This window comes from Rhizobium sp. BT04, from assembly GCF_030053135.1.
Classification (GTDB): Bacteria; Pseudomonadota; Alphaproteobacteria; order Rhizobiales; family Rhizobiaceae; genus Rhizobium; species Rhizobium binxianense.
The window spans coordinates 575,435-633,105 of the sequence record NZ_CP125651.1; the positions used below are offsets into that span (position 1 = coordinate 575,435).

Sequence of the window (57,671 nt, forward strand, 5' to 3'; positions counted from 1 at the left end):
CCTTTCTGCCACTCATCCTGTCAGATGCGGACGGAGCGCTGAGCGAATCCGCGAAATCCATACTGCGTCTCCCTTGCTTTCCTGTGTATGCCTTTACAATCGTGATCCTGATCCGCAATTTTCCGCAATTTCTAACGGCGCTCAGGCGAAATCTGATTGTTCCCCTGATCCTTGTCTTGCCGTTTTTGTCCACGCTGTGGTCAATAGCACCTCCCACGAGCTTGAGGCGCGCAATCGCCCTTTTGTTTTGCATACTTCTTTCCTACGTCCTGGCGATACGGTTCACGCCAAGGCAGCTGCTGTTCCTGTTATTTGTGACCCTGGGAACTTGTAGCGTCCTCAGTGTGGTTGTCTCCGTGGTGTCACCAAGCCTCGCCAGTATGCCGGATGGTGCTATGCGGGGCGTCTTCATTCACAAGAACGTCCTGGGCTGGTATGCAGCTCTGACGATCCTGGTCGCGACGGCCGTGCTGATAGACGGGACGCTCGGCCTGCGGCGAACCGCGTTCATCGTATTGGCCGCGGGTGTGATTTGCCTTGCAAGCTCCGGATCGATGACCGCGATCATTGCAACGTCAGTGGCGTATTGCCTGATCGGCTTTTATTCCGTCCTGCAAAGAAGCAGCAGCATTGGCCGCATCGTCATCGTCCTGCTTTTCATTCAGTTGTCTCTCGGCATTCTGATTTCGCTTCACGAGTTCCTGGTTCCGGCCCTTGAAGCGCTCGGCAAGGACGCGACTTTGACGGGTCGGGTGCCGCTGTGGGAGCTGGTTGATCGCGAAATATCCAATCGTTGGATGCTTGGCTATGGTTACCAGGCTTTTTGGACAGTCGCGAACCCCGAAGCGACGCACATCTGGTTAACGATAGGATGGGAGGCGCCCCACGCGCATAATGGATTCCGCGATATCTTGTTGAGCTTTGGAATAATGGGAATGATTCCGTTTGTTCTGCTGCTTCTCCATGCAATCCGCCAGGGCGCGAGCCTTCACTGTCACGATACGCAGTACGGGTGGCTCTGGCTCAATGTCCTTACAATTATGATTCTGGTGATGAATCTGACCGAAAGTATTTTTTTCGCTCAGAATGACGCCATCTTCATCCTCTTTACCGCAGCCATCATCATGTTTTCGCTGTACGCACCCGTGGTTTCGACCAGCCATTCGCCATCTTGGCAGGCGCCCCCGCGTGGCCTTGCGAGCGGGTTGCAGATATCATGAGGCGGCGTTTTGCACTGATCCTGAGCGTTTTGCCTGTCATGCTCTTTCCGCGGTCCGGCAATCCGGCTCCGGTCGGGACAGAGATAGATGCGCCCGAGCGCCTTCAGACGCTTGTCAGGGAGGCGACTTGCGCGGAAGCTTCCGCGACTTCGTCAGCCAAGTTGAATGGGACTTCTCTAAGCGGCGTATTGAGCGGCAGCACTGCGGCGGGGACGATATTTTACGTTTCTCCCGATGGCAAAGACAGCTGGAGTGGCCGCCTTCCCATCGCAGACCAGCAGGGGGGCGATGGCCCTTTCGCCAGCATTGAAAGAGCTCGTGATGCTGCCCGCGAGAAGGGCGGCACCAACACGATCGCGTTGGGTAAAGGCGATTACTACCTTACTCAGCCGATCGTCTTTGACGCCCGCGATGCGGGTTTGATCCTCACGGCAAGATGCAATGAAGCACCGATTTTGCATGGGGGCCCGCGCGTGCGCGACTGGGGACAGCAGGCCGATGGCCGCTGGACGGCGCCGCTGAAATTGCCACCGGATGAAGGGGTCGGTGACCTCTTCGTCAATGGGATACGCCAAACTCGAGCTCGATTCCCCAACGCTCCCGCTGATGGCGATCCACGCAAGGGTTGGTTGTTTGCCGCAAAGTGCAATCCTGCCATCGACATGAGGGAAGGAAACACGCGCTTTTGTTTCCACGCCGGCGATCTTCCGGCAATGGGCGATACAAGTGGACTGGGCGTGGATATCGTTGGAGGGTATCAACCCGGAAGCCAGTGGGGCAATGATACGCTCCCAGTTGTATCCATCGATGCCGCCCACCGGACTGTCAATACGAAAGGCACCGGCTATTTCTTTACCGCAGAAGGCAGCCGCTATTTCCTGACCGGAGCCAAGGCCTTGCTCGATGCTCCCGGCGAGTGGTGGTACGACCTTGCCGCGGGCGAGCTTCATTACATCCCTGTCGATCAGTCGCTACCCGATTCCGTAGTCGTTGCCGGCACTCTGCCGACATTCTTCAAGTTGGATGGGGCCAATGGGATGGTCGTATCAGGGCTCGAGTTTAGAGATGGAGCTCCTGACGGCAGCGGCAAGTTCTATACGGAGACCAGAGGATTTGGCGCGATACGGATCGAACATGCCGCTGGCGTCAAGATTGTCGGCAACAGTATCGACAATGTCGGCGTCGGGGTCCATGTGACGGAAAGCAAGGATGCCTTGATTGTCGGCAATGTGATTGCGGATGTGGCTGGCAATGGGATCTACGTCGGCACGAATTATGGCACGTTCGGTAAATCGAACGGCGCAAGGATCCTTTCAAACCATCTCCATGACATCGGAAAGGTTTACATTGAAACTGCCGGAATTTGGTTCCAGGCGGCTGACAATGTCAGGATCGCCGACAACCTGATCGAAAACACGGCACAGTTTGGGATTACCGGCGGTTCGCTGTGGGGTTCCAACGACGCCGTCTATAACGCTATTATCGAGCACAACGTGATCCATAACGCCAATCAGCAGACGGCAGATGGCGGCGCCATCAAGATGATGGGTGAGCAGGGCAACCCTCTGAACAGCATTATCCGCTCCAATCTCGTCACCGGGACCGGTCATCTGATGAACAGGGCCGATGGGACGTTCTGGCCTCCCGGATATGAGAATACCAGCGAATGGCCGTCTCCCATCAGTTGGGCGATCTATACGGATGGGAAGGCGAGCGGGCTGCGGATTGAGGGAAATACACTCTCGGGCAACGTCACGGCGATCGGTATCAATGGCGGTTGGAGCAACCTGGTGGTGGGAAACGTCATCACAGGCGGATCGGGCGCGGCTTTTCGCGTTGATGACAGCACCGGCAGGGGTTGGCGTCCGCCATGGGCGAGCCCCAATCGCATCGAGGGCAATACCGTGTCGATCGACAGCAGCGGTGGGCTTGCAGCTTATGTCTACGCTCCAGACCACGGGCCTGGATACGTACAGTTCGCGCATAACCGCTACATCGGCAATTTGAACGACAAGAGCTTCCGAATATCTCCGGGAATCATGCGTTCAGGAGAATTTGGCAGTCTGCTGGATCTTCAGAAGGCTGGGGGGGACACCGGAAGCGTAGTCGTGCCGGCCGAGTAACAAAAGGCGCCGCGACGAGCAGTGCTGCGGCGATAAAGTCCGCAGCTATGGCGACCTATAACCCCTCTAATCATGGCGGGCACGCGCTGCCGGCAACCACCGCAGACCAGAACGGTGACGAGATGAGCGTGGCGACCCGATTTCGAAGCGAAAACCTCATCAAAGATGATGGCATCGCCCGCTTGGTTCTGTCGGGCATCTCTGAGGCTCGCCAGCCGGAGCCTTCATCTCCCCTGTTGGGTTGACCATGCCTCCCCGGCTTCAGTCGCGCGAGTCAGACCGCTCTTTCGGGACAATGGTTATCAAATAGAGCAACAGGGTAAGCGGTGGGGTACATAGACTTACTTCGATTATTGTACGTCATCCCGGCGTAAGACGTAAACATGAAGTCTCTTCTACGTCCAATAGCTGGAGCAGCAAGTATGGAGGCAATCGGCCTGCCGGGATATTCTGATGACAGTTTCGGTCGCGAAAGCGCAGGTCATGAGAAAACAACCAGCAGGCAGCAGCCAAGCTTCAGTTCTTCATCCAAAGGGCGCCTTGGAATGGACGAATGTCCTTGGTGTCCGCGTTTCGGCGGTCAATCTCAAAAGCGCGACTGGATTTATTCAAAAAGCGATCGAAGACGGCAGGAAGGAATATGTGTGCGTTCGCGACGCACACGGCGTCGTCCGGTGTCAAGATGATCCCGAGCTCCGATCGATCCATAACCGGGCGTTCCTCGTAACCCCCGACGGCATGCCGCTGGTATGGGCGTTGAAGCGGGCCGGCCATTCGGAGAGCGACAGGGTCTACGGGCCTGACCTGATGTTATCTGTTTTCGAGGCCGGCAGATCCAAAGGCTTGCGCCACTTCCTTTACGGCGCAACCGCCGAGACGCTGGAGCAGTTGCAGGCGCGCCTTCTCGCAAGATTCCCGGAAGCTGAGATAGTCGGCTCCTATGCACCGCCTTTTCGCAATCTGTCGACGCAGGAGGAAATGGATATTGCTGACCGGCTCAATCGGTCGGGCGCCGATATCATCTGGGTCGGGCTGAGCAGTCCCAAGCAGGAGCTCTGGATGGCGCGCATGCGCGATCGTCTGGAAGCATCGATGCTCATCGGCGTCGGAGCCGCATTCGATTTCCACGCCGGACTCAAGCGACAGGCTCCGAGGATCATTCAAAGAAGCGGTTTCGAATGGGCGTTTCGTCTTTTGTGCGAGCCGCGACGGCTGTGGCGGCGCTATGCGCTCGTGGTGCCGACCTTCATCTCATTGACAGCATTCCAGAGACTGGGGCTTCGGAAGTTTCCGATCGACGACGCCGTTTCCGGATCGGGTGCGTCGGGACAAATGTAGTAGAGGAGTAAAAGCAGCATGTCGTTCCTTGCGCCGTCAGCGATGAAACCGGGTCGGTCGAAGGCATCCACATCAAATAACGTGACGTCGCGGGCGATTCCGGCAGGCTCCCTGCCACCCATAACAACGAAGATCGCCGATCCCTTTATACGGGCAGGGCTGAATATGCCCCTCGCACTGCGGCGCCGGCTTCCTCGGCTTGCAACGTCGTCCGTCTTGGTCGCCGGCGACATTGCCAGCTATTTGATTGCCTATTTTGCTCTCCTGTCCCTTTTTTCCAGTGGTTCGGCCAATGGTTCGGAGGGCACGACAGTGGAGCGTGCGTTCACGATCGCAGCACTGGCTGAGATTGTTCTTTACGCATCGGCCGGCCTCTATCCCGGATATCGGCTGCACGACCACGAACATCTCAGGCGGCGCATTATAGCCGCCGTCAAGGTGACTGTCCTGACAGCGTTCGGAGCTATGATCCTACCGGAGGGGGCACGACTGCTGCTTGCCGTTATCGGGTTCCTCAGTCTCGGGCTGATTGTTCAGCCGTTTGTGCATTGGCTTGCACGAGCCCTGTGCTGGAGACTTGGAATCTGGGGGGAGCGCGCGGTTATCATAGGGGCGCGCAATCTTACTCCCGCTCTCATGGCACATTTCAAGGACCATTGGCAGTATGGCATCAGGCCGGAGTCCTTTTGCCCCGATACCTTAGAGGCATTGCCCGATGGCGGGCCATCCATTGCCATGATTGCCGGCGACACGATTGCGAACGACACGGGCTCGCTTGTGCCCGACTTGGCGGCGATGCGTCGAAAGTTCGCCGAAGTCATTTTGCTGTCCGACACGCCGAGTCTCAAGGTAAGCGGATTGCGACCTGCGGATGTCGGCGGAGAGATCGGTATTCGCCTCGTCACCGATAGGAGTTCGCTCAACTCGGATCTGGTTCGCCGGATCCTCAATCTCGCCATCGCCATCCCTGCAACGATCGTGGTCGCGCCATTCATCGCGATTGCAGCGGCCGCGATCTATGCCATCGATCCAGGCCCCGTCTTCTTTCGGCATGCCAGGGAGGGACGGTCCGGCAAGCCGGTGCATGTCCTGAAATTGAGGACGATGTACCAGGATGCAGAACAGCGCCTTGAAGCACTGGTCCGAGACAACCCGACCGTGCGCACCGAGTGGTTGAGCCACTTCAAGCTCAAGGACGATCCGCGCATCCTTCCGGTTGTAGGACATATGCTGCGCTCTTCGAGCATCGACGAGCTTCCGCAATTGGCCAACATCATTGCGGGCGAGATGGCCTTCGTGGGACCACGCCCGTTTCCAGAGTATCACCTTTCGGCGATGGACGGCGAATTTCGAGACAAGCGCCGGTCCGTCACGCCGGGGCTGACGGGTCTCTGGCAAATATCCGAACGAAGCAATGCGGATATCAAGCTGCAGCAGCAACTCGACGAGTTCTACATCGACAACCGGTCCTTGTGGTTCGACCTGCACATCATTCTCAGCACAATTCCTGCGGTCTTAAAGGGCAAGGGAGCTTGCTGATCTGTTCCTCGTCCTGTGGGCAATCATCAACAACGGAGCACACCAATGCACGGATACAAGCGGATTATGGTTACCGGCGGCACCGGATTTCTGGGATCATTCCTGTGCGAAAGGCTTTTGCGAGAGGGCAATGACGTCCTCTGCGTGGACAATTATTACACCGGTTCGCGCGACAATGTGCTGCATCTTCTTGACGATCCTCGCTTTGAGATACTCCGCCACGACATCACCTTCCCGCTTTATGTGGAGGTCGACGAGATCTACAACCTCGCCTGCCCGGCATCTCCGGTCCATTATCAGCACGACCCGGTGCAGACCGTGAAGACCAATGTGCACGGGGCCATCAATATGCTCGGCCTAGCAAAACGCACAAAGGCGAAGATCTTCCAGGCATCCACGAGCGAAGTTTATGGCGATCCGGCAGTCCACCCTCAACCCGAGGAGTATCGAGGCAGCGTCAATCCCATAGGCCCGCGGGCATGTTACGACGAAGGCAAGCGCTGCGCCGAGACGCTGTTTTTCGATTATCATCGTCAATATGGCGTGGAAATTCGGGTGGCGCGGATCTTCAATACCTACGGACCGCGCATGCAGACCAATGACGGCCGTGTCGTCTCCAATTTCATCGTTCAAGCGCTTCAAAACGAGCCGATCACCATTTTCGGCGACGGCAGGCAAACCCGGTCATTTTGCTACGTGGATGACCTGATCGACGGCTTTATCCGCTTGATGGCGGCGCCGGCTGGCGTGACAGGCCCCATCAATCTCGGCAACCCCGGAGAATTCCAGGTCCGTGAATTGGCGGAAATGGTCGTCGAAATGACGGGATCGAAGTCCGACATCATCTTCAAGGCACTACCAGTTGACGACCCGACACAGCGCAAGCCCGACATCAGCCGCGCAACGCAACAACTGGGCTGGCAGCCGAAGGTGAACCTTCGGGAGGGCCTTGAGAGAACGATCGCCTATTTCGAGTGGAAGCTTTCCGGCGGAGTAAAGAACAAGCTCGACGTCCGCAACCCGCCAGAAACTTATCCACATCTGGCGGCTCCGAACCTCGGACTGACTGCTCCGGAAGCCGCTCGATAGCGACATGAATAGCAACGTTCATCATCGAAAACCGCGGCTCGTTTTTTTTCAATGGGACCATCAACCCAATGCGAACGCGGCCGGTTACCTGCTGCTGCACATGCAGCAGCAGGCCAAATGCCTCGCAACGCATTTCGATGTCGTCATCATTAGCCGCGACTGCGATTATGCTGAGATATGCGACCGGTACGAGCCGGATCTGACGCTGTTTGAAAGCGGTTATCGGTCGCATGGCTCACGTCGGATAAAAATCACCAACACCAATACCCATGTCGCCGTCCCGAAGCTTGGCCTTCATAACGCCGATCCATGGTGCGATCGACGCGCCGGCTTCCTCTCCGATATGGAGCAGTGGGGCATCGAGACATATTTCGCGATCGCCACGATGACTCCGGAATATATGCCGGCTGTGAAGGAGAATCTGTTCGTCTGGCCCAATTTCATCGATCCGGAAGTCTACCACGACTATGGCCAGCAAAAGGTCATCCCGGTCACGCTCACCGGCCAAGTCTATGGTCTTTATCCCTGGCGACAGACGGTCTTTCCGATGATCCGCGACCGTTACCCCTGCCTGGTCTCGCCGCAGCACGCCTATGAAAGCAAGCTGGCCTCTCAGCTCCTATCTGGAGAGGCCTATGCGCGCGCGCTCAACGCAAGCCTCGTCGTTCCCACCTGTGGCACGATGGGCGGGGAGGTCGTACGCAAGCACTTCGAGATTCCCGGGGCGAAAGCCTGTCTCGTGACGGAACGTACGGCCGCAGTGGAGGCCGCTGGCTTTGTTGATATGGAGAACTGCGTCTTTGTTGACGGCCACAACGTGGTCGAGCGACTGGACTACCTCTTTGCCCATCCCGACGAAATACAGCGGATCACGACAGCCGGTCACAGTTTGATCCATTCGCGTCATACGGTGAACCATAGACCGCAAATATATCAGTGGTTCTTGCTGAACAAAGGCTTGCAATTCGGCGAAAAGATCATCCAATCAGGGCCTTTCGGCGAACTTGCAAAGGTCAAGCGTGTCGCAAAGCACGAGAGCGTCCATATCGTGGGGAAAGCGAGCGATCGCGCTCTACTGAATCAGGGCGACTTGCTTCTCGAGCAGGACAGGGTGGGGGAGGCGAAGCACTGTTACGCACGCTGCCTGGACTATGTGTCCTACCTTCCCGAAGCTAAATTCCGCCTTGCCATCTGTGCGTTGCGGGAGGGCGATGCCGATCGCGCCTATGACCTTCTGGTGGACCTGGTCAAGGTGACCGTGATCGAATACGGGGCGGTTGATCCGGATCCGGTCGAGTGGGCGTACTTCTTGCTCGCTTTGATCTGCAAAGGCCAGCTTGAGCGGGCGCGGAGGCTGCAGGATTTCTATCCATCCTTATCTCATGAGGAATTCAGGCGGGCGCGCCTCGTCATCGCGCAACTCGGCTGCTCGGGTGGGGTTGTCGCGGGACTGTATGGCAGGGAACGAAAAAGCATTCACCAGGTTCCCGACCGAAGCGATTCCGAATGGCTTACATGGTTCGACAATATCCTGGAGCGATGTCAGCAGCCAGATCTTGCAAATGTTCTTCGTCAGGCTCCCGCTGGCGGAAGCGGGACGAGCGCAAAAGTAACCGCGCCATACTTCAAGGGTGATGCTGGTTGGCGCCTGCGACTATATTCAGGCGTCGATGGCCTGATGGTGAAGCTGCGCCTGACTAACTTGCGGCCGAATGTACCGCCTCTGCCGGAGTTCCGATATCTCCGGCATCTCGTGCGAGCGTTGGTCCCCAAGTCGCAAAGAGGCGCGATGCGCTGGATCCGAACAGCGCTTTCCTGGCCCCCCGTGTGAGCATCAGCAAGGAACTGCGGGCAACCGTGCACAGCCTCGCTTAGAGGCGTGTATGGCAAGCTCCTGGGTGAGGCTGAAGACACGTCGCGAGGTCTCTATGTCCGTCGCATCGCTGACTCGGTGGCGCATTTGCCGTGCAGCCACCGAGGATTTAGCGCAGAATGCGTTTTCGAGATCTGAAGTAATGAGCGCCGACGGTTACAGCACCGTCAGTTTGCCACCAAACCGCCCGGAAGATTGTTCTGAAAAAGGTCGTTGAGCTTGAACACGACCTCCGTCCTGTTGGTTGCCTTGACCTTTTTCATGATGTTGCGAACATGCACCTTGACGGTGCTTTCTCGCAGATTGAGCTCATAGGCGATGATCTTGTTCGCCTTTCCGCGCCGCAGTGCCGCGACGACTTCGGCCTGGCGATCTGTAAAAATCCCGGCCAGCGGGTGCGTTGTCGAGTTGCTCGACTGCAGCAAGTGACGCATGGCGAACAGGGCGCTTGCGGGCACGAAAAGTCCTCCTGCTACCGATAGCGCGATCAGTTCCATGCAGACGCTGATGCTGACGCTGGCCGGTATGTAACCCTTGGCGCCGTAGTCGATCGCCCTCACGATTTGGGCGAAATCGTCACTATCGGACAAGATGATGACCGGTGTCGACACGAATTCCGACGAAAGGCTCTTGATCAGTTCCGAAACGGCAGGCTCGTCGACCATCTTCCCACCGACGTTCAAGACGATTGCGGAAAGCGGAGGATATTCTTCGCGCTTTTGCTTCCACTCCTCAATCGATCCAAACGCCAGAATCAGGAAATCCGCGGTGTGGGCGGCCATGCATTGCGCGAGACAGTGCCGATCAAGTTCCCTCTTGTCGAGAATGACAATCGTGTGCTTTGAACTTGACGGTCGGGCAAGCGCCGTCGAACCGTTTTCGATCTCTAGGGGAAGAGATCCGTTTTCCTGCCTGTGGTTTATGTTTATTGTATCCAAAGCCCCATCCTCCCAAGCCGATTTTTCTTGCACTACCTCAAAGTCGAACATCGAACTCCTCTGCAAATAGGGGAGCTTAACTAGCAAAAGTGATAATTTAATACCACAGTTCCGGGGCAGTAACACTAATTAATAGTGGTTACCCCAGCACATACGCTCCATGAAACGCTGTAAATTGATAAGTTTTTAAAACTGATCAATCTATGTCTAAGTCATTTGTACGTCGACATATGACGTTGCTATATATATTCAATTTATTTCGCTAACACCATGTAAACAATGCCCCTCTTCCATGTGGGAGGGCCAGGATCGATTGTCGCGTGACTGCCGCCGCTGCTGATCGATGGTCACAAACTTTCGCGTGCGATCATCATCCTATCATCGTAAGCAGCTACGCCTTTAGGTGGATAAGCTTCAACGTTTTGTTCCTTTACTAAAATGGAGAAAACAATTCTTTTGGAAGCGAAAGATATATTTGCTCTGGTGAAATGAAACCTTTGGCGCCTTCGTGCGATTGTCGGTTTCAGCCAAATCAGGGCCTGTTGAGTAACAGGGGGCGAGCTGGATGATTGCATCGAACGTCAAGCTGGATGACGGCTGCGTTATTCACCATCGAGATCTCGTGAATCTCTACGGCTGCACGATCGGCGCCGGAACGCGCATCGGCACCTTCGTTGAAATCCAGAAAAACGTCCTCGTCGGAAAAGACTGTAAGATTTCCAGCCATTCCTTTCTCTGTGAAGGCGTGACGCTGGAAGACGGCGTTTTCATCGGCCACGGGGTGATGTTCACCAATGATACCTACCCGCGCGCCGTCAATCCGGACGGCAGCCTGCAGACCGAAGCCGACTGGGTTGTCATCCCCACTCTGGTCAAGCGCCACGCGTCGATCGGCAGCAACGCCACCATCCTGCCTGGCGTCACCATCGGAGAGGCCGCGCAAGTCGGCGCCGGCGCTGTTGTAACCAAGGATGTGCCTGACGGCGCCATTGTTGCCGGCGTTCCGGCGAGGATCACCGGTCGCGTTCATGACCGGTCAGTTAACATGCAAGCGTTGGGAGGAATGCGATGATCGGCATTGCAGTTGTTGGATATGGGTATTGGGGGCCGAACCTGGTTCGTAACATCTCGGAAGCGGCCGGCGCAAACCTCGTTTCGGTTTGTGATCTCAATGTCGAACGGTTGGCGGCTGTTAAAAGCCGGTATCCCGCAATAGCGATTACCGACAATTTCGAGGAAGTTCTGCGCGATCCAAGAGTGGATGCAATCGCCATCGCGACGCCGGTCTCCACCCACTTCAAGCTCGCAATGCAGGCGATGATGGCCGGAAAGCATGTCTTTGTCGAAAAGCCGATGGCATCGACGACGGAGGAAGCCTCGCGAATGGTCGAGGAAGCCGCCCGCCGCCGCCTCGTGCTGGCGGTGGATCACACCTTCGTCCACACCGGCGCCGTCCGCAAGATGCACGAACTCGTCGAAAGCGGCTTGGGCGACTTGTATTACTACGACTCGGTTCGGGTCAATCTGGGGCTCTTCCAGCATGATGTCAGCGTCATCTGGGACCTCGCGGTGCATGATCTCTCTATCCTGGACCATGTCGTGCAGGAAAGGCCGGTGGCCGTTTCGGCGACGGGCATGAGCCATGTGCTCGGCGAGCCGGAGAACATCGCCTATCTGACGCTCTTCTTCGAAAGCAAGCTCATCGCCCACATCCACGTCAATTGGCTGGCGCCCGTCAAGGTGCGCCGCACGCTGATCGGCGGCAGCAACAAGATGGTCGTCTACGACGATCTGGAGCCCAGCGAAAAAATCAAGGTCTATGACAAGGGCATCACGCTGAACCCGAATTCTCAGGCCTACGGCGAGAAGGTGCATCAGATGATGGTCGGCTACCGCAGCGGCGACATGTGGGCGCCCAAGCTCGATATGACCGAGGCGTTGAAACGCGAACTGGATCAGTTCGTCGACTGCATCGAGCAGAATTCGCGGCCCATTACCGACGGGCTCGCCGGGCTGCGTGTCGTTCGCACCCTTGAAGCCGCAAGCCGGTCGCTCGCCCAGCGCGGTCGTATCATCGAGCTCGAAGAGGCGAGGCGCATTGCATGATCCCGTTCCTCGACATCAAGGCACAATATCAATCCATCAAGGGCGAGATCGACTCCGCCGTGCTCGGCGTTCTTGCGTCGGGGCAATATGTACTGGGCGAGGAGGTGCTGCGTTTCGAGCAGGAATTCGCAGACTATTGCAACGTCAAGCATGCAATAGCCGTCAATACCGGAACGAGCGCCCTGCATCTGGCTCTCCTTGCCGCGGGCATCGGGCCCGGTGACGAAGTCATCACCGTGCCATTCACGTTCGTCGCAACTGTGTCGGCGATCTGCTACACCGGTGCACGACCGGTGTTCGTCGATGTCGAGCCCGTGACGCTCACAATGGATCCGGCCGAGATCGAAGCAAAGATAACGCCTCGGACCAAGGCCATTATCCCCGTCCATCTCTACGGTCAGATGGCGGATATGAGTGCGATCAAGGCAATTGCCGATCACTACCGCATTCCCGTCATCGAAGACGCGTGTCAGGCTCACGGGGCACAATACAAGGGCCGGAGGGCCGGCAGCATCGGCGTCTCCGGCTGTTTCAGCTTTTATCCGGGCAAAAATCTCGGTGCCTGCGGTGAGGGGGGCTTGGTTGTCACGAACAGTGACGAACAGGCCAAGACAATGCGCATGCTGCGCGACTGGGGTCAGGAACAGCGCTATCACCATCTGCTGAAGGGCTTCAACTATCGCATGGACGCCATTCAGGGCGCGATCCTGCGCGTGAAGCTCCGGCATCTGGAAGCCTGGACGGAGGCGCGTCGCGATCACGCCCGTCGCTATTCGTCGCTGCTCGGCGGATCGCCGCATTTGAAGATACCTGTCGAAGTCGTCGACCGGCGTCACGTCTATCACGTCTATGCCGTCAGAAGCCGCGATCGCGACGGGCTTCAGCGCGCGCTCAGCGCGGAAGGTGTTTCCTCGGGATTGCACTATCCCATTCCCGTTCATCTGCAGAAGGCGCATGCCGATCTTGGTTATCAAGCCGGCGATTTCCCCGTCTCGGAAGCCGCAGCGCGGGAGGTTCTCTCGCTGCCGATCTATCCCGAGATGCCTTCGCGGCACGTCGACCAGGTGGCGGCCGCGCTGGAGTACGCCTATGTCAGCTAGTGGTGGAGGGGAAGCCAGGGTCGTGCAGGCGGTCCATGGTCGCCATGAGCGGCCGGCAGATCCGGCCTACCAGGCGGGGCTCGCCGAAGAACTCCGGCAATCATACGGGCGCGCCGGCCTGATCGAGCTCTACGGCCGCTTCGCGACCGGGGACGGTGTTGTCGACAGCCTTATGCGGAAAGCCATCTGGCAAGCCATTGCGCGGAGCTGCGGCACCGGCTTGCAGGTTGCAGGCGGTGCCGGTTTCAAACATCCGGAAACATTCGAAATCGGCAATGGTGTGTTCATCGGCGCCCAGGCCTATATCCAGGGACGCTTCGACGGCACGTGCAAGATCGGCAACAATGTCTGGATCGGCCCGATGGCCTATTTCGACGCTCGTGACCTGGAAATCGGGGATTCCGTTGGCTGGGGACCTGGAGCCAAGGTGCTGGGCTCAACCCACACCGCGCTGCCGGTGGACGTGCCGATCATTCGCACGGATCTTGAAATCAAGCCGGTTCGCATCGGCGCAGGGGCCGATATCGGAACGAATGCGACAATTCTTCCCGGCGTGACCATCGGGGAAGGGGCGATCATCGGAGCCGGAGCGATCGTCGTTTCCGACGTGGCGGCCTATTCGGTTGCTGCGGGTGTGCCGGCGAAACACATACGCTGGCGCAAGGAATCCGATCCTGTGCTTGACATTTCGCGTGGAGTAAAATCATGAAAAATCAACGCGTTCTTATAACGGGCGGAGCCGGCCTGATCGGCTCGCATATCGCCGATCTCGTCGCATTGGAAAAGCCGCGCGAGATCATCGTCCTCGACAATTTCGTGCGCGGACGCCGGGATAATCTCAGCACTGCTATAGCCAGCGGCTCGGTCAACATCATCGAGGGAGATATTCGCGACAGGGCACTGCTCGCAAAAACCTTCGAGGGCGTCGACATCGTCTTTCATCAGGCGGCCATCCGCATCACGCAATGCGCGGAAGAGCCACGGCTGGCTTTCGATGTTCTGGCCGAGGGCACGTTCAATGTCCTCGAAGCCGCCGTCAAGGCAGGCGTATCGAAGGTCGTTGCGGCCTCCTCGGCCTCCGTGCTGGGTCTGGCCGAGAGCTTCCCGACCACCGAAGCGCATCATCCCTATAACAACAGGACGATCTACGGCGCGGCCAAGACATTCAACGAGGGGCTGCTTCGCAGCTTCGCTGACATGTATGGCCTACGCTATGTGGCATTGCGTTATTTCAACGTCTACGGGCCGCGAATGGACGTTTACGGCGCCTATACGGAAGTGCTGATCCGCTGGATGGAACGTCTGGCGGCCGGGATGCCGCCGCTCATCTATGGGGACGGTAGCCAGACGATGGACTTCGTCGATGCACGCGACATCGCCCGCGCAAATATTCTGGCCGCGAAAAGCGATGTCACGGATGAAGTGTTCAATGTCGCAAGCGGCCAGGAAATAAGCCTGCTGCAACTGGCGCAGATGCTGAGCAGCATCATGGGTGTCTCGCTGGAGCCGCAGCACAAAGAGGCTCGCACGGTCAACGGCGTGACCCGTCGTCTTGCCGATATCAGCAAGGCCGAACGGCTCCTCGGCTTCAAGGCGGAGATCTCCATGGAGCAAGGGCTTCGTGATCTCGTTGCCTGGTGGCAAGGGCAGACCGACGCGGGGGGGCAGGCGGCATGAGCTCATCTCAATCCACAATTCCGGTCGCCAAACCCGTCCTCGGGGAGGAAGAGGCTGAGGCTGCGCGCCGCGTCATTTTGTCGGGATGGGTGACGCAGGGGCCTGAGGTCGCGGCGTTCGAGCGTGAATTCGCTGCCTTTGTGGGCGCCGCGCATGCTTGCGCCATGTCCAACTGCACGACCGCGTTGCATCTGGCCCTGAAGGCGGTCGGTGTCAGTGCCGGTGATGAAGTCGTCACGGTCAGCCATTCTTTCATCGCAACCGCGAATGCCGTTCGCTACTGCGATGCGGTGCCCGTTTTCGTCGATATCGAGGAAGATGGTTACAACATCGACGCCGGCCTGATCGAAAGGGCAATCACGCCTCGAACCAAGGCTATTCTCTGCGTGCATCAGCTCGGCATGCCTTGCGATCTCCGCGCCATCGTGGAGATCGGCAAGCACCATCGGATACCGGTTATCGAGGATGCGGCCTGTGCGACGGGAAGCGAAATCCTGTGGGACGGGCGTTGGGAAAAGATCGGCAAAGCGCATGGCGACATTGCCTGCTTCTCCTTCCACCCCAGGAAAGTCGTCACGACGGGCGATGGCGGCATGTTGACCACGGCCAATCCCGAATATGACCGGAAGTTCCGGCTCTGGCGCCAGCATGGCATGAGCGTCACCGATGCCGTTCGCCACGGCTCGAAACAGGTCATCTTCGAAGACTATGACGAATTGGGTTACAATTACCGGATGACCGATCTTCAGGCGGCCGTCGGACGCGAGCAGTTGCGGCGACTGCCGGAACTGGTCGCCCAGCGCAGGCTGCTTGCCGAGCAATATTGCGAACGTTTGTCGACGATTGCCGGGCTTTCTCTGCCGGCCGAGCCGGGCTGGGCGCGCAGCAACTGGCAGAGCTTCTGTGTGAGATTGCCGGATACCGTCGACCAGCGGGCCGTCATGCAGACCCTGCTCGACCAGGGGATCTCGACCCGGCGTGGCGTGATGAACATTCATCTGGAGGGCGCCTATTCTGCTCAGAGCTCCCACCGCGCTGCCACGAGCCTGATGCGAAGCGTATCTGCGCAGCAGCACACGATCATCCTGCCGCTTTATGCCCAGATGACGGAGGCTGATATCGTAAGGGTCGTCGAGACATTGCGCCAAGCCCTTGCTGAGGCCACCACCGGGCGCGTCGTCCGTCAGCCTGAGCAGGACGTCGTACCTGCCTGAAGTGATGCCTGCACACTGCGGCATGGATACGAGATCACGAAGCGCGCATCATCTGATGCGCGCTTTCCTTTATGCGGATTTCGCGATCCATCCTCTGACGATTGCCGGCACGGACTCCGGTGGAAGCAGTTCGACCAGCATGCGCAGAGAGTAAAGCCCGGTCACGACCACGGCGAGGCAGCCAATCACCATCGCCGACCATGCCGGTAAGAGGAAAAAGGCCGAGACGACCAAACCCGATGCAGGCAGGAAGAGAAGCGCGTGCCTGCGATTGGCGGGCGACCAGCGAAAGCCGGTGAGCCGACGCACGATCACGTAAATCAGAATACTATGCCAGACGTAGAGGCCGAAGAACGCCATGCCGGCCCCTAGCGTGCCGAACTCTGATACAAGGAGCCACGCCAACCCCACATGCACCAGCGTCGCAGCGACCTCCGTCCAAAAGAAGATCGTCTGCGCACCCTTCGCCAGGACGATGAAACCCATCGGCCAGGCGACGATCCTGAGCATCATCCCAAGACAGATCCAGCGCAGAAGATCCACAGCCCCATGAAACTCCGCGGAATAGAACAAACTCATCACGAGTGGCGCCAGGGTCAACGTGGCAATCAGACCAGGGCCGGCCAGCAATATGCTGATTTCCGCCTGCTCATTGACCAGCCGGTTGCACTCGGCATTGTTGTTGGCGATTGCAGTCAAGCGCGGATAGAAGTCCGTCCCCATCGCCTGCAGGATGAAACCGGCGTAAAGGCCGCCAAGCGCCCAGGCTGCCTGATACAATCCCGCCGCCACGACGCCCCCTTCATTCAGCACGATAATGCGGATGGCATAGGCTGCGCCGAAGGTCAGAAGTCCGCTTGCCATGAAAGCGACGCCGAGCCTGAACAGAGCTGTCGCTTCCCGGCCGAACTGGCGCGCCGACATCGCCGGTGGCTGCGTGGATATTTGTTTGCTGTACCACCAGGTGGGAAGGAGCGAGACGGCCGCGATCGCCACGAGAGAGGGTGCAATCGCCTCTTCGCCGAACAGATAGATCAGCGGGATGCTGACGATCGTGCCGAACAGCCCTGAAAGCACATTGATGCGGGCAAGATTTGCAATGCCCCGCAAGCCCTGGATCAACGCAGCCTGTCCGGCAGCGACAAGCCGGAAGAATACGGCCAGGGAGAGCAGCACAATGCCGCCGGCATGCTGGTAGTCGCCGAAGGTGAATTTCGAGACCGGAAACGCCAGCGCCGCAAGCAAAAGCCCGCCAAGCAACCCGAGCACCAATGAGATGCGTCTGAGCGCTGTCGCCGACCGGGCGATCTTCTCGTCGTCGCCGGCGCCCGCCGCCTCAGCGACCCGGCGCACACCGCTGCTGCTCACGCCCAGACCAGCTATCGCTTGCGCGATATCGAGGATTGCCCCGTAAAGGCCGAGAAGCCCCACGCCTTCAGGACCGAGAAGAACGGCGAGCGCCTTGTTGCGAATGATGCTCAGGGCGACATTGACCAGCGAGGAACCGCCCATCAGCATCGTCGATTTCAGGATTTGGGTATAAGTCTGACCGCTGGGGGGGATCATGCGCAAGGTCATCACTCAACCCTAGCTGCCAGGTGAGATTCAGGCTGGTCCATTTCAAGAGCGATTTCTTTGGGGCAGGCGGCCTGAGCGCCTCGATCGCGCTCGAACCTCCGCTCCAACTTTGTTGAGAACACGCGCACGTCGCGGGTCACTGGCCGGCTCGATCTGCGAGCGCTTGGTTCTCGAAAGATGGGCTTGTGTCGGCCTGAGGCGTATTATCCAAAATGTGCGGCTGAACGACTCTCACCACATCGCCCGGTGCCAGCGTCGTCGTTTCCGAGGCTTGGAACTGATTGATTTGTCCATCGTTGCGACGGGTCACGCTAAAGGTAAGGGGGAGTTCCTCGACGAGGGTCTTGACGCCGTCATTGCTCCCCAGGTCTGCGATGAGCAGCTTCTGTAGTGTTTCGCGCTTCAGCTTGAATTGATCGAGACTTGCCCGTTCGGACTGTGCTTCGGTTGCCACTTCGCTCCGGCGTGCGTCGTAAAGTCCCTCAAGGTTCCGCGTCGTCTCGCTGACCGCCTGCCGGCCGCGCATGACGGCGGTGAGAAGGTCGAGCTTGTCGGAGCGGTAAGTCGTCAGCAACCGTTCCAAATCCATCTGCCTTGACGAGATCGTCAGGCCTTTCTGGACCAGGGACTTGACGCTGACCAGTTGGTCCTCGACTGATTTGATATTGTCGTCGGCGCCCGTCAGTTTCTCTTCCAACGTCGATATCTCAGTGGTCAAGAGGTCGCGTAATTCCGTGAACGCCCTCGACTGCCTCTCCAATGCATTGGCGCGAGCCCGAAAGATTATCCTCTCCTCATTGTATATGCCGGCGGCAAATTTCTGATCGGCGCCGGTCATCTGATCGAAGGTAATCTCGTCGGCTCCATCCATCTCCGCCTGCAGCCGCGCCAGCCTCGCAGTGCTGCGCAGGATCGAGTGATCGATTTCGCGCAACTCCCCTACGATCTGGATCGAATGCGTTTGCTGCTCCTCTTTAGCGCGACGCGGTCCGCCGCTCATTGCCAGGGATTGCAGGACGGTAAGTCCGGGGCGGAAACTGTACTGCCCAGGCGTGGTGACGTCTCCCACGACGTAGATCGGCGGGTATTCGAGAATTTCGATGGTGACCGCCGGCGCCTGAACCAAGCCGATTTTTTCCTGCAGACGCTTGGCTATCTCGTTTGTGAGGTCGGCGTTATCTAGATTGCCGATGGAAAGGGTTCCAAGAAACGGCAAAAGGACCGTGCCGTCATCCGACACCGTGTATTCGCCGCCAAGCGCATCCCATCGTTCATATTGGCCCCTGGATTGCATCCATTGGACGATCGTCAGGCGGATCTTCGTTTGTGGAGCCAAGGTTTGTGGAGCCGGGGGCGCGCTGTCGGCGAGAGCCGGCGGCACAGTTCCGGCAAGAAAGACGAGTGCTCCGATGACAGCTGTCGCACGAAAGAAGAGGTGGAGCGTGCGGTGCGATGAATTCATGTACATATCTCGCCTGCAAACATCCTTGAACGGATGCCGGTCCAATGCCTTGACGCTGTTCGACGGCCGGACGGCAGGTCCGAATCCGCATCGCTAGTGTGCAGTCTGGCGAAGCCTTGAGGAAGGTGGAGGCCGTTTGCTTTGCCTCATCATTATTGATGAGGTGGTGGCGGGTGCTTCACCCTATATCGAACGGAAGCATATAGCCCTGCGCGGCAAAGAGGCATTATCCTGAAAAATCAAAGGTTATGCACGCAGAAATAGGCGCGCTCGCCGTGAGGGACGGCAGCTGGTACGGAGTTGGACCGACCCGTGCCCGATCGAAGATGCCGCGATCCCAAAGGCTTTTGCCATCACCGGAACCGGTCCAGTACACGACTTTGTGACTTCGCGTGTCTGGGCCATTTCTTGGCCATGCGGCACGGCTGTTCCAAAAGGATGCAGGCGATAGAGCAAAAGGCGTAGGATATACTCGCTTGTTTTTCGACTATACTTCAGTGCCTCGTATGAAGCGATTTCGTATGAAGCGATCCTCAAAGATTGACCCTGATAATCTCGCGAGAGGTACCCGCTATGTATCGCAACGCTCGCCGCTGGACTTCGCACTCACTCCTGGTGGATTCGTTGATTCCCCGATGGTTCACTGTCGGCGGAGGCGGAAAGGGAAGGCCGCGTAAGCCGGCCGAAACGCGCGAGGATAGTGCTCAACTTGCGGCCTCTGTCCAAACTGCGACTGGAGCCAATCAGGGCGCCCTTGTCGACGATCCCCATAAGGATGCGGTGCTCAGCGAGCATGACGTGGAACAGACAGCGGGCGTGAACGGCGCGGACGGTCGGGCCGACGATAGGCTCGTAGCGCCGTCCTTGCCTGACACTTTCACAATCAATCGCGAAATGGGAGAGCGCAGCGGTGACCTGGCCGCCGCGTCCGCATCATCCGCTCATCCGCCAAGTTTTGTACATTTCGCGCCGGATGCGGACAGAGTTGCGTTCGCGGCGGCACCATCCCTTCCGCACGCCTATGCTGGAATGAGCTTCATAGGCGACGATCCTCTGGCCCCGTATTTGCCGGAAAGCCCTGCGCCGACAGCTTCGGGGCAAGATTCTGCTACCGTGGGAGGCGAACGTTCTCACTCGGGCAAGGTCGTCATTCTCGAATCGACGCCATCAGCGCAGTCGACTGCGCATCATGCTGGAGCCAATGCGCTGGCGGTTGGCATGCCCTTTGGTGTGTGCGGATGCGGCTACTATACCTCCCCCACGCGGATTCTCGATTGGGCCCATGGCAGCGGCCTGCTTCAGCAGGACGGTCAGTTGCCGGGGACCAAATTTACCGACGGGCCGGATTATGTGTCGACGATCAAGAAGGCCATCGGCGCCTCGGTCAGTGATCCGCTTCTCGATCGTGACGTATCCTCGTTCGCGGGCTGGCGCGGAACCGCAGAGTGGACGAACTCGGCGATCTCCAACGGATCATTGCCCGGCGGCGGTGAGATGGGAACGGGAACCGGCACCAAGGGTAAAGCTGTCCTTTCCGGCTCGGTGACGACGCCACCTCAACCTTCTGCGCAGCGGTCGTTGGCAACGCAAGATCTGGCGGCCGCCGCGGCGGCGAGCAACCCGATCGTGCTGGAAAATCAGAAGCAGGGCAATCCGGAGAGCGAGTGGGGCATCGACACTGCCAGCACCAACATCGAGGGGTTTGCGACCGACATCAGCGTCGACAACGGCAACACGGTCAGCTTCAAGATCAATACGAATTCCACCAACTATCGGATCGATATCTATCGGCTCGGCTATTATGGCGGCATGGGTGCCCGCAAGGTCACGACCATACAGCATACCGGATTGCAGACGCAGCCCAATCCGCTGCGCAATGCCACGACCGGCACGGTGGACGCCGGCAACTGGGCCGTCTCGGCGTCCTGGACCGTACCTGCCGATGCCGTCTCAGGCGTCTATATCGCCAAACTCGTGCGTCAGGACGGCACCTTCGGCGAAAATCAAATCCCGTTCATCGTGCGCGATGACGCCAGCCACAGCGACATCGTCTTCCAGACCGCAGACGAGACCTGGCAAGCTTACAACGGCTGGGGTGGCGCAAACTTCTATGGCGGCAACGGCCCGGCGACGGGGCAGGGGGCGGGTCGCGCCTATGCGCTCAGCTACAACAGGCCGATTGCGACCCGTGACGGGGTCGGCACCTATGCCGGCCCGCAGGACTATTTGTTCGGCGCCGAATATGCAGGCATCTACTGGCTGGAACAGAACGGCTATGACGTCTCCTATCTCTCGGGCGTCGACGTCGACCGCTATGGCAGCCTATTGCTCAATCACAAGACCTATGTCGATGCCGGGCACGATGAATACTGGTCGGGACAGCAGAGGACCAATGTCGAAGCCGCACGCGATGCCGGCGTCAATCTGATGTTCTGGAGCGGTAACGAGGTCTACTGGCGTACCCGTTGGGGCAATGCCTACAGTGCCGACGGAACACCTTATCGCACCCTGATCTCCTACAAGGAGACATGGGGTCCTCCGGGTACCAGCCTCGATCCTACCAACGAATGGACGGGCACCTTCCGCGATCCGCGCCTCAGCCCGCCTGCTATCGGCGGCGGCAATCCCGAGAATTCGCTGACCGGTCAATTGTTCAAGGTCGACGACGTCGGGGGCAATCTTGCCTCGATCAAGGTTGCCTATGATGATGCCAACCTGCGCTTCTGGCGCAATACGAGCGTCGCAAATCTTCAGCCCGGCCAGACGGCAACGCTCACCAAGAATTATCTTGGTTACGAGTGGGATGAAGCGCCTGACAATGGCTTCGATCCGGCCGGGCTCGTAAAGCTGTCGTCGACGACGATGCCCGTCAGCACCTATTTGCTCGACTACGGCAACACGACCGGCAATGCGACCGCGACCCACAATCTGACCCTTTACCGCGCCCCCAGCGGTGCGTTGGTGTTCGGCGCCGGTACGGTCTATTGGACATGGGGCCTGAGCGACAATCACGATAACGAAGCGACCCCCACCGATCCTCGCGTGCAGCAGGCAATGGTCAATCTGCTTGCCGATATGGGCATTCAGCCGGGGACGCTGCAATCCGGGCTTACCGCGACGACTGCTTCATCGGACAATGTTGCGCCGACCTCCGTCATCACGGTGCCCGCCACGGTGACAGCTGGATCTACCGTGACGATTTCGGGCACCGCTGCCGACACGGGCGGCGGGGTCATCGCCAGCGTCGAGGTGTCGACCGACAATGGTGCGAGCTGGCATCCGGCGACGGGCGACGAGAACTGGACCTACACATGGCAGCCGGCGATTGCAGGGACCTATACGATCCGGTCGCGGGCGGTGGACGATAGCATCAATCTCGAGACACCCTCGGCGGGGCGCACTGTCACCGTCACCGGGCCGGCTTATACGTCTCTCTTCGGTGCCGCGACGCCCGCTGTCGTCAACACCAACGATACTGCGGCCGTCGAGCTAGGGGTCAAATTCCAGTCCTCCGTGGCGGGCACGGTCAGCGGTATCCGGTTTTACAAGAGCAGCCTGGATACGGGCACACATACCGGGTCGCTCTGGTCAAGTACGGGTACGCGGCTTGCGACCCTCACCTTCACCAACGAGACTGCCAGCGGCTGGCAGACCGCGACTTTCACGAGTCCGGTGACGTTGACAGCCGGACAGACCTATACCGCATCTTACCATACGAATGTCGGCAACTATTCGACGACCGCCAACTACTTCCTGTCCAATGTGACGAGTGGTCCGCTGACGGCGCCGGCAAGCGGCAACGGCGTCTACCGCTATGGCAATAGCGCGTTCCCGACGAGCAGCTTGGACCAGACGAACTATTGGGTCGATGTGATGTTCAATCCCTCTAATGCGAACAACACGACGCCGACGGCGGTTGCCGATGCGGGGGATGCGACCGAGAAGGGTGGTGTCGCCAATGGTTCGGGTGGTGTGGTTGCCAGCGGCAACGTTCTGACCAACGACACCGATCCGGATGCTGGCGACACCAAGACGGTGAGCGCCGTCAGCTTCGGCGCGACCTCAGGCACACTCGGCTCGGCGCTGAACGGCACTTATGGCAGTCTCGTTCTCAATGCATCGGGCGCTTATACCTATACGATCAACGAGACCAATTCCGCCGTGCAGGCGCTGCGCCTGTCGACCAACACGCTGAACGATGTCTTCAGCTACACGATGCGCGATTCCGCCGGGGCCACCGCCACGGCTAATCTGACCGTCACCATCCATGGCGCCAATGACGCGCCGGTGCTCGCCGTCCAGACGGCGACCCAGAACGCCACCGTCGGCTCGGCCTTCTCCTACGTGCTGCCGACGACGACCTTCTCCGATGTCGACAGCGGCGAGACGCTGGCCTACGCGGCAACGGCTGCCGACGGCAGCGCACTTCCCTCCTGGCTGACCTTCAACGCCTCGACGCGGACCTTCTCCGGCACACCGACAACGGGCGGCACTTATGGTGTCAAGGTCACGGCAACCGACCTCGGCGGCCTTGCCGCCAACGAGACCTTCAACATTGCCGTGTCGGTGCCGGGCAACACGACGCCGACGGCGGTTGCCGATGCGGGGGATGCGACCGAGAAGGGTGGTGTCGCCAATGGTTCGGGTGGTGTGGTTGCCAGCGGCAACGTTCTGACCAACGACACCGATCCGGATGCTGGCGACACCAAGACGGTGAGCGCCGTCAGCTTCGGCGCGACCTCAGGCACGCTCGGCTCGGCGCTGAACGGCACTTATGGCAGTCTCGTTCTCAATGCATCGGGCACCTATACCTATACGATCAACGAGACCAATTCCGCCGTGCAGGCGCTGCGCCTGTCGACCAACACGCTGAACGATGTCTTCAGCTACACGATGCGCGATTCCGCCGGCACCACCGCCTCGGCAAACCTCACCATCACCATCCATGGCGCCAATGACGCGCCGGTGCTCGCCGTCCAGACGGCGACCCAGAATGCCACCGTCGGCTCGGCCTTCTCCTTCGTGGTGCCGACGACGACCTTCACCGATGTCGACAGCGGCGAGACGCTGACCTATTCGGCAACGGCTGCCGACGGCACGGCATTGCCCTCTTGGCTTGCCTTCAATGCCTCGACGCGCACCTTTTCCGGCACGCCGACGACAGCTGGCAACTATGGCGTCAAGGTCACGGCAACCGATATCGGCGGCCTCTCGACCAACGAGACTTTCACTATCGCCGCCGCGGCGGGGCCATCGACCTACAGCCTGTTTTCCGCCTCCAGCACGCCGGCCCAGACGAACCTCAATGATGGCCAGCAGCTCGAGCTCGGCGTCAAGTTCCAGTCGAACGTTGCCGGCGATGTCACTGGCATCAGGTTCTACCGCAGCGCCAACGACAACGGCCAGAACGTCGTCGATCTGTGGACCACCACGGGCACGAAGCTCGCCACCGCCACCTTCTCCACCACTACGGCGAGCGGCTGGCAGACGGTGAACTTTACGACACCCGTCACCATTGCCGCCAACACCGCCTATGTCGCCTCCTACCACACGACAGGCGCATACGTGGCGACCGCTAATTTCTTCACCGCCGCCGTCACCAGCGGTCCGCTGACGGCGACAGCCACCGGCAACGGCGTCTACCGCTATGGCGGCTCTGCCACCGCAGGCATTTTCCCGAATGCCACTTACAGCGCCACTAACTATTGGGCTGACGTGGTCTTCCGCCCCTCGAATGCGAACAACACGACGCCGACGGCGGTTGCCGATGCGGGGGATGCGACCGAGAAGGGTGGTGTCGCCAATGGTTCGGGTGGTGTGGTTGCCAGCGGCAACGTTCTGACCAACGACACCGATCCGGATGCTGGCGACACCAAGACGGTGAGCGCCGTCAGCTTCGGCGCGACCTCAGGCACGCTCGGCTCGGCGCTGAACGGCACTTATGGCAGTCTCGTTCTCAATGCATCGGGCACCTATACCTATACGATCAACGAGACCAATGCCGCCGTGCAGGCGCTGCGCCTGTCGACCAACACGCTGAACGATGTCTTCAGCTACACGATGCGCGATACCGCCGGGGCCACCGCCACGGCTAATCTGACCGTCACCATCCATGGCGCCAATGACGCGCCGGTGCTCGCCGTCCAGACGGCGACCCAGAACGCCACCGTCGGCTCGGCCTTCTCCTACGTGCTGCCAACGACGACCTTCTCCGATGTCGACAGCGGCGAGACGCTGGCCTACGCGGCAACGGCTGCCGACGGCAGCGCACTTCCCTCCTGGCTGACCTTCAACGCCTCGACACGGACCTTCTCCGGCACACCGACAACGGGCGGCACTTATGGTGTCAAGGTCACGGCAACCGACCTCGGCGGCCTTGCCGCCAACGAGACCTTCAACATTGCCGTGTCGGTGCCGGGCAACACGACGCCGACGGCGGTTGCCGATGCGGGGGATGCGACCGAGAAGGGTGGTGTCGCCAATGGTTCGGGTGGTGTGGTTGCCAGCGGCAACGTTCTGACCAACGACACCGATCCGGATGCTGGCGACACCAAGACGGTGAGCGCCGTCAGCTTCGGCGCGACCTCAGGCACGCTCGGCTCGGCGCTGAACGGCACTTATGGCAGTCTCGTTCTCAATGCATCGGGCACCTATACCTATACGATCAACGAGACCAATTCCGCCGTGCAGGCGCTGCGCCTGTCGACCAACACGCTGAACGATGTCTTCAGCTACACGATGCGCGATTCCGCCGGCACCACCGCCTCGGCAAACCTCACCATCACCATCCATGGCGCCAATGACGCGCCGGTGCTCGCCGTCCAGACGGCGACCCAGAATGCCACCGTCGGCTCGGCCTTCTCCTTCGTGGTGCCGACGACGACCTTCACCGATGTCGACAGCGGCGAGACGCTGACCTATTCGGCAACGGCTGCCGACGGCACGGCATTGCCCTCTTGGCTTGCCTTCAATGCCTCGACGCGCACCTTCTCCGGCACGCCGACGACAGCTGGCAACTATGGCGTCAAGGTCACGGCAACCGATATCGGCGGCCTCTCGACCAACGAGACTTTCACTATCGCCGCCGCGGCGGGGCCATCGACCTACAGCCTGTTTCCCGCCTCCAGCACGCCGGCCCAGACGAACCTCAATGATGGCCAGCAGCTCGAGCTCGGCGTCAAGTTCCAGTCGAACGTTGCCGGCGATGTCACCGGCATCAGGTTCTACCGCAGCGCCAACGACAACGGCCAGAACGTCGTCGATCTGTGGACCACCACGGGCACGAAGCTCGCCACCGCCACCTTCTCCACCACCACGGCGAGCGGCTGGCAGACGGTGAACTTTGCAACGCCTGTTACGATCGCCGCCAACACCAACTATGTAGCCTCCTACCACACGACAGGCGCATACGTGGCCACCAACAGCTTCTTCACCAATGCCGTGACAAACGGTCCGCTGACGGCCCAGTCAAGCGCCGTCGCCGGCGGCAACGGTGTCTATGCCTATGGCGGGTCCGCCACCACGGGTCTCTTCCCGACCGGCACCTACGATTCAGCGAATTACTATGCCGATGTGGTCTTCCGGCCGCAGCTTGTCGCGTGAAGCATCTGACGAGGTTACGAACGGATATCGAATGAGGCTGATACCACGAAAATACTGGCCGCGGCGGCGATTGTCCCGACCGCCCACATTCAAGGGATGCCGATGAACGGGATCGACCGGCTACCCGTGACAGTGCTCGCCGGCTTTCTCGGCGCCGGCAAGACGACGCTTCTCAGCCACGTCTTGGCCAATCGCGAGGGTCTGCGGGTGGCCGTCATCGTCAACGATATGAGCGAGGTGAACATAGACGCCAGTCTCATCCGAGACGGCGGCTGCAACCTGTCGCACACGACGGAGACATTGGTCGAGCTCAGCAACGGCTGCATATGCTGCACCCTGCGCAACGACCTGCTGACAGAGGTGCGACGACTGGCCGAAGAGGGGCGCTACGACTATCTGCTGATCGAAGGCACCGGCATTGCCGAGCCATGCCCCATCGCGGCAACCTTTTCCTTCCGCGACGAAAACGGTGTTTCGCTCTCCGATTTTGCCAGACTCGACACAATGGTCACTGTGGTCGATGCCGCAAACCTGTTGACCGACTACGGTAGCGCCGATCTGCTTGCCGACCGCGGCCTGCAACGGGACGGTGAGGACCGGCGCACCCTCATCGACCTGCTGGTCGATCAGATCGAGTTTGCCGATGTCATCGTGATCAACAAGATTTCGGACGCGACTGAAGGGGTCCGCGCGGAGGTCCGCAAGATCGTTGCGTCTCTCAACCCGGATGCGCGCCAGGTGGAGACGGATCTCGGCAAGGTTTCTTTGGCAGCCGTCCTCAATACCGGCCTCTTCGATGAAGCAAAAGCCGCCGCCCATCCTTTGTGGCACAAGGAACTGTACAGCCCGGGCGAGCATGTTCCGGAGACGGAAGAATACGGGGTTTCGAGCTTTGTCTATCGCACCCGGCGCCCCTTCGACCCCAAGCGGTTTCGCGCATTCCTGGACGAGCCCTGGCCGGGGGTCATCCGTGCCAAAGGCCATTTCTGGCTTGCTACGCGCCCGCGTCACGTGGGTCTGATGTCGGCTGCCGGGGTGCAACGGCGCTGCGAACCCATGGGGTTTTGGTGGGCAGCCGTTCCCCGACAGGACTGGCCGAGCCATCAACAGTTTCGTCAGCATCTGGAGAGCCGGTGGGACAGCGCTTGGGGCGACCGTCGGCAGGAATTGGTCTTTATCGGCGTTGATATGGACGAGACAGGCGTCCGGACCGCATTGGACGACTGCCTCGCCGGCGCCGATCCGCGCGACTGGGCCACTCTCGAAGATCCGTTCCCGGCCTGGTAGCAAGGGTGAAGCAGGACAATGTTCAAATTAACCGGCTCGACCAGCCGGTTCGGCCCAGAATTCCTTTTCAACCAGCGTCAGCCACTTGGCAGCAGCGGCAGGCAGCTTTGCGACTTGGTCGGCCGGTATGCGTTGAGGATCATCATATGGGCGTAGGGAATACCTCCCTCATACCCCAGATTGCTGTCGTACATTCCCGTAGCAAAGGTGCCAGAATGAACCTCTTGCTATAGCGGCCGAAGGGGCTGCCGATGCGGAAGGGGGCGCCGCTGATGCGGAGAGTACATGTCGGTAATCGTGAGTACCTGAGTACATTTGGTGGAGCGTTGAGTATCTGTCGTGCACCCTCAGCCTGGAGCGCAGTCCTAGGAACCGCGACGGTTGTATCTTCCACGAGTACCGATGGTTCCCCAAGCTTTGCCAGTAAGGGCAGCTTCGCCAATCCCGACGGGGTCGCCGTCCCGTCCTCCTTCACAGGTCCGTTTTCCTTCACGGGCAATATCATGCAGCCTGCCGCGCTGATCTCATCGGGCGGCGTGGAAACTGCCTCGATACCACCGACGACGACGTCGTCGCCTGCAGGCGACAGCGGCGCGCAGGACACGTCCACCAAGACGGCGTCGGTTGCGACAGTGTTGCAGACGACGACCATTTCATCCGAGCGCACGGTGCTCGGCCCGGACCCGTACCAGGAGGCTGCGACGCTGCCGGCCGCGCCCACGCTGACGGGTGTTACCAGCAATACCGGCACGACAAGCGCCGCCACGCAGCCGCTCGATCCTGCCGCCGGTTCCGGCACGACGTCATTGCGCCTTGAGACCTCGACAGCCTCCCTCTCGGTGGAGCCGAGCCAGGACATTTCCACCGATACGGCCGCGACGCCTGCGGCGCTCGCAGCACCGGTGGCGGCTGCTGCAGCGGCGGCGACGCCCAACAAGATCGCGCTCGAAAACCTGAAGCAGGGCAACCCCATCAGCGAATGGGGGCTGGAGGGTGATGGCAACGGCACCATCCAGGGCTTTGCCACCGAAATCAGCACCAATATCGGCCAGACGGTCGATTTCAAGATCGCCACGGATTCCACTCATTACCGCATCGATATCTACCGCATGGGCTATTATGGCGGGGCCGGCGCGCGCAAGGTCGACTCCATCGAGCAATCGCTGACCGCGGCGCAGATCCAGCCGCACCCGGTCGTCGACATGTCGCTCGGTCTCATCGATTGCGGCAACTGGTCGGTTTCGGCGAGCTGGCAGATTCCTAGTGACGCCGTCTCCGGCGTCTATTTCGCCAAGCTGGTGCGCGAGGACGGTACCGAGGATGCAAGCATCATCCCCTTCGTCGTGCGCGACGACGCCTCGACCAGCGATATCGTCTTCCAGACCTCGGATACGACATGGCAGGCCTATAATGCCTGGGGCGGCGCCAGCCTCTATTACGGTGAAGTGCCGGTCGATCCGGCCGACATGATCGGCTACTTGCCGCCGAACTGCAGCTGCGGCTTGACCGCGATCGGCCGCGCCTCGGCCGTCAGCTATAACAGGCCGATCATTACCAATACGAGCCCTATCGGCGGCTCGCACGATTACATCTTCGGCGTCGAATCCTCCGCCATCTCGTGGCTGGAGCGGAACGGCTACGACGTTTCCTATATATCCGGCGTCGATGCGGCGCGCAGCGGCACGCTGCTGCTCAACCACGATGCCTATCTCTCCGTCGGGCATGACGAATACTGGTCTGCCGAACAGCGCGCCAATGTCGAGGCGGCGCGCGATGCCGGCGTCAACCTCGCCTTCTGGAGCGGCAACGAGTGCTACTGGAAGGTCCGCTGGGAAAGCAGCATCGATGGCAGCGGCCAGGCCTACCGCACCATGGTCTGCTATAAGGAAACCTGGGGCACGAGCACGGATCCGAGCAATGTCGGCACCGGCACCTGGCGCGATCCGCGTTATGCCGATCCGGGGCAGCAGCCGGAGAATGCGCTGACTGGCACGATGTTCCAGGTGGACAGCTACCGCCAGGATACGATCTCCATCCCCTACGACTATTCGAACCTGCGCTTCTGGCGCAATACCGACGTTTCGGAACTGAATGAAGGCGAAACCTATAATCTGGTGCAGAACCTGCTCGGCTATGAGTGGGATTCCGACATCGAGAACGGCTTCCGGCCGGCTGGACTGATCAACTTGTCGCTCTCCTCGGTCTCGGTGAGCACGTATCTGCGCGATTACGGCACCACGGTCGGCGATGCGGTAGCGACCCACAGCCTGACCATGTACCGGGCGGCAAGCGGCGCGCTGGTTTTCGGCGCCGGTACCGTCTTCTGGTCCTGGGGGCTGAGTGACAACCACCAGGGTCCGGCCACGTCAACCGATCGCAACGTACGGCAGGCGATGGTCAACATGTTCGCGGACATGGGCATTCAGCCGACGACGCTGGATGCGAGCCTGATCCTCGCCACCCAATCCACCGACACGCTGAAGCCGACCTCGTCGGTCAGCACGCCGATCGTGGGGGCAAGTTTCCTCGAAGGGCAGCATGTCACGATCACGGGCACGGCGCAGGATTTCGGCGGCGGCATCATTGCCGGCGTGGAAGTCTCGACCGATGGCGGCCAGCACTGGTTCAAGGCGTCAGGCCGCGAGAACTGGAGCTATAACTGGGTCGTGCAGGCGAGCGGCACCTATACGATCATGTCGCGCGCCGTCGACGATAGCGTCAACATGGAGGCGCCGTCTGCCGGCAAGCAGGTCACCGTCACGCTGCCGGGCACGCAGGGCCTGTGGACGCTGGCGGAAAAGCCCGCGACCGAAGTGGCGATCGATCGCGATTCCGTCGAACTCGGCCTGCGCTTCCAGGCAACGACCGCGGGCTCCGTGCAGGGCATCCGCTTCTACAAGGGCTTCTACAATATCGGCGAGCATGTCGTCAGCCTCTGGAGCGCCAACGGAACGCTGCTGGCGACCGGCGTATCGGTGAATGAATCGCTCTCCGGCTGGCAGACGGTGATATTCTCCTCGCCGATCCAGATTGCCGCCGGCACGACCTATGTGGCCTCCTATCACAGCAGCGGCTACTACTCCGCCACCCAGAATTACTTCGGTAGCCCCTATGCCAGCGGCGCGTTGACGGCCGTCGATGGCGGCGGCGTCTATGCCTATGGCACCAATGCCGGCACATTCCCCGGCCAAAGCCCCGGCACCGGCACCAACTACTGGGTCGACGTAGTCTTCGATGCCGGGCCCAACAGTGGCCCGGTTGCGACCGACGACACGGGACTAACCATCACCCGCAACGACAGCGTCGTCATCTCGATCGCCTCGCTCATCGGGAACGATACGGATCCCAATGGCGATGCCATGACGATTTCGGCCGTCGGCAATGCGGTCAACGGCACGGTGACGCTCAACAAGCAGAACGGCACCGTCACCTTCACGCCGACCAACAATTATTCGGGGCCAGCAGGCTTCGCCTATACGCTGTCGGACGGGCGCGGCGGCACGGATCAGGGCAATGTCAGCATCACCGTAAACCAGGGCCCTGCCGGGGAGACGCTGTTCACCTCAAGCGAAGGGCCGACGGGCGCAAGCTTCAACGAAGGCCAGTCGTTGGAACTCGGGATGAGGTTCGTCGCTTCGTCCAGCGGCATGATTACCGGTATCCGCTACTACAAGGCGGCCGGCGATACGACTGTGCATACCGGCTCCATCTGGAAGGCGGACGGCACGCTCGTCGCCACGGTCACCTTCACCAATGAGTCGTTCTCCGGTTGGCAGACCGCGACCTTCTCCACGCCGCTGCGGATCACGGCGGGTGCGACCTATGTCGCCTCCTACCACACGACCGGCAGCTATGTGGCGACAGCAGACTATTTCAACACTGCCCATACCAACGGCTCGCTGACGGCGCTTGCCGGCAGCAATGGCGTCTACGCGGTCGGGTCGGGCTCGACCTTCCCGACATCAAGCTACCAATCGACGAACTACTGGGTCGATGTCGTCTTCAACCAGTCGACCGGCAACACGGTGCCGGTCGCCGTCAATGACAACGGCTATACCACCTATGCCAACACGGCTCTGTCGATTGCCGCTGCCAACCTGCTTGCAAACGACAGCGATGCCGATGGCGACCCGCTCAGCATCGCCGGCGCCAATGGCGCGGTCAACGGAACGGTGACATTCAACAGCCAGACGAATAGCGTCATCTTCACGCCGAACTCGGGCTATACGGGCGTCGCAAGCTTCACCTATTCGATTTCGGACGGGCATGGCGGCACATCGTCTGCTACCGTCAGCCTCACGGTCAATTCGCAGGCCGGCGGTGGGGCGACCTCGAGCCTGTTCACCGGCGCCGACACGTCGGGGGTTGCCGCGGCCAATGATGCCAACTCGGTCGAACTCGGCGTCAAGTTCATCGCTTCCGCCAACGGCCAGATCACGGGGCTCACCTATTACAAGAGCGCTGGGGATACCGGCACGCATGTCGGCTCGCTCTGGACCACGAGCGGCCAGCTCCTTGGCCAGGCAAGCTTCATCAACGAGACGGGAAGCGGCTGGCAGACGGTTTCCTTCACGCAGCCGATCAATGTCACGGCCGGCACCACCTATGTGGCGAGCTACCATTCCAACGGCTTCTATTCGGCAACCGCGAACTACTTCACAACGGACCATACGAGTGGCGCGCTGACAGCGCCGGCAAGTTCGGTCAGCGGCGGCAACGGCGTCTATGCCTATGGCACGGGCAGCCTCTTCCCGACCTCCTCCTACAATGCCACCAACTACTGGGTGGATGTGCTCTACAAGCAGGGCGCGCAGAATGCGGTTCCGGTTGCCGCCAATGACAGCGGCTTCTCGACCAATACCGGCACGCCTGTCACCATCCAGGCCTCGGCGCTGCTTTCAAACGACAGCGACGCCGATGGCGATGCGCTCACGATCACCGGCGTCAGCGGCGCGGTCAACGGCTCGGTCGCCTGGAATGCCCAGGCCCAAGCGGTGACTTTCACGCCGACGGAAGGTTATTCCGGCCCGGCGAGTTTCAGCTACGCGATATCGGACGGCAAGGGCGGCGCGGCGACGGCGCAGGTGGCGCTTACCGTCAACAACCCGGCCGCGGGACCGGAGCAGAACCTCTTTGCGGCAAACGCGACGCCCTCTGTCGTCTCCGTCAACGACAACCAGCCGGTCAATCTCGGCATGAAATTCCAGGCCGATGCCGCCGGCTGGATCACCGCGATCCGCTTCTACAAAGGTACGGACAATACCGGCCCGCACAGCGGCTATCTGTGGACGGCTTCGGGCACCCTGCTCGGCAGCGTCGCCTTCAACAACGAGACGGCCAGCGGCTGGCAGACCGCGCAGCTTGGCCAGCAGATCGCCATCCAGGCGGATACGACCTACGTCGTGTCCTACTCGACCAACGGCAATTATTCGGCGACCGGCAATTATTTTGCCAGCGACGTGACGAACGGCGACTTGAAGGCGCCCGGCGGCAATAACGGCGTCTATGCCTATGGATCGGGCGGGTTGTTCCCGACCGCCAGCTATAACAGCACGAACTACTATGTGGACGTGGCATTCAAACCGCAGCTCGCGGCCTAAGGGCCGCTGGGATGTCAGGCCAAGCATGCTGTAAAGAGTGAGAGTATCGATGATGCGTGCAGATAACAGATTGCCGGTTACGGTTCTCGCCGGGTTTCTCGGCGCTGGGAAGACGACTGTCCTCAATCATGTCCTGAGTAATCGGGAGGGTCGACGGGTCGCTGTCATCGTCAACGATATGAGTGAGGTCAACATCGATGCGGATCTCCTGCGCGAAGGCGGTGCAGACCTGCTGCGCACGGACGAGACGCTTGTGGAGCTCACCAACGGCTGCATCTGCTGCACGCTGCGCGAAGATCTCCTGAGCGAAGTCCGCCGGCTCGCCGCTGCCGGCCGTTTCGACTATCTGCTGATCGAGGGCACCGGCATTGCCGAGCCGCTGCCGGTTGCAGCCACCTTCTCCTTCCGCGACGAGAGCGGGGCCGCTCTTTGCGACGTGGCAAGGCTCGACACGATGGTCTGCGTCGTCGATGCGGTCAATCTGCTTGCCGACTACCGGAGCGCCGAGTTTCTTGCCGATCGCGGCGAAAGGCGTGACGGGGACGATGAGCGCAAGCTCGTCGACCTGCTGGTCGAGCAGATCGAATTTGCCGATGTCATCATCGTCAACAAAGCAGGCGATGTGCCATGCGCCGACCTAGCCGAGGTTCGCCGGGTCATTGCGGCGCTCAATCCGGATGCCCAGGTCATCGAGGCGGTCTTCGGCCAGGTGCCGCTTTCCGCGATCATGGATACCGGCCTCTTCAGTGAGGCCAAGGCCGCCCGCCATCCGCTCTGGCACAAGGAGCTTTATGGCTGGGGCGATCATGTGCCGGAGACCGAGGAATACGGCATTTCAAGCTTCGTCTATCGCAGCCGCCGGCCCTTCGATCCCGCGCGGCTGAGCCGCATACTCGGGCAGCCATTAGCCGGCGTCATCAGGGCGAAAGGGCATTTCTGGCTGGCGACCCGGCCGGATGAGATCGGCCTGCTGTCGATTGCCGGCACGCAATACCGCATCGACACCAGGGGGTTCTGGTGGGCCTCGGTGCCGCGGGCGCACTGGCCGCGCCATCCGCAATTCCGCCAGTTGCTCGACCGGCATTGGGACGATGTCTGGGGCGACCGCCGCCAGGAGCTGGTCTTCATCGGTTCCGGCTTCGACAAGGACGCCATCCGCATCGCGCTCGACGATTGCCTGACCGGGGAGGAGACCGGTTTCGACCCGCAGACCGCCGTCGGCCTTCGCGATCCGTTTCCGGCATGGCCGCACGATACGCATGCATCGGACCGAAAAGTGTGAAGCGGTTTTCGGATAATCCGATGCATCGACTCAAAGGTGAACAGGTTTTGATTATCAACCAGAGGAGAGAACAATGAGCAGCGAACTTTATGCAGACGGTATCGGCGAAATCACCATCACCGGGACGATCGTGCGCATCGACCTGATGTCGCTCTCGGCCACCGAGCGTGACGCCAACAACAATCCGAAGCCGGTTTTCCGCCAGCGCATCATCATGCCTGTCGATGCTTTCGCCAATGCGGTCGATCTCATGCAGAAGGCGCTCGGCGGCTTGGTCGAGGCGGGGGCGGTCCGTCGCATCGGCGATATGTCGACCGCGGCGGCTGCCGATATCCAGTCGGTGCAGGGCGGCGCTTCGAACGCCTCGCCGAACTTCAACTGAGAAGACAGGGATGGGAGCGCCGTGCGTCCATTCGGACGCACAGAGGACGCTCCGACTGATTGAAACTAAGCCTGATCTCGTTTTGTTTCCGGGGGGCTCCTATTGTTTCGGGTGGGCCAATGAGCGGTTTTCTGCATACCAACCTGCACTGTCTTGCGTTCGTCGCGCGTCATCATGGCGTCGACCTTTCGCCTGAGCGATTGCAGCACGATTACGCGGTCGGCGACGAACCCGTCGCCGTGCGGCGGTTGCTGCGTATGGCCAAGGACGCCGGCCTGCGGGCCAGGCATCTCAACCTCGACTGGCAGTCCCTGTCCCGGCTGGGCGAAGCTTTCCCGGTGCTTGCCGAACTTGCGAACGGCAACTGGGTCGTCATCGCCGGAACGGTGGGGAGCGGGGAGGACGAGAGAATACGCGTTCTCGACCCGCTCGCCACGCGCCCCGACGTCATGCTGCTGAGCGAGGAGCAATTCTCGAAGGCCTGGCCCGGATCGGTGGTTCTCCTCAAGCGCAACTATCGCATGTCGGACGAGGACCGGCCGTTCGGCTTCCGGTGGTTCGTACCTGAGATCATCAAGCAGCGAAGCTTCTTCCGGGACGTGGCACTCGCCGCCTTCGTGCTTTACGGCCTCGGGCTGACGACGCCGATCTTCTTTCAGCTCGTCATCGACAAGGTGCTCGTCCACCAGAGCTATGCGACGCTGACGGTTCTGACGATCGGTATTGCTATCGCGCTCGTCTTCGACGCGACCTTCAGCTTCCTGCGCCGTTATCTGCTGCTCTTCGCGACGAACAGGATCGACATCCGCGTCGCCACCCGCACTTTCGGCCATCTGCTCAATCTGCCGATCGCGCTTTTCGAGCAGGCCTCGGCCGGCGTTCTCGTCAAGCATATGCAGCAGACTGGGCGCATCCGCGAATTCCTGACCGGCCGGCTGTTCCTGACCCTTCTGGACGGCGTCTCGCTTTTTGTCTTCGTGCCGATCCTGCTTCTCTATAGCGTCAAGCTGACGCTTGTCGTGCTCGGTTTCGCAGCCCTCGTCGGCCTCGTGGTGATGATGCTCGTCGGCCCGTTCCAGCGCCGCTTGCAGGCGCTCTACCAGGCCGAAGGCGACCGGCAGGCACTGCTGGTGGAAACCGTGCACGGCATGCGCACCGTCAAATCGCTGGCGCTGGAGCCGCGCCAACGCAAGGTGTGGGACGATTATTCGGCCCAGTCGATCTCCGTGCGTTTCCGGGTCGACAAGATCTCGACCATCGCCCAGTCGCTGACCGGGCTGCTGGAGAAGCTGATGAGTGTCGCGATCATCGGCCTCGGCGCGCTCGATGTGTTCAGTGGCTCGATGACCATCGGTGCGCTTGTTGCCTTCAACATGCTCGCCGGCCGGGTCTCCGGACCGCTGGTGCAGATCGTCACCATGGTGCATGAATATCAGGAAGTGGCGCTCTCGGTGCGCATGCTCGGCGAGATCATGAACCAGCGGCCGGAGCAGGCGGGCCGCGGGCGAGGTGTCCGGCCGCATCTGAAGGGCCGCATCGAATTCGACAGGGTCACCTTCCGCTACAGCCCGGATAGCGCGCCGGCGCTCGACAACGTCTCCTTCGCCATTCCGGCGGGCTGCGTCTTCGGCGTGGTCGGCAAGAGCGGCTCGGGCAAGACGACGATCACAAGGCTGATCCAGGGGCTCTATCAGAGTCAGGAAGGCCTCGTGCGCATGGATGGTTATGACAGCCGCGAGATCGACCTGGTGCATCTGAGAACCAGCATCGGCGTCGTGCTGCAGGATAGTTTCCTGTTTCGCGGCTCGGTTCGCGAGAATATCGCCGCCGCCAAGCCCGATGCCAGCATCGAGGAGATCATGGAAGTCGCCCGCATCGCCGGCGCCGAGGAATTCATCGAGCGTCTGCCGCGCGGCTTCGACACCATGCTGGAAGAAAACGCCGCCAACCTGTCGGGCGGCCAGAAGCAGCGCCTGGCGATTGCCCGCGCGCTGATCACCGATCCGAAGCTCTTGATCTTCGACGAGGCGACGAGCGCGCTCGACCCTGACAGCGAGGCGATCATCCGCGATAATCTCAGCCGCATCGCCGCCGGCCGCACCGTCGTCATCGTCTCGCACCGGCTTTCGACGCTCGTCGATGCCGATGCCATTCTCGTCATCGATCGCGGCAAGGTCGCCGATATCGGCCGGCACGATCAGCTCGTGTCGCGCTGCATGACCTACCGTCACCTCTGGGCACAACAGATGAGGCAGGTTGCATGAACGCGCACGCCAGAAAATCCAGCGATAACCTGCCGGTCCCCACAGGCAAAGGCCCCACAGACAAGCGCCCGGAGAAGGGCAGCGCGCTCACCGCCCGCCCGCCGCTGCCGCCGGCAATTGCGGAATTCCAGTCCGACGCCGTCGAGCTGGAGGAGCGCGCCCCCCCGCGTGTTGCCCGCATGACGCTTTACTGCGTGACGGCGCTGCTTGCCGCAGCGATCACCTGGGCCTCGGTCTCGTCAATCGACGAGGTGGTGATCGCGCCGGGCAAGCTCGTCACCACTCAGCCGACGATCGTCGTCCAGCCGCTCGAAACCTCGATCATCCGCACGATCGACGTGAAGGCCGGCGAAGTGGTGCATGCCGGCCAGACGCTGGCGACCCTCGACGCCACTTTCAGCCAGGCCGATGTCGACCAGCAGCACGCGAAATTCTCGGCACTCGACGCCCAGGTGAAGCGCATCGAGGCGGAGCTTGCCGGCGACGACTATTCGAAGGTGGCCGGCAGCACGCCCGACGAGATGCTGCAGGTGCAGCTTTTCGGCCAGCGGCGGGCCTTCTACATGGCGCAGCTGCAGAATTTCGAGCAGCAGATCGCCGGCCAGTCGGCAGCCCTTGCGGCGAGCCAGAACCAGGAGGCGGTGCTCAACGACAGGCGCGACGGGCTCTCGCAGATCGAGGCAGCACGGGAACGGCTCTATAACAAACAGAGCGGCTCGCTGATCACGCTGCTCGGTTCCCGCGACGCCCGCCTCGACGTGGAATCCGACCTGACCGCCGTCCGCGGCAAGGCCGACGAGGCCGCCCACGCCTATGCCAAGCTTGGCGCCGACCGCCAGGCCTTCATCGAGGATTTCCGCCGCGCCGCCATGGAGCAGCTGGTGGAGCTGCGCGGCCAGCGCGACATGGCCGACGAAGAGCTGAAGAAGATGGAGCTGCGCCGCAACATGGTGGCGCTGACCGCACCCGCCGATGCCGTCGTGCTGGATCTCGCCCAGCGCTCCATCGGCTCCGTCGTGCGCGAAGCCGAACCGATCGTTACCCTGGTGCCGATCAACGTGCCGCTGGAAGCCGAAGTGTCGATCAATACCCGCGATATCGGCCGGGTGGCCGTCGGCAAGGAAGCCCGTATCAAGCTCGATGCCTATCCGTTCCAGAAATACGGCACTGCCTCGGGCGAGGTGAGGACCATCAGCCAGGACACCTTCCTCACCGGCCAGCAGGAACAGACCGCCACCCCCAGCCAGCCGGCCGCCCCCTTCTTCAAGGCCCGCGTCCTGCTTGCCGATACCAGGCTGAATGCTTCGGACGTGCCGGTGCGACTGCTTCCCGGCATGACCGTGTCAACGGAAATCAAGGTCGGCAACCGCACGGTGATCTCCTATTTCCTGTATCCGCTGCTGCGTGGCCTCGACAACGCAATACGCGAACCGTAGAACGCGGCGGATCACGGGCTCGACGTGTCACCCTTCTATCTCCAGGGCAATCGCAGCCCACGGCGAGGGCCGTACACCTTGTCCCCTGTCACCGCTCGGGCTTGCGCCGCTCGTGGTCAAACGCGTGTTCGAGTTCTGCGCGAGATCGCGACCATGGGCAAGAAGATCTTCCTGGTGGAGCAGAACGCCAACCATGCCCTGAAGCTCTCTCAACGCGCCTACGTCATCGTCAATGGACGGATTCACTTGTCGGGCGACAGTGCCGCCCTTCTCGATAATGAGGAAGTCCGCAAGGCCTATCTGGGTTTACACTGAACGGAGCAACGATGCTGCACAAGAATCTGATCGCCGGCGAATGGGGCGGCGGCGACACTTCGGGCGAACGTCGAAGCGCGGCCACCGCCAAGTATTTGTCGTCGTGGCGCCGATCGTGACGCCGGCGAATACGGTCCATGGCCTGGAGGTGATCCACTTACCCTTGGTGGCCTGGCCCGGGGCTATTGCGCCGTGTGACGTGGCTCGTTTAAGCATCTTGCTGACATGTCCGGACGCGCTTAAGGCGCGGATCTACTCCGCGCCCGTTTACCTGCTCAACAAAAACGAGAGCCTCAGTGGGCTGAACCCACTACTTGGTATTCTTGTGGCTCTGCTCACCAGCTTTTACGTGCTGCTCGTGGCTGCCGCCCTGCTTGCCGGAGGCGCTCGAACTCTTTTCCGACGCGCTCTTGCTGGTGCCGCCCGCCTTCGAGCCGCCCTTTGACTGTGATCCACTTGTAGATGGCATGTTACACTCCTCCGTAAGAGATCGGCTTGATCTCGATTAGTCAACTTCCATCCTGTTAAAGTGTTCCCGCCAACACCTAAGGCGGCAGCCACTCTCCTATCCGTCTCCTTTACCTCCTAGGGAAGGATGATCGGCATCAGCTTTCAGAAGCGGGGGGTGATGGATATTTCCTCGCGAGCTACGCGCGGTTTTTCACTGATAGGCTTTCGCTGGCGGGCCTTTGTCGCACCACCGCGTGTCCTGCCTCGTTGCGATCGCCTCCCGCCGCTGTACGGTTGTACTGCCCGGAAATCCGAGTTCCAGATGAGAGACAAATCCCAAGTGATAGAGGCTCGACTTCCCTAGAGCATTTCCGTTTTTCTCCGAAGCACGGAGATGCTCTATCTCTTTGTTTTCACGCAATTCCCGACGGAAAACCGCTTCGCACTTTTCCTGGAATTGCTCTAGCCAGATGCGCTTCAACCCTCCTTGCGACATGCAAGGAGGGTTGAACTCAAAGCCGGTTAGATGCCGGTCCGCCGGTACCGGTTGCGCTCTTGCGCGATCTGCTCAGGAGCGTATGGATCGAGCGTGTCGTCGAACCGGGTCCATCCCTGCTCGTTATAGGCACGCCGACGCTCGACCGGGTCGACCCAGTTCGATCCCTGGAGAATAGCCTGCGCCTCGGAGGCGCGGGCGTCGTCGACCTTGGCCGTGACCAAGCTACCACCGCGGCGGACACCTTCGGCATAGAGGTGAGCATCATCTTCCGAGACGCCTGAGTCGGTGAGTGCACCGATCAGGCCACCAGCGGCACCGCCAGCGACGGCGCCAGCGACAGCCCCGGCCGCAGTTGCGGCAAGCCAGCCTGCGGCAACGACCGGACCGACACCGGGGATGGCCATCAGGCCCAGCCCGGTGAGCAGGCCGCCAGCACCACCGACGGCAGCGCCAATGCCAGCGCCGGTCGCGGCATCCTCGCCAACGTCAGAGTCGCGATCGATGCGACCAGCCTTGTTGGAGACGATACTGATGTCGTTTGAGGGAACGCCTGCCGCTTCCAATTTGGAGACTGCGGAGCGAGCGTCCGAGTAGTCGTCGAAAAGTCCGGTTACAGTTCTCATTATGCTTCTCCTTGGTTACTTTGCGACGATGTTGCCTTGATAATCGAGGGCGATGGAGACGGCTTTGCCGTCCTTCATGCCAGAGGCCATCCAGATCCCCTTGTCGTCGAGCTTGAGATCCTTGACGTCGGTGTACCCCGCTTCCGCGATGCGATCCTTCGCCTGAGCTTCGGTAAAGCTGTTGGCGCCCTCAACCGGCGCAGTCGGATTTTTACTGTCCGGAGTTGCAACCGCAGGTGTATTTCCATCCTTGGATGGGGCTGGCGTAGTTTGGGCAAACGCTGCAACGGCAGATGCGCCGACAATTGCCGCCGCGAAGATGATCTTCTTCATATATGTTTCCTCCATTTTGCGGATCAAGTGACTGATCCATGCGGCGAGAACCCGCAGAGGAGATCTTTGTTCCCATTACAGCAGGGGAGCATGCAATTGAATTTTCTAAATATATGGCACCGCCCCCGTTGGATGACTCTCTTCGATTTCCACGCAAAGCGAGCGGACAGCGAGGTGGGCGGGTACAAATCAATACCGGGCAAATCAAAAGAACCTCACATAGGGAGCCTGATTTTTTGATCTCTTAAGTTGTACTGTAATGCGCGAATTCGTTTCGGTCAGCCGGCGCGCCTTTCATATCTTTGAGTAAAGCCGAATACCCCGAAATCAGTGCAAGAAAGAGGTCTTCGCCTCGCGGTCGACAAGTCTTTCCACCGTGCCGATGAGGCGCGCTGCGCGCCTCAAGACTTCGGTTCCGTCATCATTGACGGCGATATCGTCTCTCATCCGGTCTATACAACGAGCAACCTCCATAAGTACCGTGGCGAGATCCGCATGGCGGACCCGTTCAGCAGTTCGCGAAAGCCGGCGGAGACACTCCGAGTATCTCGATGCAATGACGAGCCTGTCCGTGACGGTGTCGGCTTCGGGAGCGGAAGTCGACTGCAATGTCTTTTGCCGCATAGTCCCGTCCCCCTATTCGATGATGATGCGGATTGATTTGTGCGCCCTCTCCCGCCTAGTCACACCGAAATCCTCACGAGTCCCATCCAGTGCCTTCAGGGCGGAGAGGATGTTTTGACAGTGAATTGGGGAGGCGGCGCCGGGAGGGTGACGGAGTTCGGGACAGGATTCGACCGCGTGCAGGTCAGGCGCCCACGATGCGAGGATCGCCCCCTTCTCGGCGGTCGTTATCCCGTCCGACGCGAGGACCTCCTCCGGATGAGAAAAGTGCTTATGGGGATGCGGGACTTGCACGGCCGAGATGGCCTCGACGACGTTGTAGAAGCTAGCTGAATTCGAGGTTTTGATCGTCATGTTCGATCTCCTAAAAACTTCCAACGGGTGAAGAAAATCTCCAGGTGCCCAAGAGATTGTTTCAATCTTTTCAGCGTTCAAGAGGTTAAGCGGGCAGGCATTCAAAATTTTTCCGAGGCCCTCTTGAAACGCAAAAACCGGAAAACCAAATCGATGTTCGCCGGCAGCCCAAAGGGAGCCGGAAAGCCGGGGACGCTGTTCCGACGCGTCTCCTTTCCAACTCGCTTTACGGAGGATTTGGTTATGAGAAATGAGTTCGACTTCGCACCGCTCTATCGGTCCAGCATTGGCTTCGACCGCGTCTTCAATCTTCTTAACAATCCGCAGCGTCTGCAAGCGATCGACACCTGGCCGCCCTACGACATCGTCAAATCAGGCGAGAACGACTATCGCATCCAGATGGCGGTGGCGGGTTTTGCCGACAGTGACCTCGACATCACCCAGGAACGCAATGTGCTGATCGTTAAGGGGCAGAAGAACGAGGAGAAGGAGGGCGACTATCTGCATCGCGGCATCGCCGGCCGTTCCTTTGAACGCCGGTTCGAACTTGCCGACCATGTCCGAGTTGAAAACGCCTCGCTGACGAACGGTCTTCTGACGGTCGATCTGAAGCGCGAGATCCCGGACGCGATGAAGCCGCGCAAGATTGCCATCAGCAACGCCACCGGCCAGTCGCCGCTGCAGATCGAGGGCCAGAAACAAGTCGCATAGGGTTCCTTGAGGGAGGAAGCCGGCGCCGTGGAGCGGCGCCGGCTTTTGGACGCAATGAAAACGATGAACGTTGGGAAACCACCAGCATTCGACGGGCGCGATCTTGCCGCGTGCCAGCCGGTCTTCGACACGCTGCTGCGCGAAGCCGGGGTGACGAGAGAGTCGGAGGAGGCCGCCCGGATCGCTGCGCTTGTCGTCGAACTTTATCGGCAAGGCGTCAGCGACCCTGATCGTCTTCGTTCCATGGTGGAAGGGGCCCGAGGCCTCTTCAAGCGAGCGGAGACAAGCGGCGTCGCAGCCTAGTCTGCGCCCGGGATCATGCCTGTGCACCGACGCAAAACACGTTGTCGGCGGCGCCGAGCTTCGGGGATGTCACTGAGGTGGCTGATCCCTTGGAAGCGGACATATCTTCATCGACGGGCCCCTGACGACGCCAAGCGCTTCCGATCCGTCCGGATCGCTCTCCTTCGCTCAGCAACAAACGACTGCGGGGGAACCCTGTTTGGGTTCTCAAGGACCCGACCAGATTCAAATAACTAATCCTCAGCGTCGGAATAGTTCTTGTATTGCAGCTTCTGGAGCGACGCATCCAACCTGAGGACGAGCCCTGTCGGCGCGTAATCAACAGCGATTTCTCCGAAGGCGGAGAGACTGGAGGTAATGAGCCGGCAGCCGAACCCCTTCTTGCTCGGAGCTTCCACCACGGGGCCTCCCACCTCCCGCCAACGGAAGGTCAGGCGCTTGTCGCCCGACTCGTCGCGCACGGACCATTCGATTTCGATAGTCCCGCTATCTGCCGCCAGTGCACCATACTTGTTGGCGTTGGTGACGAGTTCGTGCAGCACAAGCGAGAACGCAAGCGTCGCCTGGGGACCTAGCTCAACCGCAGGACCACTTGCTTTGAAACGTTCTGACGTCTCAAGTCCGAGATTAATCGCGGTCGCCTCGACAATCGTCGCCATGGTCGTACCCAACCAATTCTGCTGCAACAAAATGTCGTGCGCCTTCGCATAAGCATTGATCCGTGCCGAGATCGCCTGTTCTGCATCCTCCATAGAGCTGGCGTTTCGGAAGGATTGAGTGGTGATGGCCTGAACGACAGCCAGCGTATTCTTGATGCGGTGAGAGAGTTCATGCATCAGAACACGCTGTCGCTCCTCGTTCTTTCTCTGCTCGGTCTGGTCCCTGAGGATCTTTACGAAGCCCTCGACTTCGCCGTCGTCCGACGTCAATGCCATCATCTGGCCCGAGGCCCAGAACAACGAGCCATCTTTGCGAACGTGCCAGCGCTCATCGTTGCCATGACCTTCCGCCAACGCGGCGGCCATCTCCCGTTCAAGAATCCCCGCCTGCAGGTCTTCCTGCGTGAAGATTACCGCCGCGGGCTTGCCGATGATCTCAGCCTCATCCCATCCGAGGATCCGTCGCGCGCCCTCATTCCACGTGGTCACCAGGCCGTTCAGATCCGTCGAGATGATCGCATACTCGATCGCGCTCTGCAGGATGGCCTCGAGAAAGCGCTCTCGCGAGCGGCTGGAATTGGAAAAGAGCTTCATGATCATGTGATGCGCCGGATCCTTCCCAGGGCCCGCTAAAAAAAGGGCCTCATCCTGTTTCTAGGACGCCGCCTGACAGTGGGGACGGCGCTGGCATTTGCAATGGGTTACTCGATGGTACTGACGGTCCTTGAATGATCGGCTGTCCCTAACAATATCATTTCGACAGGACCATTGGTGGCATGAAAGGAGGAAAAAATGCCGCAGAACGATGTTCCATGGGCCCAGCCGGTAAGAATCCGGCTGCAGTGCGGTTTGGAGCGCGCTTTCACAGGCGCATACGACGCCTTGGACTTTCTCGAAAACGAATGGCCGCTGCGTCATGGAGAGCGCCACGAGCGAGCGGTGAAGACGTGCCGTGGCGCCCTCAACGGCAGCACCGCCGGCATTATCGCGCGGGAGGCGTTCGTGGCCGCCTGCCTGGAAGCCGGCATGCCGTCCGTTCTCGTTCCGTGGAAGAGAAAGCCGACCGTGCATCCCGCTCGGCCAGCACGCCTTGCTATCATCTAGGGTATCAGTGACGACCTCGCCTCTTCGGAGGCGAGGTCCGGCATAGGGCCCCTAAACGCGCCTATGGCGACACTATCCCTGGACATCAGCGAGACAAGCGCATCATGGTGATCCGGCAGCCTGTCGGTGTGGTCGCAGCCATCACACCGTGGAATTTTCCCAATGCTATGCTGGCCAGAAAGCTGGCCCCTGCCTTGGCCGCAGGTTGTGCAGTCGTCTCAAAAACCCGCCGCCGAAACACCGCTTTCCGCGTTAGCCCTTGCCGTGCTGGCTGAGCGCGCAGGCGTGCCTAAGGGCCTTTTTAGTGTTCTGCGTCGAAGCGCTCCGCTGAAATTGGCGAAGTCATGTGTACCAATCAAAAGGTTCGCAAGCTTATCTTCACGGGCTCAACGAAAACGGGAAAGATCCTGATGCGCCAAGCGGCGGATCAAGTCATGAAGCTTGGGCTTGAGCTGGGCGGCAACGCACCGTTCATCGTCTTCGATGATGCCGACTTAGAGGCGGCGGTCGAGGGGCTCAAGTTTCGAAGTACCGCAATAATGGCCAAACCTGTGTTTGCGCCAATCGTCTCTATGTCCAGTCAGGCATCTACGATGAATTCGCGGCACGGCTGGCTTCGCGGGTCCGCGCCATGAAGGTAGAAGACGGCTTTGTAAGCGGGACTGACATTGGGCCATGGACAGGGTTAGGGTCAGCTCAAAGTCTCCTCGATCCAAAGCGCGACCGTGGCTAGCGACTAGCCTGAACTCTCTCGAACGGCATCGAGGAATTGCGAGATTTCCGACGCGTCGTTGTAGTAGTGCGGCGATACTCGCAGAATGTCTGGAAGACCCCGGTGGGAGGCGTCAAGTGGCGTGGTCGATGGCGGAGAGACCGAGATGTTGATGCCCTTATCTGTAAGCCGTTTCATCTCCTTCCGAGCATCCTTTCCATCCATGGTAAACGACACAATCGAGGCCTGGTCCCGGCCGATGTCTCGTACACGGACCCCCGGAATGTCTCCAAGGCCTTCCCGGATCTGGCCAGCAAGCACGGAGCAACGGGAGCGTATCCGCTCAAGGCCGATGTCCATGGCGTAGTCTGCCGCCGCGCCCAGCCCGAGCCGGGTGGAATAGTTCGCCTCCCATGTCTCGAACCGACGGGCGTCATTTCGGAGCTGATACCGTTCGGGGCCAACCCACGGTGCCCCGAAGAGGTCGATAAAGGCTGGTTCGAGATCCCTGAGTAAATCGCGCCGGACATAGAGGAAACCGGTTCCGCGGGGCGCCCGGAGAAACTTCCGTCCAGTGGCGGTCAGGAGGTCGCAACCGAGTTCGGCGACATCGATCGGCATCTGCCCCACGGCCTGACATGCGTCGAGCAGGTACGTGATGCCATTTCTACGCGCGATCTTTCCGACTTCCGCCGCGGGGTTCACGAGACCGCCATTTGATGGGATCCATGTGATCGAGATCAACCGCACCGATCCGTCGATCATTCGCTCCAGCGCTTCTGGATCAAGGGCACCGGATGCGTCGTCGGGAATGACCTCAACCCGTGCGCCAGTCCGCTGGGACACCTGAAGATAGGCCACGTAATTCGCAGCGAATTCGGTCGTGGTCGTCAGGATCCTTTCACCCGGCTTGAAGTGCAGCGAATAGAACGCCCGCTGCCAGGCAAGGGTGGCGTTCTCGGCAAGCGATATCTCTTCCCGCCCAGCACCTACGAGACGCGCTATCGAGTCATGGACGCCTTCTATCCGAGCAATGTTTTCCGCGTGAGCCTCATAGCCGCCGATGCTGTTCTCGCGCTCCAGATACTCGACCACGGTGTCGAACACGGGACGCGGCACTAGGGCGGCTCCTGCATTGTTCAGGTGTATCCTGTTCTGTACCCCCGGAGTTTCCTGGCGTAGGCGGTCAAGTTCGGTCTGAGGAATTTCGGTCATCTTGAGTTCCGTTCGAAGTCCAGCGGATTTATACCGTCTTGCTGTGGATGGCGGTCCGAGCGCCTGTGCTGGCTGCCCGATGCGCGGGCCATGAGGATCTGGTCGCCGGGCGTGGCGGCCCACCGAAGCGAGTACCTTTGCCAGCCAAAGTCGGCTGGTGGCGCAACTTCCGCCGAATCCCGAGAAGCGCCGCAAAGCTGCGTTCGACAACGCGGATTGGGTGCTGGCCCCATGCCCATCCCCGACATCGACGTTTCCGCAGTCATACGATCGGCTGGGATCGGAAGTGCCCACGACACATTCGGAGCGACGCCTCCAGATAGGGCGAGAGCCGACCGGACGCCCGTCATGCGCCACATGTGCGCATCCATCTCCTCATTCTATCGGCCTCCGTAAGAAAAGCCGGCTTGCATGTCTTGATCGAACTTTTTTGACAGGCCAAGAGCAAAAATGAGCACGATAGTGTGCAGAAATCGGCGGTGGAGGATGTCAACGAATTCCGGTATCTTTGCGGATTATTTTTTGCCGATGATTTGGTGTATCAAAGGAAAATCCCGTTGATTGTGAAGCAAAGCGCATTTACAGGCACCGATCCGGATCAACTCTCAGAGATTTTGTCGACCGCACAATCACGGATCAGCGTTGCCGCATTGGACAACAACCCTGTCGCATTCCGCTGCAACTTTCTCTCTGCCGGAGCTGTCAGCGTTGCCGAGTGCTCATATGAAGGGACGATCGCTGCCAAGCGGGAGGCGCAAGGCGAAAAGCTGACTATCTTTCTGCCAACGCAGGGAAATGCGATTTTCAGTTACCCTAAGAAGTCAATAGAGTCCGCTCCGGGGTTCGCAACACTGCTTGAGGGTGAACCCACCACCCGTAGCCTCTTAGTCGGGCCGCGTCACCATCTGGCTTTATTCATCGATCAGGCAAAGATAATTGGAAGCCTCACCCATATGCTCGAAAGGACGATTAGGGGCAAGATCGATATTCATCCCTATGTCGATCTTACCTCGAATGCCGGCCTTACTTTGCAGCATTTGGTAAAGCAGCTTTATCGGGGCCTTGGCGATGATGGTGTGCTCAGGCAATCGCCTCTGGCTCTGGCCTCACTCTGTGACGCCGTGACCTTTCTCATTCTCGAGAACTGCGAACATCGCTATTCGGACCAACTGGCGCGAGACGCGCTGGCACCGGCTCCACGTCACGTAAAGCGCGCCATCGACTTCATGCACGAACATGTTTCCTCCACTATATCGCTCAGCGATATCGCGATTGCGGCGAATGTCAGCATTCGAACTTTGCAGCAGGGCTTTAGACAGTTCCGTAATACGACACCCATGGCCCATCTACTTGAATTGCGCCTGGTCGCCGCCCATGACGAACTGAGTGATCCCCGTTCGACTAGCACCGTGTCGCGCGTTGCTGCAAAGTGGGGGTTTACCCATCTTGGACGCTTTGCGGCCGAATACAGAAAACGGTTCGGCCACCTGCCATCACAGGCATCAAAGGCCTGAGTTCGCTTCACCTGCGTGGCTCGTCTCAGGCCGCCTAGACCCATTCACCGGGTGTCTCATCGCTGGATGTCATGAAGGCTGCGGCTCATTTGTGCCGGCGGGACCGAATTGTTCCAGAAGAATTGCCGAAGCGCATCGCCGCTCAGTTGGGAACATATCAACGTCATCGGGTCCATTGCTGAAGGGCCTCAAGCGTTGCGACTTCCCGGCAAGATCCTCCGAGTGGTCGTGATCGCTTGCCTACGGATTGGTCCGCGCCGAATCCGACCACGCGGTTGGCGAACTCACGAATGAAAGGCCTTTCTTCAACGTCGAGTGCTTGCGCGTTCTATCGCGCAGAGACTGATAATGTAGTTCATACGTCACTTTGCAAAAAGATCAGGGTAGGCTGCAAGTGCCGGAGCGCCACCTGTATGCCAGAAGAGCACGCGCTCTCCGCGTCCAATCCGCTTTTGGCGTATATAATCGATCAGTCCAGCCATCGCTTTGCCGGTGTAGACAGGGTCTAGAAGCAGACCCTCCAAGCGAGCGCACATCGCCAAGGACTCCACAACTGCTTCCGTCGGCAGTCCATAGCCAGGACCGACGAAGCGATCATCGACAATGACTTCTCGCGACTTTTCAGAGGGGCGGTCCAACAGGTTCAAAGTCTGGTCAATGATTTGCGAGACCTTTGCGACTGCGTCGGTCTTATGGGCGTTGACACTGATACCGACAATTTCGCTTTGCACATCATACAGTGTGGCTCCAACGAGCATACCGGCCTGAGTGCCGCCGCTACCGGTACCGAAGAAAATTCGGTCGAAGGAAAGTTCTTGTTGGCTGCATTGGTTCTTCAATTCTCCCATTGCTTCGCAATAGCCAAGCGCCCCAATTGCGTTGGAGCCACCGATCGGGATGATGAACGGTCGTCGCCCCTCCTTGATCTTGCTTTCAGCATACCTTGACATCTCGTCTGCAAGGTCGGCGCTGGGCGGAAAAAGATGCAAATCCGCTCCAAAGATGCGGTCGAGAAGCATATTGCCGTTCGTATTGTACGCTGAACCGGATAGGGGAACCGAGGCTGCGAGGAAAAGTGCGCATTCTAACCCGGTTTTCGCAGCCGCCGCCGCCGTCTGTCGTGCATGATTTGATTGCAAGGCGCCGGCAGTCAATATGATGTCTGAGCCCTGAGCGACCGCCGCGGCGATAAGATATTCAAGCTTCCTGGTCTTATTGCCTCCGCCGCCAAGGCCGGTACAATCATCCCGCTTTATCCAAATGTCCGGACCGCCCAAAGCCGCCGACAGACGCGGTAGTGGTTCGATTGGTGTGGGAAAAAATCCCAGGCTGAGCGGCTTCAAGTCTGCTCGTAGCAGGTTCATCACCATTATCGGCTCCGTTGATCGATCGTTAATCATGAGGCGTGTGAGCTCCACGACCAGCTGGGAGAGAGGCTCAGCGTCTTTGAGTATGCTGTTTACGCGACTGCGGTGATGAACCTGTCATAAGCTGCTTGGCCCTCTCAGGTGCCCGGGTATCGATTGAATCTGTTGAACCGCTCGACAACCAGGGTCCGCATCTCCGGGCTGGTTTCATGTCCGTTTCCGTGGAGGTCGATTTACAGTAGAGCGCCAATTCGGCGGGATTTCCAGTTGTCGTCAAAGCCCTTGCCGTCCTGCGAAAAGCGAAAGTTTGCTGGCCCGTCAGATCAGGCGTCAACGACTGTCACCGTGATGTCGTGAACGGTATTGCGCGCAGGGGTAAGGGGCTGTATCTCGCCCTGGACGTTTGTGCATCTGCACTTCAAGACGTGTTGGCCTCGCGTCGGCGTCCAGAAGTATTCAAATTGTTGCCAACTGCGGTCTTGGCGGGGACCTACGGAAGCGGCATGCCATCTGCTCCCGCCATCGACACTGACCTCAGCTGACGCGATCGGCTCATCGCCCCAGGCCCAGCCCCATATGCGCGTCGCTGTCCCACTTTGCAGTGAGACCGCCGGATCAGGCCCGACAATGACCGACTCCGGTACGACTGCCCACACGGGCTTGGTGCCGGTCGGCGTAGTATCATTGTAGAAGCGGGTCGTGTAGGGGCCAGGCGCCCGGCAGTCCGCGGCGATAATTGAGCCGATCCATTTGACGGAGTTGGTGCCATACCAGCCTGGGACCACCAGACGCACAGGACCGCCCCGATCGGGGCTCAGCGGCTTGCCGTTGATTTCGAGAGCTAGAAGAACCTCGTCTGCCATCGCCTTGTGGATCGGCAAGTCTTTCTGGAAAATTTCATTCTGGAGCCCGGCATACTCTCCCCATTCCAGGCCGGATGTCCACACATACGTAGCTTCCTTCGCAATGCCTGCCAAGACGAGTACCTCTTTGAGAGGCACTCCTTTCCAAACAACATTTCCAACACGGCGCTTCGGCTCCTGAGGGGCGAGGGGGCTTCCTGCGCACTCATGAAACGACATGTATTCGCGTTGCGGCATCGCTTGGATGTCCGCGAGCCTTAGCCTGATGGGTCTGTCGACCAGCCCTCCGATCTCCAAATACCACTGCTCTGGGTCGATCTCCAGGAAACCCATATGCGTGACCAGAAACAGGTCTTCCTCGTCCGTCCTCCATTTTTCAAGCGCGTGCACTCCACGATTTGGACCACGGTAGGAGAAACCCTCCATTGTCATCCGAAGCCCTTGTCGCGTCATAGCCTCTGCTCCGCCTCGGCCGCCAGGGGATCGCTACCGGCAGCTATGCGCTCGGCCTGAGCCCTTCCACCGAAGGTGATGGGGGCGATGCGGGTGCGATCGACGGCGAGATCAAATATATCAAAGCGATTGTACCCTGCCACGACGTCGTGGAATCTTTTCGGCTCAATGCACTGATCCAATTCGATTTCGGCGTAGCCGATGCCCTCGTCAGTCAGTTCATCACCGATGGCCGAGCCGGTGGGGTTGAGGAAGAAACTACTGGCTCGCGGGCTGGCGTCGAGCAGTGCTTCGATCTCGGAAGCGCCATTGGCAATCGAATTGCGGGCTGCTGGGTCCAGGCATCCTGCCACAACGATGCCGAAGCACTTCGCCTCGAAGCAGTGTGCAGCAGCGCGAATTCGGTTTGCGCCGCGGTTGTCGTAATTGCCACTTTCATCTGGCGGCCTAGTCGGCCAAATCGGCGGGTAACTGCTGATATGAACTTGTTCACCCTGTGCCATCAGTGTGAAACGAGCCAGCGGGTTCGTATTCTCTCCACAGATCAAGCCGCCCAAACGTCCAATCCGTGTATCCGCAACCTGAAGGCCTGCGCCGTCGCCCGGGTTCCAAACGAGCTTCTCAAAGAATGTCGGCACTAGCTTGCGGTGATGGATGAGCACCTTGCCCGCGTCCGATATCAGCAGGTTGCTGTTCCATAAGCCTCCCACGCTAGCCGGATTTCTTTCCGAGATACCTACAGATACGAATACCCCGTGCTGGGCGGCGGCCTGGCGGATGCGATCGATTTCGGGCCCATCCGCAAAAATCGATGCGGCGGCGAAACGTTTGAATTGATCATGCGAGTGGATTGGGGAGTATAACGCAGACCAGATCGGAAAGCCGGGAATGAAACTTTCCGGGAAGACCACGAGCGATGCGCCGCTACGGGCGGCTTCACCAATGATAGAAGCCGCTTTTTCGACCGTAGCGCGGGTATCAAGATAAATGGGCGCGACGTGCGCTGCAGCTGCTTTGAAGTTCGAACGGTCCATGCAAGCCTCCACTGATCGAAGAACATTAGATGGAACATTTTCGCTCGGCTAACCGGAATCTTCGCACTATGATGTGCAAAAATAGACGAGAGCGATATGGCCACACCACTGGATCACTTGGACTGGGATGATCTAAAACTCTTTCTTCGTGCGGTGAGAAGCAAGAGCGTTACTGGTGCCGCAAGAGTGCTGAACGTGAGCCATTCCACCGTCTCTCGCCGGTTGAATAGGCTGGAATATGCCGTTGGCGCGGCTCTCTTCGAGCGAAGCCGGGATGGGCTCGTCCTTACAACGACAGGAATGACGGTGCTTCGCCGAGCCGAAGAGATCGAGCTTGGAATCAACAGCCTTCGTTCGGACATGAGCAGCCGAAACGAGATAAGTGGAACGGTTCGTCTGGCGACAATGGAGGGGATAGCATCCCTCTACCTTTCGTCGCACCTGACAAGTCTACAAGAAAAATATCCGGACCTCCTTCTGGAGCTCGTGACCTCACCGCAGACGGTTCGGGTCGCCCGTCGGGAAGCCGACCTCTTTGTGAGCTTCTTCAAGCCGCAAGGCACCGCGCTCGTGAGCGAGTGTATCGGTCATTTTTCGACAGGGCTTTACGCTTCGTCCAGCTACCTTGAAAAATACGGCATTCCTGAGAACAGGGACGATCTGCAAAAGCATCGGTTTGTTGGGTATGTCGAAGAGCTTGTTCAGGTGGAAGCTGTGAGATGGCTGGAAGAACTGGTTCCGCACCCAATCTTCTCGATCACGTCTAACAGTATGATCGCACAGACGTTCGCCGCGGCAGGCGGGGCCGGAATCGTGGCTCTGCCAGAGTTTGCGCTCGGAATCAGGACTGGGTTGGTCAAGGTTCTTCCTGACCTTCGTGGCCGTCGTGAGGTTTGGCTCTCTGTTCACCAAGATATTGCAAATCTGTCGCGAATTCGTGCGGTTGTAAAATTTTTGAAAGACCTACTACACGCAGATGAAGCTAAGCTTGGAGGCCGCGAGGTTTGGACGCTGGCTGGATGACCCACGTGCAAAATTGCACATCCTCCTGCGGATTCCGGAATTGAAGCTCCGATGGCTAGGCGTTAGCAAATAGATGATAGCCGAATTTATTGGTCGAACATCATGGAGACGCTGCTGCCGGCCTCGCCCCCAAACTTACAGTCGAAGATGTCGCTTTCAAATACAGAACGAATAACAGAACTTTAGCCTGACAGGTTCAACATGCGAAAAGGCATGGAAGCCGCGGGTGGCATTTGCGCCCCTTTGCAACGGAATGGCTGGCAAGGATTTTTGGGTGCGATGTTCCATTCGCAACCAGTGAATGGCAAATGGAGCTTAGCGAGGCACAATCTCGGTTCGCGGCAAAGAGACGAGAAGCGAAGAATGCGAGAAGCAGCGCCAGCGTTGCTCCCGGGGTTCCGGAAGTGCCACTGACTGCGACTGTCGATGATGGGGACCGCTACACCGGCTTCCGAAGCGCTATTGCCCAGCGTCGCCTGATGAGGAGATCGGCCGATTTCGAGGCATGCCAACTACTTTCGAATGACAGAGGAAAGGGCGAATGCCGTGAGGGTATCACGCACGCCGGGCAGTTCCGATATCAGTTGCCAGATTTGGCGAATGCGATCCGCTTCAGGAGATTCGACCCTCACCAGAAGGTCAAAATCGCCGGTCATCACATCGCACGCAACGACCTCCGGTATCTTCCGCAAAGCTTGAATGACGTCACCGCCCCTCATGCGGTCCTGACGATAGACGAACATCAACGCTGTGGTGACATGCTGATCGTTTCCGCCCTCGCCGGTGACGATGGTGTAGCCCTTGATAAAGCCTTCTCGCTCAAGCCGCTCTATTCGAACCCGAACTGCATTCCGTGACAAATTGACCTTGGCCGACAGGTCAGCATGGGATATGCGCGCGTTGGTCTTCAACTCGCTGAGTATCTGTTCGTCCACGCGGTCAAGGAGGTATTTCATGATCGGTGTGGCTCAGCTGTTAGCGCGACGATCTCCGGGGTAACTGATTCATAAGCTCGTACGGCGCTCTCCAGCAGGCAAGTCTTATCTTTCTCGCTGGCATAGCGCCTGGCTGCGGACGCCAAGACAAAACCGGGTAAAGCCGCTTTCTCCACACTCGTCAGGATCCTGACGCTCTGATAACCTATCATGACAGCGCGAGCTTTTTGCTCATCGAGCTCTCCACTCGGCCGGCTCGCCCAGCCAACGAGAACGTCGGCAATCTCGGAAACCAGGGCGTCATCGTGACGGAGACGGAAGTTGATGACGCCACCGACCACCTCCCCGAGGAAAAAGACGTTCTGAGGGACCAATGCTCCATGCAGCGCGCCGGTTGGCAATTCCGCCAAGGACCGCTTATGGCTTCGCTGCAAAATCGTGTGGATCTGCGCCATGAGGCGCCCAAGGCTTTCGCACTTGCCTGGCGCCGGATCGCTCGTGGATGAGCCCGATACGAAGCTAACGATGGCAACTAGGCGGCCCGCTGCCTGAAAGGTGGCATGACCGTCAATCGTGCGCATGGGCTTCGGGCAGGGGACACCGTTATTGTACAGCGTCTCCATGGTTTCGAAGGCTCGTTCCAGATCAAGCGGCTCAGCGCCATTTTCGAACAATGTGACGATGAACTCGCTTTCCTTGGTCCGGAAAAGGTAGGTGGTCTCTCTGTCGCCGTCGGCTATGCCGATAACTGACGACAAAGAGTTCATCCCGTAGGCTGCGGCAATAGAGTGACGGTCTTCGTCAGATAACTCGGTAAATACAGCCATTTTTGCCCTCCTAACCTGCCGCACTCTGCGAGATGTTTGCGAACTCCACAATGTCGCCGAAGATCTGGTCGACTTGGCTTGCCGTCAGCACGCCTTCTTCTTCGACGACCTGCCGAAAATTCCTCTTCTCGCTCAGAGCCTTCTTGGACAGATACGCCGCTTTGCTATAGCCGATCAGCTTTGCCAAGGGCGTAGCAAGAACGAGAGACTGATCGAGCAAGGCTTTGCAACGATCCAAGTCAACTTCGATACCATCGATGCAGCGCTGCTTAAAAATCTGCATCCCCCTCGTTAACATTCGCATCGATTGGAGGATGTTCAAAACAATGACCGGCTCCATGGCGTTCAGTTGTAGTTGGCCAGCGCTCGCCGCGAGCGTCACGGTAAGATCGTTGCCAATGACCTGGAACCCAATCTGGTTCATCATCTCCGGGATGACCGGGTTCACCTTGCCGGGCATGATTGAGGAACCGGCTTGCACGGCGGGCAGGCGCATTTCCCCGAACCCACTCAAGGGGCCGCTGCTCAAAAGACGCAAGTCGTTGCAGATTTTTGTAAGCTTGACGGCGATGCGCTTGAGCACCCCGGAAAAGGAAACGAATCCGCCTGCGTCCGATGTCGCCTCGATGAGGTTGCAAGCAGGGATCAGCTGAAAACCGGATATATGCGACAGGTGACTGCAAACCCTGCCTGAGAAGCCGGACGGCACATTGATCGCTGTTCCGATCGCCGAGCCTCCTAGATTGGCCTCCTTGAGCAGCTTCGAGGCAGACCGAAGCTGAACAATATCCTCGTTAATGAGCTCGGAAAACGCTTCGAACTCCTGGCCAACCGTCATCGGCACGGCATCTTGAAGCTGCGTCCGACCAACCTTGAGCGCGCTCCGATACTGAAAGGCTTTTGCTCGAAAAGCATCGCTTAATGTGACTTGAGCCGCGACAAGGCCGTCGCATGCCCGCAAAATGGTCAGGCGGATTGCCGTCGGGTAGACATCATTCGTCGATTGGGAAAGATTAACGTCATCATTTGGGTGGAGCTTCGAGTAGTCACCGACGTTGGCACCGAGCTTTATAAGAGCGAGATTGGTGACAACCTCGTTGACATTCATATTCGTGGACGTGCCGGCTCCGCCCTGCATCATGTCCACGGGAAAGTTCTCATCGATCCGCTTAAGCTCGATCAGATCGTCGCAAGCCTCCGCTATCGCTTGCGCCTTTTCTGGCGGCAGCAGTCCAAGGTCTCTGTTCGCCAGCGCCGCAGCCTTCTTCACCATGGCCATGGATTGGATCAGCTCGGGAAAATCCTTCAGCCGCAGCCCGGACACGTCGAAGTTCTGTTCCGCGCGCCGGGTATGGACGCCATAAAGAACGTTGCCTGGAATAGTGAGCGAACCGATCAGGTCGGTTTCAATACGGTCGTCAAGCATGCTTTTCCCCCTTTAAGCCAGGACTCCTGCATGACGCATGGCGCAGTCGATCTCGTCCTGAACCGAGCGGCTGACGGTGACGAGTGGCAATCGCAAATCACCGTGCATCCGACCAAGACGGTGCAACGCATATTTTGGCCCAGCGGGGTTCGTTTCCAGGAAAAGGGCCTGGTGCAGCGGCATCAGGCGATCCTGCAACTCCAGGGCGCTGGCAAAGTCACCGTTCAGGCAGGCATTCTGAAAGTCAGCGCAGAGGCGGGGCGCGATATTCGCTGTCACCGAGATGCAGCCGTGTCCGCCGTGGGCCATGTACCCCAGGGCCGTGCCATCTTCTCCTGTTAAAAGATTGAAATCCTTGCCGCAAGCAATACGCTCGAGGGACGGACGCAAAAGGTTGCCGGTCGCGTCCTTGACGCCCTTCACATTCGGGCAGTCTTTGAAAATCCGCGCCAGGGTTTCGACTTGGATATCAATGACGCTTCGCCCGGGAATGTTGTAGACGATGATCGGAATGTTCGCTTCAGCATCGATGGCTTTAAAATGCTGGTAGATGCCCTCCTGGGTCGGCTTGTTGTAGTAGGGCGAAACGATCAGCAAACCATCGGCGCCAGCCTGTTGCGCGTGGTGCACGAAGTCGATTGCCTCGTCCGTGCTGTTGGAGCCTGCCCCGGCGATCACCGGGACACGGCCCTTGGCTGTCTCGATCGTGAGCTCCACAACCTGCTTGTGCTCGGCATGGCTGAGGGTTGGACTTTCTCCAGTCGTCCCGCAGGGAACCAGGCCGGAGGATCCTTCCTCGATCTGCCATTCGATGAGGCCACGCAGCGCGACCTCATCGACACGACCATCAGCGAACGGCGTTACGAGCGCAGTGATGGAACCTTTGAACATTGAGACACTCCTGAGTGTGCTGATGGAACGGAAGAAACGAAGGCTGCCGTTACCGCTTCAAGCGGTTGATGCACACGACCTTCGGCTGGGTCATGTCTTCATAGGCAAACCGCACACCTTCGCGGCCCATGCTTCCGTATTTGAAACCGCCAAACGGCATCGCGTCGAACCGGTAGTCCGAGGAGTCGTTGATCATGACGCCTCCGGCATCGATCCCGTTTGCAGCCTCGAGGGCTCCCTCCAGGTCGTTTGTAAAAATGCCGGCGTGAAGGCTGTAATCGGCGCTGTTTGCTAGGACGATAGCGTCGCTCAACTCGTCGAAGGGT

The 57,671-nt window shown here is 59.4% G+C and carries 43 protein-coding genes and 2 pseudogenes (2 of these 45 running past the window's edge); 27 read left to right on the plus strand and 18 right to left on the minus strand.

Going from position 1 to position 57,671, the window contains the following annotated elements:
• The 7 genes from QMO82_RS07930 to QMO82_RS07960 all read left to right on the plus strand — a co-directional run.
• Positions 1-1,220 carry the 3' portion of an O-antigen ligase gene (locus tag QMO82_RS07930; protein WP_183609879.1) on the plus strand. Its footprint begins 100 nt before the window's first position, so the window shows 1,220 of its 1,320 coding nt (coding positions 101-1,320); the start codon falls outside the window, past its left edge; it ends in the stop codon at positions 1,218-1,220.
• Positions 1,217-3,343 carry a right-handed parallel beta-helix repeat-containing protein gene (locus tag QMO82_RS07935; RefSeq protein ID WP_183609679.1) on the plus strand — a complete coding sequence of 709 codons (2,127 nt, stop codon included), beginning with the start codon at positions 1,217-1,219 and terminating at the stop codon, positions 3,341-3,343. Before QMO82_RS07930 ends, QMO82_RS07935 begins: the two co-directional genes overlap by 4 nt.
• Positions 3,344-3,390: 47 nt before the next feature.
• Entirely contained in the window at positions 3,391-3,588 is a 198-nt protein-coding gene (locus QMO82_RS07940) for a hypothetical protein (RefSeq protein ID WP_183609678.1), read from the plus strand.
• A gap of 238 nt (positions 3,589-3,826) precedes the next feature.
• The gene (locus QMO82_RS07945; RefSeq protein WP_183609878.1) at positions 3,827-4,681 is read left to right on the plus strand and encodes a WecB/TagA/CpsF family glycosyltransferase; all 855 of its coding nucleotides are present in this window, start codon (positions 3,827-3,829) and stop codon (positions 4,679-4,681) included.
• Between the two features lie 18 nt (positions 4,682-4,699).
• Positions 4,700-6,220: a sugar transferase gene (locus QMO82_RS07950; RefSeq protein ID WP_183609677.1), complete on the plus strand. Its 1,521-nt coding sequence runs from the start codon at positions 4,700-4,702 to the stop codon at positions 6,218-6,220.
• A gap of 45 nt (positions 6,221-6,265) precedes the next feature.
• Complete coding sequence (locus QMO82_RS07955; protein ID WP_183609676.1) at positions 6,266-7,309, plus strand: UDP-glucuronic acid decarboxylase family protein; 1,044 nt, start codon at positions 6,266-6,268, stop codon at positions 7,307-7,309.
• A 4-nt stretch (positions 7,310-7,313) separates the two neighbouring features.
• Positions 7,314-9,140, plus strand: a complete 1,827-nt coding sequence (locus QMO82_RS07960; RefSeq protein ID WP_183609675.1) for a glycosyltransferase — start codon at positions 7,314-7,316, stop codon at positions 9,138-9,140.
• A 209-nt stretch (positions 9,141-9,349) separates the two neighbouring features.
• Here the strand turns inward: QMO82_RS07960 and QMO82_RS07965 are convergent, their stop codons facing one another.
• Positions 9,350-10,120: a response regulator transcription factor gene (locus QMO82_RS07965; RefSeq protein WP_183609877.1), complete on the minus strand. Its 771-nt coding sequence runs from the start codon at positions 10,118-10,120 to the stop codon at positions 9,350-9,352.
• A gap of 565 nt (positions 10,121-10,685) precedes the next feature.
• Here QMO82_RS07965 and QMO82_RS07970 point away from each other — a divergent pair.
• The 6 genes from QMO82_RS07970 to QMO82_RS07995 are packed head-to-tail and all read left to right on the plus strand — an operon-like array spanning position 10,686 to position 16,217.
• The gene (locus tag QMO82_RS07970; protein WP_183609674.1) at positions 10,686-11,192 is read left to right on the plus strand and encodes an acyltransferase; all 507 of its coding nucleotides are present in this window, start codon (positions 10,686-10,688) and stop codon (positions 11,190-11,192) included.
• The gene (locus QMO82_RS07975; RefSeq protein ID WP_183609673.1) at positions 11,189-12,226 is read left to right on the plus strand and encodes a Gfo/Idh/MocA family protein; all 1,038 of its coding nucleotides are present in this window, start codon (positions 11,189-11,191) and stop codon (positions 12,224-12,226) included. Before QMO82_RS07970 ends, QMO82_RS07975 begins: the two co-directional genes overlap by 4 nt.
• Positions 12,223-13,326, plus strand: a complete 1,104-nt coding sequence (locus QMO82_RS07980) for a DegT/DnrJ/EryC1/StrS aminotransferase family protein (RefSeq protein ID WP_183609672.1) — start codon at positions 12,223-12,225, stop codon at positions 13,324-13,326. The genes QMO82_RS07975 and QMO82_RS07980 overlap by 4 nt, the downstream gene beginning before the upstream one ends.
• Positions 13,316-14,035: a DapH/DapD/GlmU-related protein gene (locus QMO82_RS07985; protein ID WP_183609671.1), complete on the plus strand. Its 720-nt coding sequence runs from the start codon at positions 13,316-13,318 to the stop codon at positions 14,033-14,035. Before QMO82_RS07980 ends, QMO82_RS07985 begins: the two co-directional genes overlap by 11 nt.
• Positions 14,032-15,003 carry an NAD-dependent epimerase/dehydratase family protein gene (locus QMO82_RS07990; protein ID WP_183609670.1) on the plus strand — a complete coding sequence of 324 codons (972 nt, stop codon included), beginning with the start codon at positions 14,032-14,034 and terminating at the stop codon, positions 15,001-15,003. Before QMO82_RS07985 ends, QMO82_RS07990 begins: the two co-directional genes overlap by 4 nt.
• The gene (locus QMO82_RS07995; RefSeq protein WP_183609669.1) at positions 15,000-16,217 is read left to right on the plus strand and encodes a DegT/DnrJ/EryC1/StrS aminotransferase family protein; all 1,218 of its coding nucleotides are present in this window, start codon (positions 15,000-15,002) and stop codon (positions 16,215-16,217) included. Before QMO82_RS07990 ends, QMO82_RS07995 begins: the two co-directional genes overlap by 4 nt.
• A 69-nt stretch (positions 16,218-16,286) precedes the next feature.
• Here the strand turns inward: QMO82_RS07995 and QMO82_RS08000 are convergent, their stop codons facing one another.
• Together QMO82_RS08000 and QMO82_RS08005 are read right to left on the minus strand one after the other, a co-directional pair.
• Complete coding sequence (locus tag QMO82_RS08000; RefSeq protein WP_183609668.1) at positions 16,287-17,795, minus strand: O-antigen translocase; 1,509 nt, start codon at positions 17,793-17,795, stop codon at positions 16,287-16,289.
• Between the two features lie 136 nt (positions 17,796-17,931).
• Complete coding sequence (locus QMO82_RS08005) at positions 17,932-19,263, minus strand: polysaccharide biosynthesis/export family protein (RefSeq protein WP_246718386.1); 1,332 nt, start codon at positions 19,261-19,263, stop codon at positions 17,932-17,934.
• Positions 19,264-19,830: 567 nt separating this feature from the next.
• Here QMO82_RS08005 and QMO82_RS08010 point away from each other — a divergent pair.
• The 8 genes and pseudogenes from QMO82_RS08010 to QMO82_RS08045 all read left to right on the plus strand — a co-directional run.
• Positions 19,831-26,859, plus strand: a complete 7,029-nt coding sequence (locus QMO82_RS08010) for a DUF4082 domain-containing protein (protein WP_369685961.1) — start codon at positions 19,831-19,833, stop codon at positions 26,857-26,859.
• Positions 26,860-26,961: 102 nt separating this feature from the next.
• A complete protein-coding gene (locus QMO82_RS08015) occupies positions 26,962-28,146 on the plus strand; it encodes a GTP-binding protein (RefSeq protein WP_183609084.1) in 1,185 nt (394 codons plus the stop codon).
• A 251-nt stretch (positions 28,147-28,397) separates the two neighbouring features.
• The gene (locus tag QMO82_RS08020) at positions 28,398-33,746 is read left to right on the plus strand and encodes a DUF4082 domain-containing protein (protein WP_283196510.1); all 5,349 of its coding nucleotides are present in this window, start codon (positions 28,398-28,400) and stop codon (positions 33,744-33,746) included.
• Between the two features lie 49 nt (positions 33,747-33,795).
• Entirely contained in the window at positions 33,796-35,028 is a 1,233-nt protein-coding gene (locus tag QMO82_RS08025; RefSeq protein ID WP_183609086.1) for a GTP-binding protein, read from the plus strand.
• 73 nt (positions 35,029-35,101) lie between these two features.
• Positions 35,102-35,410 (plus strand): hypothetical protein, encoded by a 309-nt coding sequence (locus tag QMO82_RS08030; RefSeq protein ID WP_183609087.1) that lies wholly within the window; start codon positions 35,102-35,104, stop codon positions 35,408-35,410.
• 119 nt (positions 35,411-35,529) lie between these two features.
• Positions 35,530-37,674: a peptidase domain-containing ABC transporter gene (locus QMO82_RS08035; protein ID WP_097621609.1), complete on the plus strand. Its 2,145-nt coding sequence runs from the start codon at positions 35,530-35,532 to the stop codon at positions 37,672-37,674.
• Complete coding sequence (locus QMO82_RS08040) at positions 37,671-39,110, plus strand: HlyD family type I secretion periplasmic adaptor subunit (protein WP_183609088.1); 1,440 nt, start codon at positions 37,671-37,673, stop codon at positions 39,108-39,110. Before QMO82_RS08035 ends, QMO82_RS08040 begins: the two co-directional genes overlap by 4 nt.
• 94 nt (positions 39,111-39,204) lie before the next feature.
• Positions 39,205-39,425 (plus strand): annotated as a pseudogene (locus QMO82_RS08045) (ABC transporter ATP-binding protein); the annotation flags it as partial.
• Between the two features lie 310 nt (positions 39,426-39,735).
• Here the strand turns inward: QMO82_RS08045 and QMO82_RS08050 are convergent.
• The 5 genes from QMO82_RS08050 to QMO82_RS08070 all read right to left on the minus strand — a co-directional run bounded on the left by QMO82_RS08050 (position 39,736) and on the right by QMO82_RS08070 (position 42,308).
• Positions 39,736-39,894 carry a hypothetical protein gene (locus tag QMO82_RS08050; RefSeq protein WP_183609089.1) on the minus strand — a complete coding sequence of 53 codons (159 nt, stop codon included), beginning with the start codon at positions 39,892-39,894 and terminating at the stop codon, positions 39,736-39,738.
• Positions 39,895-40,086: 192 nt separating this feature from the next.
• Positions 40,087-40,356: a hypothetical protein gene (locus tag QMO82_RS08055; protein WP_183610656.1), complete on the minus strand. Its 270-nt coding sequence runs from the start codon at positions 40,354-40,356 to the stop codon at positions 40,087-40,089.
• A 41-nt stretch (positions 40,357-40,397) separates the two neighbouring features.
• The gene (locus tag QMO82_RS08060) at positions 40,398-40,997 is read right to left on the minus strand and encodes a general stress protein (protein ID WP_183609090.1); all 600 of its coding nucleotides are present in this window, start codon (positions 40,995-40,997) and stop codon (positions 40,398-40,400) included.
• A 15-nt stretch (positions 40,998-41,012) separates the two neighbouring features.
• Positions 41,013-41,330, minus strand: coding sequence for a PepSY domain-containing protein (locus tag QMO82_RS08065; protein ID WP_183609091.1), 318 nt, complete (start codon positions 41,328-41,330; stop codon positions 41,013-41,015).
• Positions 41,331-41,966: 636 nt separating this feature from the next.
• Positions 41,967-42,308, minus strand: a complete 342-nt coding sequence (locus QMO82_RS08070; protein ID WP_183609092.1) for a hypothetical protein — start codon at positions 42,306-42,308, stop codon at positions 41,967-41,969.
• A 243-nt stretch (positions 42,309-42,551) separates the two neighbouring features.
• Between QMO82_RS08070 and QMO82_RS08075 the strand changes: the two genes are divergently transcribed.
• Together QMO82_RS08075 and QMO82_RS08080 are read left to right on the plus strand one after the other, a co-directional pair.
• Positions 42,552-43,019, plus strand: a complete 468-nt coding sequence (locus QMO82_RS08075; RefSeq protein WP_183609093.1) for an Hsp20 family protein — start codon at positions 42,552-42,554, stop codon at positions 43,017-43,019.
• A 54-nt stretch (positions 43,020-43,073) separates the two neighbouring features.
• Complete coding sequence (locus QMO82_RS08080; RefSeq protein ID WP_183609094.1) at positions 43,074-43,322, plus strand: hypothetical protein; 249 nt, start codon at positions 43,074-43,076, stop codon at positions 43,320-43,322.
• A gap of 233 nt (positions 43,323-43,555) precedes the next feature.
• Here the strand turns inward: QMO82_RS08080 and QMO82_RS08085 are convergent, their stop codons facing one another.
• On the minus strand, positions 43,556-44,581 hold the full coding sequence (locus tag QMO82_RS08085) for a sensor histidine kinase (protein WP_183609095.1): 1,026 nt from the start codon (positions 44,579-44,581) through the stop codon (positions 43,556-43,558).
• Between the two features lie 192 nt (positions 44,582-44,773).
• Here QMO82_RS08085 and QMO82_RS08090 point away from each other — a divergent pair, with 192 nt between their 5' ends.
• Complete coding sequence (locus QMO82_RS08090) at positions 44,774-45,085, plus strand: DUF982 domain-containing protein (RefSeq protein ID WP_183609096.1); 312 nt, start codon at positions 44,774-44,776, stop codon at positions 45,083-45,085.
• Between the two features lie 53 nt (positions 45,086-45,138).
• Positions 45,139-45,761, plus strand: a pseudogene (locus QMO82_RS08095) (aldehyde dehydrogenase family protein); the annotation flags it as partial.
• Between the two features lie 60 nt (positions 45,762-45,821).
• Here the strand turns inward: QMO82_RS08095 and QMO82_RS08100 are convergent.
• Positions 45,822-47,012 (minus strand): aminotransferase class V-fold PLP-dependent enzyme, encoded by a 1,191-nt coding sequence (locus tag QMO82_RS08100; protein WP_183609097.1) that lies wholly within the window; start codon positions 47,010-47,012, stop codon positions 45,822-45,824.
• A gap of 464 nt (positions 47,013-47,476) precedes the next feature.
• On the opposite strand from QMO82_RS08100, the gene QMO82_RS08105 reads away from it, so the two are divergent.
• Positions 47,477-48,526, plus strand: coding sequence for an AraC family transcriptional regulator (locus QMO82_RS08105; RefSeq protein WP_283196511.1), 1,050 nt, complete (start codon positions 47,477-47,479; stop codon positions 48,524-48,526).
• Positions 48,527-48,888: 362 nt separating this feature from the next.
• Here QMO82_RS08105 and QMO82_RS08110 read toward each other — a convergent pair whose 3' ends face one another.
• From QMO82_RS08110 to QMO82_RS08120, 3 genes are all read right to left on the minus strand, one after another.
• The gene (locus QMO82_RS08110; protein ID WP_246718361.1) at positions 48,889-49,896 is read right to left on the minus strand and encodes a D-cysteine desulfhydrase family protein; all 1,008 of its coding nucleotides are present in this window, start codon (positions 49,894-49,896) and stop codon (positions 48,889-48,891) included.
• Between the two features lie 320 nt (positions 49,897-50,216).
• Positions 50,217-51,209: a molybdopterin-dependent oxidoreductase gene (locus QMO82_RS08115; RefSeq protein WP_183609098.1), complete on the minus strand. Its 993-nt coding sequence runs from the start codon at positions 51,207-51,209 to the stop codon at positions 50,217-50,219.
• Entirely contained in the window at positions 51,206-52,243 is a 1,038-nt protein-coding gene (locus tag QMO82_RS08120; RefSeq protein ID WP_183609099.1) for a carbon-nitrogen hydrolase family protein, read from the minus strand. The genes QMO82_RS08115 and QMO82_RS08120 overlap by 4 nt, the downstream gene beginning before the upstream one ends.
• A gap of 96 nt (positions 52,244-52,339) precedes the next feature.
• Between QMO82_RS08120 and QMO82_RS08125 the strand changes: the two genes are divergently transcribed.
• Entirely contained in the window at positions 52,340-53,266 is a 927-nt protein-coding gene (locus tag QMO82_RS08125; RefSeq protein WP_183609100.1) for a LysR family transcriptional regulator, read from the plus strand.
• A 512-nt stretch (positions 53,267-53,778) separates the two neighbouring features.
• Here the strand turns inward: QMO82_RS08125 and QMO82_RS08130 are convergent.
• The 5 genes in view from QMO82_RS08130 to QMO82_RS08150 are tightly spaced (at most 49 nt apart) and all read right to left on the minus strand, a layout consistent with a single transcriptional unit that may run on beyond the window.
• Positions 53,779-54,222: an Lrp/AsnC family transcriptional regulator gene (locus QMO82_RS08130; protein ID WP_183609101.1), complete on the minus strand. Its 444-nt coding sequence runs from the start codon at positions 54,220-54,222 to the stop codon at positions 53,779-53,781.
• Positions 54,219-55,028: a phosphotransferase gene (locus QMO82_RS08135; RefSeq protein ID WP_183609102.1), complete on the minus strand. Its 810-nt coding sequence runs from the start codon at positions 55,026-55,028 to the stop codon at positions 54,219-54,221. The genes QMO82_RS08130 and QMO82_RS08135 overlap by 4 nt, the downstream gene beginning before the upstream one ends.
• A 10-nt stretch (positions 55,029-55,038) precedes the next feature.
• Positions 55,039-56,454, minus strand: a complete 1,416-nt coding sequence (locus QMO82_RS08140; protein WP_183609103.1) for an aspartate ammonia-lyase — start codon at positions 56,452-56,454, stop codon at positions 55,039-55,041.
• 12 nt (positions 56,455-56,466) lie between these two features.
• Positions 56,467-57,345, minus strand: coding sequence for a 4-hydroxy-tetrahydrodipicolinate synthase (dapA, locus tag QMO82_RS08145; protein ID WP_183609104.1), 879 nt, complete (start codon positions 57,343-57,345; stop codon positions 56,467-56,469).
• Positions 57,346-57,394: 49 nt separating this feature from the next.
• Positions 57,395-57,671, minus strand: the 3' portion of a protein-coding gene (locus QMO82_RS08150) for an aldehyde dehydrogenase family protein (RefSeq protein WP_183609105.1). It continues 1,139 nt past the right edge of the window; 277 of the gene's 1,416 nt are visible here — the last part of the coding sequence; the start codon falls outside the window, past its right edge; its stop codon occupies positions 57,395-57,397.

Bases quoted from the DNA above. Each gene is read 5' to 3' on its own strand.
- QMO82_RS07935 (WP_183609679.1), top strand. From the start codon at position 1,217: ATGAGGCGGCGTTTTGCACTGATCCTGAGCGTTTTGCCTGTCATGCTC.
- QMO82_RS07940 (WP_183609678.1), top strand. From the start codon at position 3,391: ATGGCGACCTATAACCCCTCTAATCATGGCGGGCACGCGCTGCCGGCA.
- QMO82_RS07945 (WP_183609878.1), top strand. From the start codon at position 3,827: ATGAGAAAACAACCAGCAGGCAGCAGCCAAGCTTCAGTTCTTCATCCA.
- QMO82_RS07950 (WP_183609677.1), top strand. From the start codon at position 4,700: ATGTCGTTCCTTGCGCCGTCAGCGATGAAACCGGGTCGGTCGAAGGCA.
- QMO82_RS07955 (WP_183609676.1), top strand. From the start codon at position 6,266: ATGCACGGATACAAGCGGATTATGGTTACCGGCGGCACCGGATTTCTG.
- QMO82_RS07960 (WP_183609675.1), top strand. From the start codon at position 7,314: ATGAATAGCAACGTTCATCATCGAAAACCGCGGCTCGTTTTTTTTCAA.
- QMO82_RS07970 (WP_183609674.1), top strand. From the start codon at position 10,686: ATGATTGCATCGAACGTCAAGCTGGATGACGGCTGCGTTATTCACCAT.
- QMO82_RS07975 (WP_183609673.1), top strand. From the start codon at position 11,189: ATGATCGGCATTGCAGTTGTTGGATATGGGTATTGGGGGCCGAACCTG.
- QMO82_RS07980 (WP_183609672.1), top strand. From the start codon at position 12,223: ATGATCCCGTTCCTCGACATCAAGGCACAATATCAATCCATCAAGGGC.
- QMO82_RS07985 (WP_183609671.1), top strand. From the start codon at position 13,316: ATGTCAGCTAGTGGTGGAGGGGAAGCCAGGGTCGTGCAGGCGGTCCAT.
- QMO82_RS07990 (WP_183609670.1), top strand. From the start codon at position 14,032: ATGAAAAATCAACGCGTTCTTATAACGGGCGGAGCCGGCCTGATCGGC.
- QMO82_RS07995 (WP_183609669.1), top strand. From the start codon at position 15,000: ATGAGCTCATCTCAATCCACAATTCCGGTCGCCAAACCCGTCCTCGGG.
- QMO82_RS08000 (WP_183609668.1), bottom strand. From the start codon at position 17,795: ATGACCTTGCGCATGATCCCCCCCAGCGGTCAGACTTATACCCAAATC.
- QMO82_RS08005 (WP_246718386.1), bottom strand. From the start codon at position 19,263: ATGTACATGAATTCATCGCACCGCACGCTCCACCTCTTCTTTCGTGCG.
- QMO82_RS08010 (WP_369685961.1), top strand. From the start codon at position 19,831: ATGTATCGCAACGCTCGCCGCTGGACTTCGCACTCACTCCTGGTGGAT.
- QMO82_RS08015 (WP_183609084.1), top strand. From the start codon at position 26,962: ATGAACGGGATCGACCGGCTACCCGTGACAGTGCTCGCCGGCTTTCTC.
- QMO82_RS08020 (WP_283196510.1), top strand. From the start codon at position 28,398: ATGCGGAAGGGGGCGCCGCTGATGCGGAGAGTACATGTCGGTAATCGT.
- QMO82_RS08025 (WP_183609086.1), top strand. From the start codon at position 33,796: ATGATGCGTGCAGATAACAGATTGCCGGTTACGGTTCTCGCCGGGTTT.
- QMO82_RS08030 (WP_183609087.1), top strand. From the start codon at position 35,102: ATGAGCAGCGAACTTTATGCAGACGGTATCGGCGAAATCACCATCACC.
- QMO82_RS08035 (WP_097621609.1), top strand. From the start codon at position 35,530: ATGAGCGGTTTTCTGCATACCAACCTGCACTGTCTTGCGTTCGTCGCG.
- QMO82_RS08040 (WP_183609088.1), top strand. From the start codon at position 37,671: ATGAACGCGCACGCCAGAAAATCCAGCGATAACCTGCCGGTCCCCACA.
- QMO82_RS08050 (WP_183609089.1), bottom strand. From the start codon at position 39,894: ATGCCATCTACAAGTGGATCACAGTCAAAGGGCGGCTCGAAGGCGGGC.
- QMO82_RS08060 (WP_183609090.1), bottom strand. From the start codon at position 40,997: ATGAGAACTGTAACCGGACTTTTCGACGACTACTCGGACGCTCGCTCC.
- QMO82_RS08065 (WP_183609091.1), bottom strand. From the start codon at position 41,330: ATGAAGAAGATCATCTTCGCGGCGGCAATTGTCGGCGCATCTGCCGTT.
- QMO82_RS08070 (WP_183609092.1), bottom strand. From the start codon at position 42,308: ATGACGATCAAAACCTCGAATTCAGCTAGCTTCTACAACGTCGTCGAG.
- QMO82_RS08075 (WP_183609093.1), top strand. From the start codon at position 42,552: ATGAGAAATGAGTTCGACTTCGCACCGCTCTATCGGTCCAGCATTGGC.
- QMO82_RS08080 (WP_183609094.1), top strand. From the start codon at position 43,074: ATGAAAACGATGAACGTTGGGAAACCACCAGCATTCGACGGGCGCGAT.
- QMO82_RS08085 (WP_183609095.1), bottom strand. From the start codon at position 44,581: ATGATCATGAAGCTCTTTTCCAATTCCAGCCGCTCGCGAGAGCGCTTT.
- QMO82_RS08090 (WP_183609096.1), top strand. From the start codon at position 44,774: ATGCCGCAGAACGATGTTCCATGGGCCCAGCCGGTAAGAATCCGGCTG.
- QMO82_RS08100 (WP_183609097.1), bottom strand. From the start codon at position 47,012: ATGACCGAAATTCCTCAGACCGAACTTGACCGCCTACGCCAGGAAACT.
- QMO82_RS08110 (WP_246718361.1), bottom strand. From the start codon at position 49,896: ATGGTGATGAACCTGCTACGAGCAGACTTGAAGCCGCTCAGCCTGGGA.
- QMO82_RS08115 (WP_183609098.1), bottom strand. From the start codon at position 51,209: ATGACGCGACAAGGGCTTCGGATGACAATGGAGGGTTTCTCCTACCGT.
- QMO82_RS08120 (WP_183609099.1), bottom strand. From the start codon at position 52,243: ATGGACCGTTCGAACTTCAAAGCAGCTGCAGCGCACGTCGCGCCCATT.
- QMO82_RS08125 (WP_183609100.1), top strand. From the start codon at position 52,340: ATGGCCACACCACTGGATCACTTGGACTGGGATGATCTAAAACTCTTT.
- QMO82_RS08130 (WP_183609101.1), bottom strand. From the start codon at position 54,222: ATGAAATACCTCCTTGACCGCGTGGACGAACAGATACTCAGCGAGTTG.
- QMO82_RS08135 (WP_183609102.1), bottom strand. From the start codon at position 55,028: ATGGCTGTATTTACCGAGTTATCTGACGAAGACCGTCACTCTATTGCC.
- QMO82_RS08140 (WP_183609103.1), bottom strand. From the start codon at position 56,454: ATGCTTGACGACCGTATTGAAACCGACCTGATCGGTTCGCTCACTATT.
- dapA (WP_183609104.1), bottom strand. From the start codon at position 57,345: ATGTTCAAAGGTTCCATCACTGCGCTCGTAACGCCGTTCGCTGATGGT.